Origin of the sequence: Sphingobium agrisoli (genome assembly GCF_041877245.1) — a bacterium.
Taxonomy (GTDB): Bacteria; Pseudomonadota; Alphaproteobacteria; order Sphingomonadales; family Sphingomonadaceae; genus Sphingobium.
Genome location: NZ_JBHDJI010000007.1, coordinates 1 through 57,671, shown reverse-complemented (window position 1 = coordinate 57,671; position 57,671 = coordinate 1). Strand labels below are relative to the sequence as shown.

The 57,671-nt window shown below is 65.5% G+C and carries 37 protein-coding genes and 1 pseudogene (1 of these 38 running past the window's edge); 20 read left to right on the top strand and 18 right to left on the bottom strand.

Annotated elements, in window-relative coordinates:
* From ACETPF_RS12540 to ACETPF_RS12530, 3 genes are all read left to right on the top strand, one after another.
* Window positions 1-4,596, top strand: the 3' portion of a protein-coding gene (locus ACETPF_RS12540; protein ID WP_373934832.1) for an SdiA-regulated domain-containing protein. The gene continues 1,521 nt to the left of window position 1, outside the view; 4,596 of the gene's 6,117 nt are visible here — the last part of the coding sequence; its start codon lies off the left edge, out of view; it ends in the stop codon at window positions 4,594-4,596.
* Between the two features lie 323 nt (window positions 4,597-4,919).
* On the top strand, window positions 4,920-5,612 hold the full coding sequence (locus ACETPF_RS12535) for a Bax inhibitor-1/YccA family protein (protein ID WP_373935055.1): 693 nt from the start codon (window positions 4,920-4,922) through the stop codon (window positions 5,610-5,612).
* The gene (locus ACETPF_RS12530) at window positions 5,612-5,896 is read left to right on the top strand and encodes a TFIIB-type zinc ribbon-containing protein (protein ID WP_373935054.1); all 285 of its coding nucleotides are present in this window, start codon (window positions 5,612-5,614) and stop codon (window positions 5,894-5,896) included. Before ACETPF_RS12535 ends, ACETPF_RS12530 begins: the two co-directional genes overlap by 1 nt.
* Before the next feature lie 64 nt (window positions 5,897-5,960).
* Here ACETPF_RS12530 and polA read toward each other — a convergent pair whose 3' ends face one another.
* Window positions 5,961-8,747 (bottom strand): DNA polymerase I, encoded by a 2,787-nt coding sequence (gene polA, locus ACETPF_RS12525; protein WP_373934831.1) that lies wholly within the window; start codon window positions 8,745-8,747, stop codon window positions 5,961-5,963.
* Between the two features lie 107 nt (window positions 8,748-8,854).
* On the opposite strand from polA, the gene ACETPF_RS12520 reads away from it, so the two are divergent.
* On the top strand, window positions 8,855-9,658 hold the full coding sequence (locus tag ACETPF_RS12520; protein ID WP_373934830.1) for a transporter: 804 nt from the start codon (window positions 8,855-8,857) through the stop codon (window positions 9,656-9,658).
* 3 nt (window positions 9,659-9,661) lie between these two features.
* Here the strand turns inward: ACETPF_RS12520 and ACETPF_RS12515 are convergent, their stop codons facing one another.
* Window positions 9,662-10,798 carry a serine hydrolase gene (locus tag ACETPF_RS12515; protein ID WP_373934829.1) on the bottom strand — a complete coding sequence of 379 codons (1,137 nt, stop codon included), beginning with the start codon at window positions 10,796-10,798 and terminating at the stop codon, window positions 9,662-9,664.
* Between the two features lie 175 nt (window positions 10,799-10,973).
* Between ACETPF_RS12515 and ACETPF_RS12510 the strand changes: the two genes are divergently transcribed.
* Window positions 10,974-11,810 (top strand): alpha/beta fold hydrolase, encoded by an 837-nt coding sequence (locus ACETPF_RS12510; protein WP_373934828.1) that lies wholly within the window; start codon window positions 10,974-10,976, stop codon window positions 11,808-11,810.
* Between the two features lie 112 nt (window positions 11,811-11,922).
* Here the strand turns inward: ACETPF_RS12510 and nadB are convergent, their stop codons facing one another.
* The 5 genes from nadB to purM all read right to left on the bottom strand — a co-directional run bounded on the left by nadB (window position 11,923) and on the right by purM (window position 17,075).
* Window positions 11,923-13,515 carry an L-aspartate oxidase gene (gene nadB / locus ACETPF_RS12505; RefSeq protein WP_373934827.1) on the bottom strand — a complete coding sequence of 531 codons (1,593 nt, stop codon included), beginning with the start codon at window positions 13,513-13,515 and terminating at the stop codon, window positions 11,923-11,925.
* Window positions 13,516-13,523: 8 nt separating this feature from the next.
* Window positions 13,524-13,964 (bottom strand): endonuclease domain-containing protein, encoded by a 441-nt coding sequence (locus ACETPF_RS12500; protein WP_373934826.1) that lies wholly within the window; start codon window positions 13,962-13,964, stop codon window positions 13,524-13,526.
* 3 nt (window positions 13,965-13,967) lie between these two features.
* A complete protein-coding gene (locus tag ACETPF_RS12495) occupies window positions 13,968-14,894 on the bottom strand; it encodes an ABC transporter ATP-binding protein (protein ID WP_373934825.1) in 927 nt (308 codons plus the stop codon).
* A gap of 52 nt (window positions 14,895-14,946) precedes the next feature.
* A complete protein-coding gene (gene purN, locus ACETPF_RS12490; protein ID WP_373934824.1) occupies window positions 14,947-15,897 on the bottom strand; it encodes a phosphoribosylglycinamide formyltransferase in 951 nt (316 codons plus the stop codon).
* 83 nt (window positions 15,898-15,980) lie between these two features.
* Window positions 15,981-17,075 carry a phosphoribosylformylglycinamidine cyclo-ligase gene (gene purM / locus ACETPF_RS12485; RefSeq protein ID WP_373934823.1) on the bottom strand — a complete coding sequence of 365 codons (1,095 nt, stop codon included), beginning with the start codon at window positions 17,073-17,075 and terminating at the stop codon, window positions 15,981-15,983.
* 76 nt (window positions 17,076-17,151) lie between these two features.
* On the opposite strand from purM, the gene ACETPF_RS12480 reads away from it, so the two are divergent.
* Genes ACETPF_RS12480 through ACETPF_RS12465 form a run of 4 tightly spaced genes read left to right on the top strand, consistent with a single transcriptional unit; the run spans window position 17,152 to window position 22,731 of the window.
* Window positions 17,152-18,432 (top strand): heavy-metal-associated domain-containing protein, encoded by a 1,281-nt coding sequence (locus tag ACETPF_RS12480; RefSeq protein WP_373934822.1) that lies wholly within the window; start codon window positions 17,152-17,154, stop codon window positions 18,430-18,432.
* Window positions 18,429-19,064, top strand: a complete 636-nt coding sequence (locus tag ACETPF_RS12475) for an HdaA/DnaA family protein (protein ID WP_373934821.1) — start codon at window positions 18,429-18,431, stop codon at window positions 19,062-19,064. Before ACETPF_RS12480 ends, ACETPF_RS12475 begins: the two co-directional genes overlap by 4 nt.
* Before the next feature lie 3 nt (window positions 19,065-19,067).
* Window positions 19,068-21,206 carry an RNA degradosome polyphosphate kinase gene (locus tag ACETPF_RS12470; RefSeq protein WP_373934820.1) on the top strand — a complete coding sequence of 713 codons (2,139 nt, stop codon included), beginning with the start codon at window positions 19,068-19,070 and terminating at the stop codon, window positions 21,204-21,206.
* A 7-nt stretch (window positions 21,207-21,213) separates the two neighbouring features.
* Window positions 21,214-22,731 carry a Ppx/GppA phosphatase family protein gene (locus ACETPF_RS12465; RefSeq protein WP_373935053.1) on the top strand — a complete coding sequence of 506 codons (1,518 nt, stop codon included), beginning with the start codon at window positions 21,214-21,216 and terminating at the stop codon, window positions 22,729-22,731.
* 135 nt (window positions 22,732-22,866) lie between these two features.
* Here the strand turns inward: ACETPF_RS12465 and ACETPF_RS12460 are convergent, their stop codons facing one another.
* Complete coding sequence (locus tag ACETPF_RS12460) at window positions 22,867-23,496, bottom strand: c-type cytochrome (RefSeq protein ID WP_373934819.1); 630 nt, start codon at window positions 23,494-23,496, stop codon at window positions 22,867-22,869.
* A 152-nt stretch (window positions 23,497-23,648) separates the two neighbouring features.
* Between ACETPF_RS12460 and ACETPF_RS12455 the strand changes: the two genes are divergently transcribed.
* Together ACETPF_RS12455 and ACETPF_RS12450 are read left to right on the top strand one after the other, a co-directional pair.
* Complete coding sequence (locus ACETPF_RS12455; RefSeq protein WP_373934818.1) at window positions 23,649-24,539, top strand: prephenate dehydratase; 891 nt, start codon at window positions 23,649-23,651, stop codon at window positions 24,537-24,539.
* Window positions 24,540-24,623: 84 nt separating this feature from the next.
* On the top strand, window positions 24,624-24,968 hold the full coding sequence (locus tag ACETPF_RS12450; protein WP_373934817.1) for an SWIB/MDM2 domain-containing protein: 345 nt from the start codon (window positions 24,624-24,626) through the stop codon (window positions 24,966-24,968).
* Window positions 24,969-25,034: 66 nt separating this feature from the next.
* On the opposite strand, the gene ACETPF_RS12445 is transcribed toward ACETPF_RS12450, so the two are convergent.
* Genes ACETPF_RS12445 through ACETPF_RS12435 form a run of 3 tightly spaced genes read right to left on the bottom strand, consistent with a single transcriptional unit; the run spans window position 25,035 to window position 29,451 of the window.
* The gene (locus tag ACETPF_RS12445) at window positions 25,035-26,339 is read right to left on the bottom strand and encodes an HlyD family type I secretion periplasmic adaptor subunit (RefSeq protein ID WP_373934816.1); all 1,305 of its coding nucleotides are present in this window, start codon (window positions 26,337-26,339) and stop codon (window positions 25,035-25,037) included.
* Window positions 26,336-28,063 (bottom strand): ATP-binding cassette domain-containing protein, encoded by a 1,728-nt coding sequence (locus tag ACETPF_RS12440; RefSeq protein ID WP_373934815.1) that lies wholly within the window; start codon window positions 28,061-28,063, stop codon window positions 26,336-26,338. Before ACETPF_RS12440 ends, ACETPF_RS12445 begins: the two co-directional genes overlap by 4 nt.
* A complete protein-coding gene (locus ACETPF_RS12435; RefSeq protein ID WP_373934814.1) occupies window positions 28,060-29,451 on the bottom strand; it encodes a TolC family protein in 1,392 nt (463 codons plus the stop codon). The genes ACETPF_RS12440 and ACETPF_RS12435 overlap by 4 nt, the downstream gene beginning before the upstream one ends.
* A gap of 391 nt (window positions 29,452-29,842) precedes the next feature.
* Between ACETPF_RS12435 and ACETPF_RS12430 the strand changes: the two genes are divergently transcribed.
* Window positions 29,843-31,495, top strand: coding sequence for a M28 family peptidase (locus ACETPF_RS12430; RefSeq protein WP_373934813.1), 1,653 nt, complete (start codon window positions 29,843-29,845; stop codon window positions 31,493-31,495).
* Between the two features lie 25 nt (window positions 31,496-31,520).
* On the opposite strand, the gene ACETPF_RS12425 is transcribed toward ACETPF_RS12430, so the two are convergent.
* On the bottom strand, window positions 31,521-31,994 hold the full coding sequence (locus tag ACETPF_RS12425) for a copper chaperone PCu(A)C (protein WP_373934812.1): 474 nt from the start codon (window positions 31,992-31,994) through the stop codon (window positions 31,521-31,523).
* 175 nt (window positions 31,995-32,169) lie between these two features.
* Between ACETPF_RS12425 and dnaK the strand changes: the two genes are divergently transcribed.
* A complete protein-coding gene (gene dnaK, locus ACETPF_RS12420) occupies window positions 32,170-34,071 on the top strand; it encodes a molecular chaperone DnaK (protein ID WP_373934811.1) in 1,902 nt (633 codons plus the stop codon).
* Between the two features lie 66 nt (window positions 34,072-34,137).
* Window positions 34,138-35,271: a molecular chaperone DnaJ gene (gene dnaJ / locus ACETPF_RS12415; protein WP_373934810.1), complete on the top strand. Its 1,134-nt coding sequence runs from the start codon at window positions 34,138-34,140 to the stop codon at window positions 35,269-35,271.
* Window positions 35,272-35,326: 55 nt separating this feature from the next.
* On the opposite strand, the gene ACETPF_RS12410 is transcribed toward dnaJ, so the two are convergent.
* From ACETPF_RS12410 to ACETPF_RS12390, 5 genes are all read right to left on the bottom strand, one after another.
* Complete coding sequence (locus ACETPF_RS12410) at window positions 35,327-36,643, bottom strand: amino acid permease (RefSeq protein WP_373934809.1); 1,317 nt, start codon at window positions 36,641-36,643, stop codon at window positions 35,327-35,329.
* A 236-nt stretch (window positions 36,644-36,879) separates the two neighbouring features.
* Window positions 36,880-37,236: a hypothetical protein gene (locus ACETPF_RS12405; RefSeq protein WP_373934808.1), complete on the bottom strand. Its 357-nt coding sequence runs from the start codon at window positions 37,234-37,236 to the stop codon at window positions 36,880-36,882.
* A gap of 82 nt (window positions 37,237-37,318) precedes the next feature.
* Window positions 37,319-37,594 carry a hypothetical protein gene (locus ACETPF_RS12400; protein WP_373934807.1) on the bottom strand — a complete coding sequence of 92 codons (276 nt, stop codon included), beginning with the start codon at window positions 37,592-37,594 and terminating at the stop codon, window positions 37,319-37,321.
* A gap of 223 nt (window positions 37,595-37,817) precedes the next feature.
* Window positions 37,818-39,620, bottom strand: a complete 1,803-nt coding sequence (locus ACETPF_RS12395) for an acyl-CoA dehydrogenase C-terminal domain-containing protein (protein WP_373934806.1) — start codon at window positions 39,618-39,620, stop codon at window positions 37,818-37,820.
* A 41-nt stretch (window positions 39,621-39,661) separates the two neighbouring features.
* Entirely contained in the window at window positions 39,662-40,072 is a 411-nt protein-coding gene (locus ACETPF_RS12390) for a MerR family transcriptional regulator (RefSeq protein ID WP_373934805.1), read from the bottom strand.
* 106 nt (window positions 40,073-40,178) lie between these two features.
* On the opposite strand from ACETPF_RS12390, the gene ACETPF_RS12385 reads away from it, so the two are divergent.
* From ACETPF_RS12385 to ACETPF_RS12365, 5 genes are all read left to right on the top strand, one after another.
* Entirely contained in the window at window positions 40,179-40,586 is a 408-nt protein-coding gene (locus ACETPF_RS12385) for a DUF2946 family protein (protein ID WP_373934804.1), read from the top strand.
* 66 nt (window positions 40,587-40,652) lie between these two features.
* Window positions 40,653-42,653, top strand: a complete 2,001-nt coding sequence (locus tag ACETPF_RS12380) for a TonB-dependent receptor family protein (RefSeq protein ID WP_373934803.1) — start codon at window positions 40,653-40,655, stop codon at window positions 42,651-42,653.
* 14 nt (window positions 42,654-42,667) lie between these two features.
* Window positions 42,668-43,924, top strand: a complete 1,257-nt coding sequence (locus ACETPF_RS12375; protein ID WP_373934801.1) for a PepSY-associated TM helix domain-containing protein — start codon at window positions 42,668-42,670, stop codon at window positions 43,922-43,924.
* A 31-nt stretch (window positions 43,925-43,955) separates the two neighbouring features.
* Window positions 43,956-45,575 carry an NAD(P)/FAD-dependent oxidoreductase gene (locus tag ACETPF_RS12370; protein WP_373934800.1) on the top strand — a complete coding sequence of 540 codons (1,620 nt, stop codon included), beginning with the start codon at window positions 43,956-43,958 and terminating at the stop codon, window positions 45,573-45,575.
* A gap of 1 nt (window position 45,576) precedes the next feature.
* The gene (locus ACETPF_RS12365; RefSeq protein ID WP_373934798.1) at window positions 45,577-46,035 is read left to right on the top strand and encodes a PilZ domain-containing protein; all 459 of its coding nucleotides are present in this window, start codon (window positions 45,577-45,579) and stop codon (window positions 46,033-46,035) included.
* Window positions 46,036-46,054: 19 nt separating this feature from the next.
* Here ACETPF_RS12365 and ACETPF_RS12360 read toward each other — a convergent pair.
* Window positions 46,055-46,780: pseudogene (locus tag ACETPF_RS12360) on the bottom strand (transposase); the annotation flags it as partial.
* A gap of 422 nt (window positions 46,781-47,202) precedes the next feature.
* Here ACETPF_RS12360 and ACETPF_RS12355 point away from each other — a divergent pair.
* On the top strand, window positions 47,203-57,671 hold a 10,469-nt coding region (locus ACETPF_RS12355), incomplete at its 3' end, for a VCBS domain-containing protein (RefSeq protein WP_373934797.1).

Sequence of the window (57,671 nt, the reverse complement as noted above, 5' to 3'; positions counted from 1 at the left end):
GCCGACTGGTTCGAGATCACCAACACCGGCTCCACCGCGATCGACATCAGCGGCTGGAAGGTCGACGACAACAGCAATCTCTTCTCCGCCGCCGTGGCGTTGAGCGGCGTCACCAGCATCGCCGCGGGCGAATCGGTGATCTTCATCGAGAAGGGCAGCGCGGTCGACGCGACGACCCTCATCAACAGCTTCAAGTCGCTCTGGTTCGGCAGCAATGTGCCCGCCGCCATCCAGATCGGCACCTACACCGGCAGCGGCATCGGCCTTGGCACCAGCGGCGACGCGGTCAATATCTACAACAGCAGCGGCGTGCTCCAGGCCAATGTGAGCTTCGGCAGCTCGCCGGCCAGCGCGCCCTACGCGACCTTCGACAATGGGCTGGGGGCGAGCGGCGCTATCTCGACGCTGAGCGCCACCGGGACGCGCGGCGCCTTCGTCGCGGCCAACGCGTCGACCGAAATCGGATCGCCCGGCACGGTCGGCGGCGTTCCCGCCCCGGTCAACAAGGCCCCGACCGCGATCGGGCTGACCAGCGAGATCACCTCGATCGCCGAGAACAGCAGCACCACGAACCGCGTCAAGGTGGCCGGCATCGTCGTGACCGACGATGGCCTGGGCACCAACACCCTCGCCGTCACGGGCGCGGACGCCCAATATTTCGAGGTGGACAGCAGCGGCCTCTACATCAAGGCCGGCGTGACGCTCGATTATGAGACCAAGGCGAGCTATTCGGTCAATGTGACGGTGGACGACAGCAGCGTGGGGGGCACCCCCGACGCCAGCGTCGCCTTCACCATGACCGTGACCGACGTGAACGAGCCGACCATCCGCATCACCGAGGTCGCGCCCTGGTCAAGCGGCAACAGCCCGGTCGGGGCCGACTGGTTCGAGGTGACCAATTTCGGCGACACCGCGGTCGACCTGACCGGCTGGAAGATGGACGACAGTTCGGCGAGCTTCGCCAATGCCGTGTCGCTGACCGGCATCACCAGCATCGCGGCGGGCGAATCGGTCATCTTCCTCGAATCCAGCTCCGCCTCGATCGTCTCGACCTTCATCAGCAACTGGTTCGGCGGCTATGCGCCGGCGGGGCTCCAGATCGGCACTTACAGCGGCGCGGGCATTGGCCTGAGCACCGGCGGCGACGGCGTCGTGCTGTTCGACAGCGCCGGCGCGGTGCAGGCGGCGGTCGCCTTCGGCGCATCGCCGTCTTCCGCCCCCTATGGCACGTTCGACAATTCGGCGGGCCTGAACGGCGTCACCCTTTCGACCGTCAGCAGCGCGGGGACCAACGGCGCCTTCACCGCCGAAAACAGCCCGGCCGAAATCGGATCGCCCGGCGAGACCGGCCGCTTCACGCTCCAGCTTCTGCATTTCTCCGACGCTGAAGCCGGGGCACTGGCCCCTTCGACCGCCCATCTGCTTGCCGCGATGGTGGATGCGTTCGAGGATGATTACGCCAATTCGATCACGCTGGCGAGCGGCGACCTGTTCCTGCCCGGCCCGTTCCTGGCGGCGGGCACCGACCTGTCGATCAAGGGCGTGCTCAACCAGGTGAGCGGATCGACCATCTCGCTCGCGCCGGGGGTCAACATCCCGATCGGCGCGGTCGACGTGCAGATCATGAACCAGATCGGGGTGCAGCTTTCGGCCATCGGCAACCATGAGTTCGACCTTGGCTCGCGCGTGCTGCGCGACGCCATCTCGCCCAATCTGGGCGCGGCGGGCTATGTCGGGGCGAACTATGCCTATCTGTCGGCCAATCTCGATTTTTCGGGCGACGCCGATCTCAACCCGCGCTTCACCAACACGGTGGGCACGGGTACGTTCGCCAATGAGGAAGCGTCGGACCTGAAAGGGCGGATCGCGCCGTCGGCAGTGATCTACGAAGGCGGCGAGCCGATCGGCTTCGTCGGCGCGACGACGCAGATGCTGGAGCAGATCAGCTCGCCCAGCGGCACCGAGGTCAAAGGCTTCCCGACCGGTCCCGGCGCGAATGGCGAGACCAACGACATGGCGCTGCTCGCCGCCCAGCTCCAGGTCGCGATCGACGATCTGATCGCGCAGGGCGTGAACAAGATCGTGCTGGTCTCGCACCTTCAGGACTATCACTACGAACTGGCGCTCGCGCCGCTGCTCCATGGCGTGGACATCATCATCGCCGGTGGCAGCCATGCGCGGTTCGGCGACGCCGACGACACCGCCGTCGCCTTCCCCGGCCACAGCGCCGATTTCGACCAGACCTACCCGATCGTCACCACCAATGCCGACGGCAAGACGACGCTGATCGTCAACACCGACGGCGAATATACCTATCTCGGCCGGCTGGTCGTCGATTTCGACGCCAATGGCGACATCATCATGGACAGCGTGACCAACAATGTCCCGATCAACGGGGCCTATGCCTCCACGGTCGAGAATGTCGCCGATGCCTGGAACGACCATGACGGCGACCTCAGCGACACCGCCTTCGCCGACGGCACGCGCGGCGAGCAGGTGCAGGATTTGACTGAGGCGGTGAACGCGGTGATCGTCGCCAAGGACGGCAATGTCTATGGTTATACCGACGTCTATCTGGAGGGCGAGCGCTCGGCCGTCCGCACGCAGGAGACGAACCTGGGCAATCTGTCGGCCGACGCCAACGCCGCCGCCGCGCGCAAGGCGCTGGGCCTGGCCGACGATGTCGCGATCGTGTCGATCAAGAATGGCGGGGGCATCCGCGCCCAGATCGGCACGATCGTCAATGGCGACGATGGCGTGTCGGTGGTGAAGCTGCCACCCGAGACCGGCGGCGAGGTGAGCCAGCTCGACGTCGAGAATGCGCTGCGTTTCGACAACAAGCTGATGGTGTTCGACACGACCGCGCAGGGGCTGCTCAACATCCTCAATTCGCCCAACGCGCTGGCGCCCAACAATGGCGGTTTCATCCAGATCGGCGGTGTGCAATTCTCCTATGATCCGACCGCGGCGGCGGGCAGCCGGGTGCGCGACGTGGCGCTGGTCGATGCCGACGGCAACAAGGTCGCGATCATCGCCGAGGACGGCGTGGTCAACGCCTACGCCCCCGCGCTGATCCAGGGCATCGTGCTCAACTTCACCGCCAATGGCGGCGACGGCTATCTGTTCAAGGCCAATGCCAGCAATTTCCGCTATGTTCAGGTCGATGGCACGCTGTCGGCGGCGGTGGACGAGGCGCTGGACTTCACCGCCACCGCCACGATCGACACCTATGCCGGATCGTCGGCCAATCTGCTCGGTGAGCAGAAGGCGTTCGCCGATTATATGCAGGACCGCTACGGCACGCCGGAAACCGCGTTCGACGAGGCCGATACCGGCCAGGCGCTCGACACCCGCATCCAGAACCAGTCGGCGCGCGCCGACACGGTGCTGGTCGGTGACTTCATCCTGAAGGGCACGGCGGGCGCCGACGTGCTGATCGGCCGCGACGGCAACGATATGCTCACCGGTTTTGCCGGCAACGACGCGCTGCGCGGCGGATCGGGCAATGACAGGCTGAGCGGCGGCGATGGCAATGACCGGCTGACCGGCGGCACCGGCAACGACATCATCGACGGCGGCGCGGGCAACGACCTGATCTTCATGCGCGGCGCGAGCGGCGTCGACGCGATCGATGGCGGCGCGGGCACCGACCGGCTGCTGGCAGAGAGCGACAATACCCGTTTCGCCTTCAGTTCGATCACCGGGGTCGAGAATATTTCCGCCAACGGCCATGCCGATGTCGCCATCTACGGCACCAGCGCGGCCGACAATTTCGACTTTTCCGCGACATCGCTGGTCGGCATCACCGCGATCAACGCCGGGTCGGGCGACGACATCATCGTCGGCAGCGCCGGGGCGGATGTGATCCTGGGCGGGGGCGGCCTCGACACGCTGTCGGGCGGCGCCGGCAACGACATCATCGAAGGTGGCCTGAGCGCCGACACGATGAACGGCGGGTCGGGCGACGATGTGTTCCGCATCGGCCTTGCCAGCGGCTTCGATGCGATCGACGGCGGCGCGGACTTCGACAGCATCCTCGCCACCGCCGACAATGTCCGCATTGGGCTGACCGCGATCCGCAATGTCGAGCTGATTTCGGCGGATGGCCATGCCAATGTGACCATATCCGGTTACACCACCGACGATGTGCTGGACTTCAGCGGTACGACGCTGACCGGCATCGCGTCGATCAGCGGCCATTCGGGCGACGACCGGATCGTCGGCAGCGCCGCTGCGGACGTGATCATCGGCGGGAATGGCGCGGACCTGCTGACCGGCGGGGCGGGCAATGACCGCTTCGTCTATAACAGCTATTTCGAGAGCCGCACCGGCATCCGTGCCGACCATATCACCGACTTTGCGACCGGCGACCTCATCGACCTGCGCAATGTCGACGCCGACCTCAACACCGATGGCGTGCAGGCGTTCAGCTTCGTGGGCAGCGCCGCCTTCACCGATGTGGGCCAGCTGCGCGTCGCCACCGTGGGCGGGCAGACGGCGTTGCTCGGCAATGTCGCCGGGTCGCTCGGGTCCGACTTCATGATCATCCTCGACAACAATCACGCGCTTGTAAGCGCGGACCTGCTGCTCGTGTGACGCGCCGGACGCGCCTTCCTTCGGGAAGGCGCGTCCAGAGTTTATTGCGGCGGGCGGCGCCGCAAATGTAATAAAGTGTGTCCGTCGCCGCCATCCCTTGCAGCGCCGCGTTGGTCCTCCGATATAGCATATGCGGGCCGGGCCCCTCTGGCGACATGGATTTTCCCCCCTTGATCCTGTCGCGATGTCGGACCGCATCGAGTGCGCTCGGTGCAGGTTTTGCGACGCTTACAGCCCCCACTCCAGCGTCGCGGGAGACCGCACCGGGCTCACTCGAACCAACTATTGGATGGAGTGAGCTTGCCGTGAATAATCCCGTTCGTATGCCGGGCTATGGGGCCAGCCGGTCGGTCGACACCGACGCCGGGCTGCGCGCGCACATGCTGGGTATCTTCCGCAATATGGGCGTCGGCCTGGTCATCACCGGCCTCGTCGCCTTCGCCATCGCCAACACCCCGGCGCTGGCCGCCGCGATCTTCGGCACGCCGCTCAAGTGGGTGGCGATCTTCGCGCCGCTGGCGTTCATCTTCTTCTTCAGCTTCCGCATCGAGAAGATGACGACGGCGGGCGCGCGCATGGCCTTCTGGGCCTTTTCCGCCGTCATGGGCGTGTCGATGGCGAGCCTGTTCCTGGTCTTCACCGGGGCGAGCATCGCGCAGGCCTTCTTCTCGGCCGCGGTCATGTTCCTCGCCATGGCGCTGTGGGGTTATACCACGAAGCGCGACCTGACGAAGATGGGCAGCTTCCTCATCATGGGCCTGATCGGCATCATCGTGGCGGCGCTGATCAATGTCTTCATCGGATCGTCGGCGCTGGCAATGGTGGTTTCCATGCTGGCGGTGGTGATCTTCACGGGCCTGACCGCCTGGGACGTGCAGCGGATCAAGTCGGAATATTTCGTCTATGCCGGCCATGAAATGGCGGCGAAGATGCAGGTGATGGGCGCGCTGTCGCTCTACCTGAACTTCGTCAACCTGTTCCAGGCGCTGCTGAGCCTGACCGGCGAGCGCGAATGATGCGGGACACCGCTCAGGTGTCGGCCATGCTCTGTCCGGTCTGTCATGTCGGCCTCGCCATGACGGACCGGCAGGGGGTGGAGATAGATTATTGTCCCCAGTGCCGCGGCGTGTGGCTCGACCGGGGCGAACTCGACAAGATCATCGAGCGGTCGGCAGGCGGGATCGCGCCTGCGCCATCGACGGCTGCGCCGAGCTATCGCCCGGATCGCGGGCATTATGACCATGGGCCGGGGTTCCAGAGGAAGCGGAAGAAGAGCTTTCTGGAGGAATTGTTCGATTGATCCAGTTGCCGAAGAAGGACGTGAGATCCCAGCATTCGCTGGCATGACGGAAGTTATGAAAGCGTCAATGCGCCGCGCCCCAACTCGGCCCCGTGCCGATTTCGACGCCCAGCGGGACGCTCAGTTTCACGATCGGTTCCGCCGCCGTTTCCATGACCCGGCGGATCACGGTGCTGGCGGCGTCCACGTCAGCTTCCGGTAGCTCGAAGACCAGTTCGTCGTGAACCTGGAGGAGCATCCGCACGTTCGGCAGGCCGGCCGCCGCCAGCGCCGGTCCCATTCTTGCCATCGCCCGCTTGATGATGTCGGCGCTGGTGCCCTGGATCGGGGCGTTGATGGCGGCGCGTTCGGCGCCTTGGCGCTCATGCTGGATGGATGCGGAGATGCGCGGGAACCAGGTCTTTCGGCCGAAGAGGGTTTCGGTGTAGCCCGATCGCCGGGCCTTCTCGATCGTCTCGTTGATATAGACGCTGATGCCGGGGAAGCGCTCATAATAGCGGCTGATCATGTCCTGCGCCTCGTCCGCGCTGATTTCCAGCCGGCCGGCCAGGCCCCAGCGCGAGATGCCGTAGAGGATGGCGAAGTTGATCGTCTTGGCGCGGCCGCGCGTGTCGCGGTTGACTTCGCCGAAGAGTTGCTCGGCGGTGGCGGCGTGGATGTCCTCGCCCGCCGCGAAGGCCTCGCGCAGCGCGGGCACGTCGGCCATATGGGCGGCCAAGCGCAGTTCGATCTGGCTATAGTCTGCCGCCAGGATGACGTTGCCGGGTTCGGCGACGAAGGCGTGACGGATCTGACGGCCGACTTCGGTGCGGATCGGGATGTTCTGGAGGTTGGGATCGGTCGAGGACAGGCGGCCGGTCTGCGCGCCGGTCAGCGAATAGCTGGTGTGGACGCGACCCGTATCCTTGTTGATCTGCGCCTGAAGCGCGTCGGTATAGGTGGATTTGAGCTTCGACAATTGCCGCCATTCCAGAATCTTGGCGGCGATCGGCGCGCCCTGCGCCTTTAATTGTTCGAGGATGGTGACATCGGTGGAATAGGCACCCGACTTGCCCTTCTTGCCGCCCTTGTAGCCCATCTTGTCGAACAGGATCGCGCCAAGCTGCTGGGTCGATCCGATGGCGAAGGGCTGGCCGGCGATCTCGTGGATTTCCGTCTCCAGCGCGGCGATGCCGGCGGTGAATTCGGCGGACAGGCGGGAGAGCGCCTCGCGGTCGACCTTGATCCCTTCAAACTCCATGCCGGCGATCACGCCGACCAGCGGGCGGTCGACCAGTTCATAGACGCGGCTCGCCCCTTCGTTGGCGACGCGCGTCTTGAAGCGTTTCCAGAGGCGCAGCGTCACGTCGGCATCTTCGGCCGCATATTCGGTGGCGCGGTCGAGCGGGACTTCGCCGAACGTGATCTGGTTCTTGCCCGATCCGACCAGATCCTTGAAGCTGATGCACTGGTGATTGAGGTGGACGCGCGCGGCTTCGTCCATGCCGTGGCCGGCGAGCGATTGCCCGGCGTCGAGGTCGAAGCTCATGACGATGGTGTCGTCATAGGGCGCGACCTCTATGCCGTGCCGGCGCAGGACGGTGAGGTCATATTTGAGATTCTGGCCGACCTTGAGGACAGCGTCGTCCTCCAGCAGCGACTTGAGCTTCGCAAGCACGAGCGCCTTGTCCAGTTGCGGGGGTCGTTCGGCGAACATGTCGGTGCCGCCATGGCCGACCGGGATGTAGCAGGCGGCGTTCGGGCCGGTGGCGAGGCTCACCCCGACCAGGCCGCAGGACACGCAGTCGAGCATGTCCGTCTCGGTATCGACCGCAACTACGCCCTCCACTGTCGCCGCCGCGATCCAGCGGTCGAGCGCGTCCTCCGTCACCACGGTTTCATAGAGGCTGCGGTCGATCGCGGGTTCGTCGGCGAAGGTGGGTTGGGGCGGGGCGGCTTCGTCGGTGATTGCCGCCGCCGCCGCCGCGACCGCGACCGCCGCTGCGGGTGCCCCGAGGCGCCCGAGCAAAGTCTTGAAGCCATGATGCTCCAGGAACGCCTGCAACGGCTCCTTGGGGATGCCCTTGAGCGTCAGTTCCTCCAGCGGTTCGGGCAGATCCATGGTCTCGTGCAGCGCCACCAGCCGGCGCGACAGGCGGGCCATGTCGGCATGGGCGATGAGGTTTTCCTGCATTTTCGACTTCTTCATCAGCGGCGCTGCCTCCAGCGCCGCTTCGAGGCCGCCATATTCGGTGATGAGCTTCGCCGCCGTCTTGGGACCGATGCCGGGGATGCCCGGCACATTGTCCACGCTGTCGCCCATCAGCGCCAGCACATCGCCCAGCAGTTCGGGGCCGACGCCGAATTTGCCCACGACATAGTCCGCCCCGCGCCGCTCGTTCTTCATCGTGTCGTACATGTCGACGCCGGGCTGGATCAGCTGCATCAGATCCTTGTCGGAGCTGACGATGGTGACGTGCCAGCCCTGCGCCACCGCCGCCTTCGTATAGCTGGCGATGATGTCGTCCGCCTCGTACCCCGCCTCCTCGATGCAGGGGAGGGAGAAGGCGCGGGTCGCGTCGCGGATCATGGGGAATTGCGGCACCAGGTCTTCCGGCGGCGGCGGGCGGTGCGCCTTATACTGGTCGTACATGTCGTTGCGGAAGGTGTGCGAGCCCTTGTCCAGCACGACGGCCATATGGGTCGGCCCCTCGGCCCGGCCCAGTTCCTCGGCCAGTTTCCACAGCATCGTCGTATAGCCATAGACCGCGCCGACCGGCTGGCCGTGCCGGTTGGTGAGCGGCGGCAGCTGGTGATAGGCGCGGAAGATGTAGCCGGAGCCGTCGACGAGATAGAGGTGATTCTGGGTCATGGGCGAGGGGATAGCCGGGATGGGCGATCCTCTCCAGAGGGCGCGCGGGAACAAGCGGACGGCAGGATTATTTCTGGCTTGTTTCCAATGACGGGGTAAGGGGCGTCATGACTATCCGATCGATGATGCTCGCGGCGGTGCTGGCCGCCTGTCCTTCCCTGGCGTTGGCGCAGGACGAGCGGGAATTGTGCGCCGACCGCCCCGGTCTCGGCACGCCGCCCTGCACGGTGGCACCGGGGCGGGTGGTGGCCGAACTGGGCCTTGCCGACTGGACGCGCGAGAAGGACGCGCTAAGCCGCACCGATACGGTCGAGGCGGGCGACCTGCTGCTGCGCTTTGGCCTGACCGAGACGCTGGAGGCGCAGGTCGGCTGGACCGCCTATGGGCATGAACGGGCGCGCGATCGCATGACCGGGCTGGTCGATCGGAGCGACGGGGTGGGCGATGTGCGTCTTGCCCTGCGGCAAAATCTGCACAATCCCGACGGGTCGGGCTTTTCGGTCGCGGTCATGCCCTATGTCAGTGTGCCGACGGGCGGATCCACGATCGGCGCGGGCGACTGGGGCGCGGGGTTGCTGGTGCCGCTGAGCTTCGATTTGGGGAACGGGCTGTCGCTGGGCCTGACGCCGGAGATCGACGCGGCGGTGGACGAGGATGGCGACGGTCGGCACATAGCCTATGGCAGCGTGGCGGGTATCGGCATCGACCTGAGCGATCAGCTTTCGGCGTCGCTGGAAACCGCGCTGACCCGCGATGACGACCCGGCCGGGCACAACACGCAGGCGCTGGCCGGCCTGTCGATTGGCTGGCAGCCGTCGGACGAGGTGCAGATCGACGCCGGCCTCAATCTCGGCCTCAACCGGGACAGCCCCGACCGTGAGCTGTATCTCGGCATCACCCGGCGCTTCTGACGCCTATCGCGTTTCGTGGTTCGCCACGACCGCCTTCGCCACCGCCTGCATCAGCGCCCAGCGTTCGGGGATCGCCACCGTGGTCGATCCGATCATCACCGCGACCGCATAGCTGACCCCGTCGGGCGCGGTCATGATGCCGATGTCGTTGAAGCCGGTGGAGCGCGGCGGCAAGTCCTGCCCGGTCCCGGTCTTGTGCAGGTAGGACCAGCCCGGCGGCACCCCGCCCTTGATCCGCTGCGGCCCGGTCTTGGCCTCCTCCATGATGGAGAGCAGCAGCCGCGAGGAAGCAGGCGAGAGCATCTCGTTGCGCTTTAGTTTGGCGAGCGCCTGCACGATCGAGGCCGGGGCCGCGCCGTCCGGCGGATTGGCGAGATAATTGTCGAGCGCCTTCACACGCACCGACATGGGCAGCTTCGCGCGGGCGGCGTAGAAGTTGCGGCCGATCGCATAATCCTGCCGCCAGTCGAGGCCGGCGGTCGCCGATTGCATCAGCCGTTCGCCCGGACCGAAGCGGATGTCGCGGATGAGGCGGCGGGCGAGGAAGCCGCGCACCGCCTCCGGCCCGCCGACCGCGCGTAGCAGCGCATCATTTGCGGTATTGTCGCTTTGCGTCATCGCCCGGCGCATCAGGTCCGAATAGCTCGTGGTCCACGCGCCGTCCTTCGCCACCAAAGCGGCGGTCGGCTGGTGGAAGAGGGTGAGGTCGTTCCTGGTGATCGTGGTCGTGTCGAACAGGCGCAGCTTGCCGCGATCGACCGCGTCGAGGAAAGTCATCGACACCCAGAGCTTCGACACGCTCTGCTGCGGGAAGAGCGCGTTGCCGTTCCACGCCACGGTCCAGGGCGCGCCGATCCGGCGGACGGCGATGCCGACCTTGCCCTGAAAACTCTGCCCGAGATTGCGGACGACGCTGACGAGCGCCGGGGGCGGCTCCTCATTCTGGTCGATGTCCTGATACGGGAGCGGCGGATTGGCGACCGGGCGGATCGGCCATGTGCTGGTGGTGGGCTGCGGCTTTTGCGGCACGGCCGCCGCGGCCTGCGCCGCCGGCCGCTCGGGCGCGCTGACGCAGGCGGACAGGGCTGCGATCAACAGGACGAGGCGCGCGGACCCGCCCCGATTTTCATTGGACTTCATCAGTTACCCCGCACTCGATGTGGCCATATGGCGCGGCCAGGCGGCCCGGCGGCAAGAGCGATGCGACGAATGATTCCGCAAATGCGATGGAGGGAGGATCGCCCTGGATACCGGCTGATCGCGCATCCTTTTTCGCTCATTGCGGGTTCAGCGGGGAGCGGGCAAAGGCGGCGGGATGGCATATCGGATCGACAGGCGAGCGCTGATGCTCGGCGCTGCGGCGCTGGCCGTAAGCGGCGGCGCGCGGGCGGTGGCCCCGTTCGTATCGCGCCGCATCGCGGTGACGGTGCGGGGCAGCGGGCCGGACGTTCTGCTGATCCCCGGCCTCGCCAGCGGTCCCGGCGCGTGGAGCGGTGTCGTTTCGGCGCTGCCCGCCTATCGCTTCCATCTGGTCCAGGTGCGTGGCTTTGCAGGACTTGGCGCAGAGGGCAATGCGAGCGGCGCGGTGGTGCAGCCGGTCGCGGACGAGATTGCGCGCTATGTCGGCGCGGCGGGCCTCAGGCGGCCGGCGATCGTCGGCCATTCGATGGGCGGCACGCTGGCGATGATGCTGGGGGTGAAGGGGCTCGCCCGGCGGGTGATGGTGGTCGACATGCTGCCCGCCGGCGCGGCGATGGTCGGCGGAACGGCGAGTGGCCTCGGCTTCCTCGCCAACCAGCTCGGCGGCTATCTGACCGGCACCGCGGCGGGGCGGCGCTACCTGGCGCAGATGGTGGCGCAGGCCCCCGGCGCGCAGGGCAGCGACCCCGATGTCATCGCCAATGCGCTGCGCGACCTTGCCAATATCGATCTCGGCCCGCAGCTGCCGCGCCTGTCGGCGCCGCTGGAGGTGGTCTATGCGGTGGGCGACGACGCTCAGATGAACGCGACCATCGGGACGCGCTTCCGCGAGGCTTATGCGGGGAAGAAGGGCGCGCTGCTCAAGCCGATCGGTCCCAGCGGCCATATGGTGATGCGCGACCAGCCGGCGCGGTTCAATGCGCTGCTCCGCGATTTTCTCGGGGAGATTTGACGCGGATCAAAGGCGGGGTGGATGCGGCGCGCTATCGGTCCGAGCGGGACGCGCCTTTGGCGCATCCCTTCCCAAAACTGAAGGCGCGGCGGCCTCCGACGTCGCGCCTTTTTTATGGCGCGAGCACCGTGTCCACGGCTTCGGGCAGCGTGTCGGGATAGTCCAGCGTATAGTGCAGCCCCCGGCTTTCCTTGCGGTGGAGCGCCGACCGCACGACCAGCCGGGCGACCTCCAGCAGGTTGCGCAGTTCGATGAGGTCGGGGGTCACGCGGAAATTGCCGTAATATTCGTCCACCTCCTGCGCCAGCAGGGCGACGCGGTGCTGGGCGCGCTCCAGCCGTTTGGTGGTGCGGACGATGCCGACATAGTCCCACATGAAGCGGCGAATTTCCTTCCAGTTGTGCTGGACGATCACTTCCTCGTCGCTGTTGGTGACGCGGCTTTCGTCCCACGGGCGGATAAGCGGGGGCGCGGGCAGATCGTCCCAATGGGCGCGGATATGGCGCGCGGCCGCCTCGCCGAAGACGAAACATTCGAGCAGCGAGTTGGAGGCGAGGCGGTTGGCGCCATGCAGGCCGCTCTCGCTGACTTCGCCGGCGGCATAGAGGCCGGGGAGGTCGGTGCGGCCATCGAGATCGATGATGACGCCGCCGCATGTGTAATGCTGCGCCGGAACGACCGGGATGGGCTCCTTCGTGATGTCGATGTCGAGATCGAGCAGGCGGGCATGGATCGTCGGGAAGTGATGCTTCACGAATTCGGGGTCTTTGTGACTGATGTCCAGATGGACATAGTCCAGCCCCAAGCGCTTGATTTCATGGTCGATGGCGCGCGCCACCACATCGCGCGGGGCCAGTTCCTCGCGCGGGTCGAAGCGGGGCATGAAGCGCTCGCCGGTGCCGGGAATCTTGAGATGCCCGCCTTCGCCGCGCACGGCTTCGGTGATGAGGAAATTCTTGACCTCCAGATTGTAGAGGCAGGTCGGGTGAAACTGGTTCATCTCCATGTTGGAGACGCGGCAGCCGGCGCGCCAGGCCATGGCGATGCCGTCCCCGGTCGCGCCGCGCGGGGCGGTGGAGAAGAGATAGGTGCGGCCCGCGCCGCCGGTGCAGAGGATCGTGGCTTTGCCCAGAAGCGTATCGACGCGCTTCGTTTTTTTGTTGAAGGCATAGACCCCCCAGACATGGCCGTCGCCCGAATAGCGCTCGCCATGGCGGGAGGTGACGAGGTCGATGGCGACCATATCCTCCATCAGCGTGATATTGGGGTTGGCGCGCGCGGCCTTCAGCAGCGCGACCTGCACGGCATGGCCGGTCGCATCATCGACATGGATGATGCGGCGATGGCTGTGCCCGCCTTCGCGGGTCAGGTGCCAGCGTTCGCCGAATTCCTCGCCGCCGTTGAAGGGGACGCCAAGGGCCGCGAGCCGCTCGATCGCGGCGGGGGCTTCGGAGACGACGAATTCGACCGTGGCGCGATCGTTGAGGCCCGCGCCTGCGACCATCGTGTCATGGACATGCGCCTCGAAACTGTCGCCCGCGTCGAGCACGGCGGCGATGCCGCCCTGCGCCCAGTTGGTCGAGCCGCCATCGAGCGCGCCCTTGGCGAGGACGAGCACCTTGCGGTCCTGCGCCAGGTTGATCGCGGCGGTGAGACCGGCCGCGCCGGAACCGATGATGACGACATCGTGGAGGGTGGTGGTCATTCTTGTCTTTACTCCCCTCCCGCAAGCGGGAGGGGCTGGGGGTGGGCCTGCGCGAGCCTCGCCTGGATGTGCGAAATCACGCCTTCGAGATTTGTCATCACATCGTCATTGGAAATACGCAAGACCGTGAAACCCTGCGCGCGACAATAGGCATCACGCCTGTCGTCATAGTCGATGCTGTGATCGTGGCTGATGCCGTCGAGTTCGAGGATGAAGCGCAACTCGCGGCAGAGGAAATCAGCGAAGTAGGGGCCTACAGGCATTTGACCGCTGAATTTGTAGCCGAGCTTTCGGTTACGAAGACATTGCCAGAGCAACCGTTCTGCGTTCGTGGCGCTGCTGCGAAGGTTTTTGGCCCGGACTGTATTTCTTTGCTTAAAGGGGCGCGCTTGCCCACCCCCTAGCCCCCTCCCGTCTACGGGAGGGGGAACAGGTCGCGCCTCATCCATCACTTATACATCCGCCGTCAGGTTGAGGAACACGTCCTCCAGGTCGGGATCGCGGGTCGAGACGTCCACGATCGACAGGCCGCTTGCCTGTACCGCGCTCAGCACCTGGCCCGCGTTGGCGCGGTCCTTGCTGTAGGTGATGGTGAGGGTGCGCTCGTTCGACAGTTCGACCTTTTCGAAGCAGGGGGCGGCAGGCGCTTCGGTGAGGTCGCGGTCGACGGTGACCACAACGACCTTTTCCTGCGCCATGGCGATGAGTTCGCGGGTCGGCTTGTCGGTGATGACGCGGCCATGGTTGATGATGCCGATGCGGTCGCACAGTTCTTCGGCTTCTTCGAGATAATGGGTCGTGAGCACGATCGTCACGCCCATGGCGTTCAATTCGCGCACATAGGCCCAGAGCTGTTGGCGCAGTTGCACGTCGACGCCGGCGGTGGGTTCGTCCAGCACCAGGATCGGCGGCGAATGCACCATCGCCTTCGCCACCAGCAGCCGGCGCTTCATGCCGCCCGAGAGGGTGCGGGCATAGGCGTTCGCCTTGTCCTCCAGATGGACGGCGCGCAGCAATTCCATCGAGCGGCGGCGGTCCTTCGGCACGCCATAATAGCCCGCCTGGTTCTCCAGCGTCTCGAACGGGGTGAAGAAGGGGTCGAACACGATTTCCTGCGGCACGATGCCGATCGAGTTCTTCGCGTTGCGCGGGTGCGCGTCGATGTCGAAACCCCAGATGCTGACATTGCCCGCCGTCTTGTTGACCATGCCGGCCAAGATGTTGATCGTGGTCGACTTGCCCGCGCCGTTGGGGCCGAGCAAGCCGTAGATCTGGCCACGCGGGATGGACAGGTTGATCCCGTCGAGCGCGCGCTTGCCGCCCTTGTAGATTTTGGTGAGGTCGCGGATTTCGATGGCGGCAGATGGGGCGTCGGTCATGGCTGATCTCTATGGGGATCGGGGCGCGCGATGGGAAGGGGAGGTAGGCGGGTTAAAACTCCTCCGCGATGTCCATCAGGCCCAGTAGTTTCTTCGGCGCGATCTGGCGCCAGCTCGCGCGCAGCCGCTCGGTGATGTGGTCCCAGTCGGTGTCGCCGAGGTCGAGGCGGATGCCGATCCAGTCATTGCCGAAATAGGCGGGGCGGTAATAGCGGGCGGGGTCCGCTTCGATCAGCGTCGCCTGCTCTTCGGGCGCGCTGGTCTTGACGAGGACGGCGGTGATGCCGTCGCCATGATGGTCGCGGGTGAACCAGCCGAACTTCTTGCCCTTGATGACGCCGAAGCAGGGCATGCCGTGCGAGAGCGTCTCTTCCGCCTGGGGGAGGGCGAGCGCGATTTCGCGGACCTTATTCAGCAGCCAGTCGGGCTGGCGCTCGCGCGTGACGAAGGCGGCGAGGGTGCGGGCGTAGAGCTGATGCTCGGCGATGAGGATGCGGGCGGCGAGGCTGTCGGCGGTGTCGCCGGGCAGGATCGCGACCTGGGTCTGGCCGAGGACCGGGCCGTCGTCCAGTTCCGCCGTCACGATATGGACCGAGCAGCCGGCATGGCTGTCGCCCGCGTCGAGCGCGCGCTTGTGGGTGTCGAGGCCCTTATACTTGGGGAGCAGGCTGGGGTGGATGTTGAGCATCCGGTTCTCCCACGCCGCGACGAATTCGGGCGAGAGGAGGCGCATATAGCCGGCGAGCGCGACATAGTGGGCGCCGGTGGCGCGCAGCTGCGCGTCGATGATGCGGTCGAATTCGGCGCGCTTCAAGCCTTTATGGCTGTGGGCGAAGGTGGGGATGCCCTCGGCGGCGGCGAGGGCCAGGCCGGGCGCGTCGGGATCGTTGGCGGCGACCAGAACGATCTCGAACGGGCAGTCGTCCGCCTTCGCGGCGTAGAGAAGAGCCGCCATGTTGGAGCCGCGGCCGGAAATCAGGACGCCGACTTTTGCTTTGGTCATACCCACCCCGTTCGGTTCGAGCTTGTCGAGAACTTCGCGCGCCGTTCTCGACAAGCTCGAACCGAACGGGGTGGCCTATTGTGTCAGCCCAGATGCGTTGCCGACCAGTCGGCCTTTGCGCTCCATGTCTCGATGCTGCCCTTCACCGTGCAGCCCTTTTCGCCCTCTTCCACCGCGCCGATGGTGAAGACGGTTTCGCCGGCATCCTCCAGTGCGTGGATGACGGCGGCGACATGGGTTTCGTCGACGGCCAGCACCATGCCGACGCCGCAGTTGAAGGTGCGCGCCATCTCCTCCGGCTCGATATGCCCCTGCGCCTGGAGGAAGGCCATGAGGCGCGGCTGGGGCCAGGCGTCGGCATTGACCACCGCATGGCTGCCGTCGGGCAGGACGCGGGGGATGTTTTCGAGGAGGCCGCCGCCGGTGATATGGGCGAGCGCATTGACCATGCCGGCGCGGACCAGCGGCAGCAGGCTCTTCACATAGATGCGCGTCGGGGCCATCAGGGCGTCGATCAGCAGCACCTCCTGATCGAAGATGGCCGGGCGGTCGAGCTTCCAGCCCTTGTCTGCGGCGAGGCGGCGGACCAGCGAATAGCCGTTGGAGTGAACGCCCGACGAAGCGAGGCCGAGCAATATGTCACCCGGCTTCACGCGGTTGCCGGTCAGCGCCTTCGCGCGCTCCACCGCGCCGACGCAGAAGCCGGCGAGGTCATAGTCGCCATCGGCATACATGCCCGGCATTTCGGCTGTTTCCCCGCCGATGAGGGCGCAGCCGGCGATGCGGCAGCCTTCGGCGATGCCGGCGATGACGCGCTCGGCAACGCCGCTTTCGAGGCGGCCGGTGGCATAATAATCGAGGAAGAAGAGCGGCTCTGCCCCCTGCACGATCAGGTCGTTGGCGCACATGGCGACGAGGTCGATGCCGACGCCGTCGTGGCGATCATGGTCGATGGCGAGCTTCAGCTTCGTGCCGACGCCGTCATTGGCGGCGACCAGCAGCGGATCGTCATAGCCGGCGGCCTTCAAGTCGAAGAAGCCGCCGAAGCCGCCAAGGTCCGCTTCCGCGCCGGGGCGGCGCGTCGCCTTCGCCAGGGGGGCGATGGCGCGGACGAGGGCGTTGCCGGCGGCGATGTTCACGCCGGCCTTGGCGTAGCTGTAGGATTCGGTGTCGCTCATGTCTGCGCGCTCTAGGGCATGGTCGCACAAAACGGAAGGCTTGGCAGGGCGGGGAAATGCCGCCAAAAGGGCGCGCGTGAGCCTTAGCCCGTCCCCGACCCGTCCGTTGCTTCAGCCGGTGGCGCCGCTCCGCGCGCTGTCGCGGCCCTTCCAGATCCTGCTTGCGATCGGCATCGGCCTAGCCGCCGCTGCCCTGTTCGCGCAGATGGAGGGGGAGCGTGGCGTGCCGCCGATCGCCAGCGGCGGCGATTTCGAGGTGCGCGGGGTCAAGGTGGACGTGGTGGCGAAGGACGCCGACAGCGCCCGCTATGCCGGCTGGCGCATGGCGCAGCGGCAGGCGTGGCGGATGCTGTGGACCCGCACCCATGGCGGAGCAGGCGCGCCGGGCCTGTCCGATTCGCAGCTAGAGGGCATGATTTCGGGCATCGAGATCGAGAGCGAGCAGATCGGCCCCAACCGCTATGTCGCGACGCTGGGCGTGATGTTCGACCGGGCGCGCACCGGCGCGCTGCTGGGCGTGAGCGGCAATGTCATGCGGTCGCCGCCCTTGCTGGTGATCCCGGTGCTGTGGGACGGCGGAAGCGCCGTGTCCTACGAGCGCACCAACGAGTGGCAGAAGGCGTGGGCACGGTATCGGACCGGAGACAGCGCGATCGACTATGTGCGCGTGGCCGGCTCCATCGCCGATCCGATCCTGCTCAATGCCGGGCAGACCGGGCGGCGCGGGCGGCTGTGGTGGCGGGTGTTGCTCGACCAATATGGCGCGGCCGACGTGGTGATCCCGATCGCGCGGCTGGAGCGCGCATTCCCCGGAGGGCCGGTGACGGGCCGCTTCACCGCGCGCTATGGCCCCGACAACAGCCTGATCGGCAGTTTCCAGCTGCGCGCGTCCAACGACAGCGGCATCGCGCAGATGCTGGACGAAGGCGCGCGGCGGATCGACGAGCTTTATATCCGCGCGCTCAATGACGGGCGGTTGCGGCCCGACCCGTCGCTGATCATCGAGGAGCCGGTCGATCCCGACGCGCTGGCGATCGAGAATGCGACCGAGGCGCCCATAGAGGCGATCGATGTGCCGACGCTGCCGGCGGCGGGCGTCACCGCCTTCTCGATCCAGTTCGACACGCCCGATGTCGGGTCGATCGGCGCGGCCGAAACGGCGGTGCGGGCGATCCCCGGCGTGCGGTCGGCCGCGACCAGCAGCCTGGCGCTCGGCGGCACGTCGGTCATGCAGGTGAGCTTCGAGGGCACGGCGGACATGCTTCGCACCGCACTCCAGGCGCGCGGCTACAGCGTCGCGGCGTCGGGCAATACGCTGCGGATCAGCCGCAGGCAGGCGGCCCCGGCGGCGCAATGAGCCAGATCAGCCTGCCCTTCGACTGGCAGGGCGATGCGAACGGCGATTTCCTGGTGAGCGACGCCAACCGCATCGCCGTCGCCCATCTGGAGCGGTGGCGCGACTGGCCGATGTCGGTGAGCGTGCTGACCGGACCGCCGCTGTCGGGTCGCTCCACGCTCGCCCGGCATTTCGCGGCGATGAGCGGCGGCACGGTGATCGACGACGCGCAGGGGAGCGACGAGCATCGGCTGTTCCATGCCTGGAACGCGGCGCAGACCGCGCGGCGGCCGCTGCTGCTGGTGGGGCAGACGCCGCCTGCGACCTGGACCGTGGCGCTGCCGGACCTGCGCTCGCGCCTCGCCGCGGCGCCGCATGTCGCCATTGCCGAGCCGGACGAGGCGCTCGCGCGCGCGCTCATCGCGCGGGGGTTCGATCGGGCGGGGGCCGGCTATGCGCCAGACGTGCCCGACTGGCTGATGCGGCGGATCGAGCGCAGCTATGGGGGCCTGGCCGCCGTCATTCGCCTGCTCGATCGCGCGGCGTTGTCATCTGGACGCAAGATTTCCGTCGCAATGGCGAAAGAGGCTCTGCAAAGCGCCGGCTTTCTGCCTATAGTCCCGCCCGATCCTTCCACCGACCAGCGCGAGTAATCCGTGGCCGAAGCCGATCCCATCGCCAGCCTAACCGTACCGGGCGACCGCTATTTCAATCGCGAGCTATCCTGGCTGGCGTTCAACCAGCGCGTTCTTGAAGAGGCGATGAACCGCGCCCATCCGCTGCTGGAGCGGCTGCGCTTCCTGTCGATTTCGGGGGCGAACCTGGACGAATTTTTTTCCGTTCGGGTGGCGGGATTGAAGGGGCAGCAGTTGCAGGATGTCGATCTGCGCTCGGCCGACGGGCTGACCCCGGCGCAGCAGCTGGGCGCGATCACCGATGCCACCGCCGTGCTGATGCGCGCGCAGCAGCAGGTGTGGGGCGCGCTGCACGGCGAACTGGCGCAGGTGGGCATAGAGGTAATCGGGCCGTCCGCCGAGATGGATGTGGGCTGCGCGCAATGGCTGCGCGAGCATTTCCTGACGCAGATTTTCCCGATCCTGACCCCCCAGGCGCTCGATCCGGCGCATCCCTTCCCCTTCATCCCCAATCAGGGGCTGTCGATCGTCTTCGACCTGGAGCGATTGTCCGACCAGCAGCCGATCCGCGAGCTGGTGATGATTCCGTCCTCGCTCGCGCGCTTCGTGCGGGTGCCGGGCGAACCGGCGCGCTACATGGCATTGGAAGCGGTGATCCGGCGCTTTTCGGCTGATCTCTTCCCCGGATACAGGGTCCGCAACAGCGGCGTGTTCCGCATCATCCGTGATAGCGACATCGAGATCGAGGAAGAGGCGGAGGATCTGGTCCGCTATTTCCGCAGCGCGATCAAGCGCCGACGGCGCGGCCGGGTGATCCGCATGGAGATGGAAGCGCGCATCGCCGAACCGGTCGAGGAGATGTTGCAGGACATGCTCCAGGGCCATGACGCGATCATCGAGGAAGTCGAGGGCTTCGTCGGCATCGGCGACCTCAGCGGCATCGTCGACGAGGACCGCCCCGACCTGAAGTTCGAGCCTTACGCGCCGCGATTTCCCGAGCGCATCCGCGAATATGGCGGCGACTGTTTCGCCGCGATCCGGGCGAAGGACATCGTCGTCCACCACCCTTACGAAGCGTTCGACGTCGTCATATCCTTCCTGAAGCAGGCGGCGTCCGACCCCGACGTGGTCGCGATCAAGCAGACGCTCTATCGCGCGGGCAAGCAGTCCGCGATCATCCGCGCGCTGATCGACGCGGCCGAGGCGGGCAAGTCCGTGACCGCCGTGGTCGAGCTGAAGGCGCGGTTCGACGAGGAGCAGAATCTGCTTTGGGCCGACGCGCTGGAGCGGGCGGGGGTGCAGGTCGTCTATGGCTTCATCGACTGGAAGACCCATGCCAAGGTGTCGATGGTGGTGCGGCGCGAGGGCGAGCAGTTCCGCAGCTACTGCCATTTCGGGACCGGCAATTACCACCCCGTCACCGCGCGCATCTACACGGATTTGAGCTTCTTCACAGCCGATCCGGCCTATAGCCGGGACGCCGCCGCGCTGTTCAACTACATCACCGGCTATGTCGAACCCAAGCGGCTGGAAAAGCTGGTGATGAGCCCGCGCGACCTGCGCGATCGGCTGTGCCAGTATATCGACGCGGAGATCGACCATGTCCGCGCCGGGCGACCCGGCACCATCTGGGCGAAGATGAACAGCCTGGTCGATCCGGCGATGATCGAGAAACTCTATGCGGCGAGCAACGCCGGCGTGCAGATCGACCTTATCGTGCGCGGCATATGCTGCCTGCGCCCCGGCGTCCCGGGCATGTCCGAGAATATAAGGGTGAAATCGATCGTCGGCCGCTTCCTGGAGCACAGCCGCATCGCCGTGTTCGGTAACGGCAAGGCGCTGCCCAACAATGGCGCGAAGGTCTATATCAGTTCGGCCGACTGGATGCCGCGCAATTTCGACCGGCGGGTGGAGTTCATGGCGCCGATCGAGAACCCCACGGTTCACGATCAGATACTGGACCAGGTGATGGTCGCGAACCTGATCGACACCGAACAGAGCTGGACGCTGGATGGCGACGGCCATTACAGCCGGCTGGACGCGGGCGAGAAGCCGTTCAACCTGCACCGTTACTTCATGACCAACCCGTCGCTGTCCGGGCGCGGCGCGGCCTATGACGATGGCGCTGTGCCGACGCTGCGCCTGCGCGGCCGGGCGTGAGCGCGCGATGAATTCGATGCTGAGCCGGGTGCGGGCCGCCGCCGAGCAGATGGTGACATCGCCCGAGCCCGCCCATGCGCGCACGGCGATCATCGATATCGGGTCCAACAGCGTGCGGCTGGTCGTCTATGACGGGCCGCGCCGCATCCCCTTCATCCTGTTCAACGAAAAGGTGATGGCCGGGCTGGGGGCGTCGCTGGCCCGGACCGGGGCGATCGAGCCCGAGGCGATGGAGCGGGGGCTGCGCGCCATCGGCCGCTTCGCCCATCTGTGCCGGTCGATGAAGGTCGCCGACATACGCTGCGTCGCGACCGCCGCGGTGCGCGACGCGACCAACGGTGCGGAATTCATCGCCCGCGCCGAGGCTCTGGGCCTCTCGGTCGAGCTGCTGTCAGGCGGGCAGGAGGCGATCGGCGCGGCGATGGGCGTATTGTCGGGCATTCCGGACGCGGACGGCATCGTCGGCGATCTGGGCGGCGGCAGCCTGGAGCTGGCGCGGATACGGGGCGGCGCGGTCGAGCAGACCATATCGCTTCCGCTGGGCGTGCTGCGCCTGCCGCAAATCCGGGCGAAGGGGCCGCGCGCGCTGGAGCGGCTGGTCGCCAAGATGCTGGAGGAGGCGGGGTGGCGGCCCGAGCCGGGCCTGCCCTTCTACATGGTCGGCGGATCGTGGCGCGCGCTGGCGCGGTTCGACATGCAATTGACCCATTTTCCGCTGCCGGTCGTGCATCAATATGAGATGACGGCCGCGCGGGCCGAGCAGCTGACGCGGATCGTGAGCCATGTCGATCGGGCGCGATTGAAGCAGATTCCCGCGATGACCGGATCGCGCGTGCCGACGCTTCCCGATGCGGCGGCTTTGCTGTCGGTCGTGGTGCGGCAGTTGAAGTCGAGCTGCCTCGTCGTGTCGGCCTATGGGCTGCGCGAAGGGTTGCTGTTCGAGGCATTGCCGCCTGACATACGCGCGCATGATCCGCTGCTGGTCGCGGCCGAGGCGGAAGGGGAAGCGCAGGCGCGGTTTCGTGGCCATGGCGACCGGATCGACCGCTGGATCGATCCGCTATTTCCCGACGATGACGCGGCGATGCGGCGGATACGGCGCGCGGCCTGCCTGCTGGCCGATGTGAGCTGGCGGGCAAACCCCGATTTCCGCGCCGAGCGCGGGGTCGAGATCGCGCTGCACAGCAATTGGGTGGGCATTACCGTTATCGAGCGGGCGATGCTGGGGCAGGCTCTGCACAGCCATTTTGGCGGGGGGATGAGCGTTCCGCCGGGGCTGGACCGGATCGCGCCGGCCGATGCGCTGGGCCGCGCGGCGCTGTGGGGCCTTGCCATCCGCCTGGCGCAGCGCCTGTCGGGCGGGGTGGAAGCGCCGCTGTCGGTGTCGCGGCTGGCGCGAACCGACGCTGGCATCACGCTGCACATGCGCGCCGAGGATACCGAGCTTTATGGCGAGGCGGTCGAGCGGCGGCTGCGGAATCTCGCCCAGGCGATGAGCCTGCCCCATGCGATGATGACGGGTTGATGTTCGCAGGCTGAGCGCAGCCTATACCTTCTTGTTCCCCGGCGAAAGCCGGGGCCCAGGGTTCGAGGCGCTGTGCGTGGGACTCTGGACCCCGGCTTTCGCCGGGGAACATTATAAGTCGGAATGTCGGCGTCGTTATTCGGCCGCGTTGCCCGCAGCGTTCGCCGCCGGGGCTTCAGCCGCATTGGCGGCGTTGCCGGCTTCCGCCGCATTCGCGCCCTCGGCAGCGGCGGGCGCTGCGTCGGCGGCGGGGAGGGGGAGGTTCGACCCCTGGGTGTTGAGCCAGGCGATGAGGTTGGCGCGGTCGACCGGATTGCCGAGACCCGCAAAGGTCATCTTGGTGCCCGGCGCAAATTCGCGCGGGCTCTTCAGCCACGCATCGAGATTGTCGAAGCTCCACTGGCCGCCCTTGCTCTTGAGCGCGTCGGAGAAGGCGAAGCCGGCCTTACCCTGACCGATCGGCTCACCGACCGTGCCGTAGAGATTGGGGCCGATGCCGTTCGCGCCGCCCTGATTGACGGTGTGACAGGCGGCGCATTTGGCGAACACTTTCTCGCCGGCCGCGACGTCCGCGCTGGCGAGCAGGGTGTTGAGGCCGGGGCCGGTGTCGCCGCCTTCGCCTTCGGCCTCGACGCCTTCGATCGCGTAGCCCATCTTCTCGGGACGCTCGTCATCGAAATATTTGGAACTGACGATCGCGCCGCCCAAGGCGATGATGCCTGCAAATAGAGCCCAGCCCGCAACGGTATTGAAACGATCGCCCATCTCGCTCGATTTCCCTCAGCTTTTTCTTCTGGCGGCTGGCAGATGCGCCCCCTCTTGTGCGCTGCCATAATGGCGGAGGCGCGATGGTGCAAGCCGGGTTGAGCCCTATTGCTTGCACTCGCATCCACTTAATCCTAAGCGCACGCGCGCTTATGGAAAACTATCCCGCTCCCGCCCGCGCGATCGTCGCGGAGCTTGGCCAGAAGGCCGCCGCCGATCCCAGCCGCGCCGTCGCCTATCAGGGGGCGCCCGGCGCCAATTCGCACCTGGCGGCGCTGGGCTACGCGCCCGATTGCGTGCCGCTGCCCTGCTTTGCGTTCGAGGATGCGATCGACGCGGTGCGAAACGGGTTGGCGGCGCGGGCGATCATCCCGATCGAGAACAGCCTGCACGGGCGCGTGGCCGACATGCATTTCCTGCTGCCCGAATCGGGGTTGGCGATCGTCGACGAATATTTCCTGCGCATCCGCCACTGCCTGATGGCGGTGGACAGCGTTCCGGTGAAGAGCGCGATCAGCCATCCGCAGGCGCTGGGCCAGTGCCGCCATTATCTGCGCGAGCGCGGCATCCAGCCGGTCGCCTATGCCGACACGGCCGGCGCGGCGGCGCTGGTGGCGGAAACGCGCAACCCCGGCGAAGGGGCGATCGCGCCCTATCTGGCGGCGGAGATTTACGGGCTGCGCCTGATCGCCGAGAATATCGAGGATAGCGACGACAACATGACCCGCTTCCTGGTGCTGGCGCGCGAGCCGAAGGTGCCGCTCGCCGGTGTGGGACCGGTCATGACCACCTTCCTGTTCGAGGTGAAGAATGTGCCCGCCGCGCTCTACAAGGCGATGGGCGGCTTTGCGACCAATGGCGTCAATATGACCAAGCTGGAAAGCTACCAGCGCGGGGCGAGCTTCGCCGCGACCGAATTCTTCTGCGACATCGAAGGGATGCCGGGCGATCCAGCGGTCGACCGCGCGCTCGCGGAGCTGGAATTCCACACCAAATGGGTGCGGCAACTGGGCAGCTATCGCCAGGCGCGGCCGCGCACCTGAACGCCCACGCGCAACTAACACGGCTCATCGGCGTATATCCCGCCAGGGTCCATGCCGGACCTGCACGGGACATGGGAGCAAGAGATGGCGCGTTCGGCCGAGAAACGGGGCAAGGATGAGACCGCTGCGGCGGCGAAGAAGGTCAAGGCCACCGGCAAGCCCGCCGGCGGCGCGCGCGGCGGCATCACCGCGCCGGTGACGCCGTCGCCCGACCTCGCGGAAATCGTGGGCGAGAAGGATCTGCCCCGCAGCGAGGTGGTCAGCAAGGTGTGGGACTATATCAAGAAGCACGATCTTCAGGACGCGAAGGACCGGCGGCAGATCAATGCCGACGAGAAGCTGGAAAAGATTTTCGGCAAGAACTCGGTCAGCATGTTCGAAATGAACAAGCATCTGAGCCAGCACCTGACCGCACCCAAGAAGGGCTGAGCCGCACGACTTCTAACCGCAGCGCCCCGAACCCTGGGCCCCGGCTTTCGCCGGGGAACAGCGTTCTTACTCGCGGAAGGCGGTTTCCTTGAGGCGGGTGAGCGGCGTCAGGATATAGGCGAGGACGGTGCGCTTGTCGCCGAGCAGGTTGGCTTCCGCGCCCATGCCGGGGCCGATCAGCAGACGGCGGCCGCTCTTGTCGGTGATGCCGTTGGCGGTCGTGCGGACGCGGACGAGATAATGGCTCTCGCCGGTGCGTTCGTTGACGACGGCGTCGGGCGAGATCGCGATCACGCGCCCTTCCATCGATCCATAGACGGCGCTGTCATAGGCGGTGATGTTGACCTTGGCCTTCTGATCAAGCTTGACCGAGGCGATGTCCTTGGCCGCGACCATAACTTCGACCAGCAGATTGTCGCGACCCGGCACCATTTCAAGCAGCGGATCACCAGGGCGGACGCTGCCGCCCACGGTGGTCACGAACACGCGGTTGACGCGGCCATCGACCGGCGCGCGCACGATGGTGCGGTCGAGCTTATATTCATAGGCCGGCAGCGTGGCCTGACGCACGCCAGCTTCGGCGCGGGCCGAGGTCAGTTCGTCGGCGGCGCGGGTCAGCCAGTCGCGGCGCTGCTGCGCGGCGGACGCCTGCGCTTCGGCGAGCGCCGACTGGGCCCGGCCGAGCGCGGCGGCGGCGGCGGCCGCTTCGCTGGAGGAGACGCTATAGGCGTTTTCGGCCTGGAGCAGCGAGCGGCGCGGCTCGATCCCTTCGCGCACCAGCGGGCGGATGAGATTGAGGTCGGCCTGCGCCGTGTCGCGGGCGGAAATGCGGGCGGCCTCGGCGGCGCGCGCTTCGGCGATGGCGCGCTGGCTCTGCGCGACGCGGGCGGCGCCGACCGAGTTGATGCTGGCGATTTCCGACATGCGCGACGCGTAGAGCGCGCGCTCGACCGCGATCTGGCCGGCCATTTCCGGGTTGCGCGGGGCGGGGAAGCGCGGCGCATGGCCGGCAATCTCCGCCTCAAGCCGCGCGATCTTGAGCGAGAGCGCGTCGGTGCTGGCCTGGTTGGAGGAGAGTTCGGCGGTCGGCTGGGTCGGATTGAGGCGGACGAGCGGTGCCCCCGCCTTCACCTCCTGCCCCGTGCGGACGAGGATCGCTTCGACCACGCCGCCTTCGAGGTTGGAGATGACCTGGAGCTGCGAACTGGGGATCACCCGGCCGGTCGCGCGGACGGTGCGGTCGATCTCCGTCAACCCCGCCCACAGCAGGAACAGGACGACGAAGGCAAGGATCGCCCAAAGGAAGATGTTGGCCGGGACGACGGGCTTGATCTCCGCCGTGGGCTGATGAAGGTCGATGGTGTCGCTCATGCGGCCTTGCCTCGCGTCAGGCGCTGGAGAATGGCGTCGCGCGGCCCGTCGGCGGCGACCTTGCCCGCTTCCAGCAGGATGATCCGGTCCACCAGCCGCAGCAGCGAGGAGCGGTGCGTGATCAGCAGGAAGGTGCGGCCCTGAATTTCGTCCTGCAACCGGGTGATCAGTTCGTTTTCGGTCTGCGCGTCCATCGCGCTGCTGGGTTCGTCGAAGATGAGGATCGGGGGCCGGCCGGCGAGCGCGCGCGCGATCGAGATGGACTGGCGCTGGCCGCCCGACAGCCCGTCGCCGCGATCGGCGAGGCGCAGGTCATAGCCGTTGGCGATCTGGCCCATGAAGCGATGCGTGCCGCTGATTTCGGCGACGCGGATCATCTCGTCCTGGTCGACATGGCCGCGTTCCAGGCTGATATTGTCGCGCACCGACCCTTGCAGCAGCACATTATCCTGCATCGCCGCGCCGATATGGCGGCGCAGCTCGATCGGGTCATACTGGCGCACGTCGGTGCCGTCGATCAGGACGACGCCTTCCTGCGGTTCGTAAAGGCCCAGGATCATGCGGGCGAGGGTGGACTTGCCCGACCCCACGCGGCCGAGGAAGCCGACCCGTTCGCCCGGCGCGATGCCCATGTTGACGCCGTCCAGCGCCTTTTCCGGCGCGCCGGGATAGCGGAAGGCGACGTTGCGAAGCTCGATCCGGCCCTGGAGCCCGGCGGGCATGATGCCTTCGCCCTGCGGGCCTTCGCTCGGCGTTTCCATGAGCGCGTTGATCTGGCGATAGGCGACGCGGGTGGCGGACAGGCGCGAAAGCAGCGTGGCGATCTGTGCCAGCGGGGCGATGGCGCGGCCGCATAGCACCGAGCAGGCGAGCAGCGCGCCGGTGGTGATGGTGTTGCTGCGGAGCAGGCCGACGCCGACGATGATGATGCCGCAATAGGCGATGGTGCTGGCGCTGCTGGCGACCGTGACGGCGACCGAGGAAATGAGCCGCTGTCCCAGCGAACTGTGCGAATGTTTGTTGAGCGCCAGGCGCCAGCGGCGGCCGAGCATCGGGCCGGCGCCGATCGCCTTCACCGTCTCCAGACTGCCGATGGTTTCGACCAGCACCGATTGCTTGACGAGGCCGTCGCCCAGGCTTTTCGCTGAAAGCCGGTCGAGTGCGGGATTGGTGACAAGGCCCGCGCCGATGACCAGCGGGATCATCGCCAGCGGCAGCAGCACCAGCACGCCGCCCAGCAGCCATATGACGGTCAGGGTGATGAGGATGAAGGGTACGTCGATGATCGCCGTCAGCGTCGCCGAGGCGAAGAAGTCGCGCAGCGTTTCCAGCTCGCGCATCAGGCCGGTGAGCGTGCCGGTAGAGCCTTTGCGCATGTCCAGCCGCAGCGCCATCAGCTTGGCGAAGAGCGTATCGCCGACTTCATAATCAATGTTCGCGCCGGCGATATCGACGAAATAGACGCGCAGCAGCCGCAGCATGAAATCGAACACGACGACGATGCCGAGGCCGATGCTGAGGCCCAGCAGCGATTCCGAAGCGTCGTTGGGGATCACCCGGTCATAGACCGTCATGGTGAAGAGCGAGGAGACGAGCGCGAAAATGTTGATGAGCGCGGCGGCCGCCGCAACCTTGATATAGGTGGCGCGGTTGCGGAGCATCGGCTCGATCAGCCAGGGGGCGAAACGCGCCTTCGCGGTGGCGAGCAAGGGCTGATCGGTCACGGTTGGGCCATCCTCTCGGCAGGATCGACCCTGATCCCCAGATCGTCGAGCAGCAGGCCGCTCTTCGCCAGCAGGACGAAACGCGACACGTCGCGTTCGGCCAGCGTCTGGATGAAGGTCGTTATGGAATAGAAATAGCTGTCCTCGGCATAGAGGAGGTCGGTGATCGTGCCCTGAGAGGCTTCGAAGCGGGTGGCGATGACGTCGCGGGCCGTGCGGTTGGCGATATAGCCGGTTTCGGCGGCGACGAGTTGCGCGTCCAGCCCCTTCACATCGGCGAGCGACATTTGCGCATCGCGCAGCGCTTCCTGGCGGACGCGCGCGGCATAGGCGTCGGCCGCGTCGGCACGGGCGGTCGCCTGATCCGCGCGGGCGTTGATCCCCGCGCCCAGCTGCGCGCGCACGATGACGCGGCCGCGAATGTCATAATCGCCCGGGTTCTCGAACACGCCATAACGGCCGGCGTCGAGCCCGGCGGAAATGGTGGGCAGCCGTTCGGAGCGGGTGGCGCGTGCGTCCTGCCGCGCGGCGCGGGCCTCGGCCTCGGCGCGCAGGACGACAGGCGCGCGGGCGATCAGCGCGTCGAGCGCCTCGGGCGTGTCGGCGGCGGCGGCGGGCAGCGGCGCGCGGGCGAGATCGGGCGGCGCGTCATGGCCGGTCAGCGCGCGATATTGCGCTTCGGAACTGGCGAGGTCGCGACGGACACTGGCGAGCCGGGTCTGGACATTGGCGATCGAGCTGTCGATGCGGGGCAGTTCGCCGCGCGCGGAAAATCCCTGGCCAATGCGTTTTTCGATCGCCTGGCGCAGCCGCGCCTGCCGGCCGACATATTCCTCCGCCGCCTGCGCCATCAGCCGCTGGGCAAGGATCGAATACCAGGCGGTGACGGTGCGGATCGCGACATCCTGCCCATAGCCGAGCGTCGCATTTTCAGCGGCGGTGACGCGGGCGTTGCCGGCGTTGATGCGGCTCGACGCCGCGCCGAAATCGAGCAGCCGCTGCCGGATCGATGCGGTCGCATCGGTGCGGCCCTGCGGGCGCGACCGTTCGATGATGTTGCCCGGATCGTTGGAAAAGTTGCGGGCGAAGCTGCGGTTCGCGTCGATGGTGAGATCGACGGTCGGGAACAGGGCGGAGCGCGCCTGCACCCGCGCCGCTTCCGCCTCTCGCACGCCGGCGCGGGCTTCCTCCAGCAGGGGGTTATAGTGCACGGCCGATTCCACCTCGGCACGAAAGCGGCTTTCGGTGGTGGTTGTGCGAGCGAGGGCGAGCAGCGGGTCGTCCTGCGCCGGAGCCGAGAAGGGACGCGGGTTGGGCGGGACGACCAGGTGATCCTGCGCCCGCGCCGCCATCGATCCTGCCACGCCAGCGCACAGCATAGCCAGCATCGCGGCCCTGCGCCCCCCGGCACCTCCCATGATTCTCGTCAAGCGCACAGTACCCCAACCGCGCAAAGGCCCCATGTCGCATCGATGATCCGGCCTGAATAGCGCCAGTCAATGCTGCGACTCCGCAGCTAATGCACGATCGCGATGGGCAGCGCAACTTGAGCCGCGACGAAAGGAGGAGGTCTGTCAGCAATTGTTATCAAATCGATGCGGGCCCGGTTCGCTCGCCTTCTTCGGCACGATGCGCATTTCTTCATTTTTATTACAGGCGCCGCCGCCATATGCGAGCCCCTTGAAAAGCGGTCCGGGATCGGCATGATCCGGCGCATAGGGCCGCCCGGCCCCTGTCCCCTACCGGCCGCCCTGCGCGCGGCTTTGGAGTGTTTCCCTTATGACGACCCGCCCTTTGCGCATCCTGGCCCTGGCCGGCCTCCTTGCATCATCCGCCCTGGTCCACGCCGCCGGGCAGGCGCCGACGTTCGACGTCGCGCGCATCGCCAACGACATCAAGATACTGGCGAGCGACGAATATGAGGGGCGCGGACCGGCGAGTCCGGGGGAAAAGAAGACGATCGACTATATTGCCGCGCAAATGAAGGCGGCCGGCCTCGTCCCGGCGGGCGGCAAGGGGGGCTGGTTCCAGGACGTGCCGCTGCGCAAGTCGGAGATCGTCGGCGCGCCCACCTTGTCGATGACGATCGGTGGCGCGGCACAGCCCCTGACCCAGGGCAGCGAGATCGCGGTGCGCGCGGCCGAGACGGGGCAGGCGGCGGTGAAGTTCGCCGATCTGCCGCTCGTCTTTGTCGGTTATGGCGTGAAGGCGCCCGAGCGCGGCTGGGACGATTTCAAGGGCGTCGACCTTAAAGGCAAGATCATGGTCGTTCTGGTCAACGACCCGGATTTCGAGGGCGGCGAGGGCGATTTTGGCGGCAAGCTGATGACCTATTATGGCCGCTGGACCTATAAATATGAGGAAGCCGCGCGGCAGGGGGCAGCGGGCGTTCTGGTGGTGCACGAGACCGAGCCGGCCTCCTATGGCTGGGCCACGGTCAAGAACAGCAACACCAACACCATGTTCGACATCGTCCGCGCCGACCCGACCAAGGCGCATACGCCGATGGAAGGGTGGATCCAGAAAGATCTGGCCGCCAAGCTGCTGAGCGCGTCGGGCGTGGATTTCGATGCGGCCAAGGCGGCGGCGCGCAAGAAGGACTTCCAGCCGATCCCGCTCAAAGCAACGATGAGCGCCGATTATGCGGTGAAGTCGCAGGTCATCACATCCTACAATGTCGCGGGGCTGGTGCGGGGCAGCACATATCCCGACGAGACGGTCGTTTATTCGGCGCACTGGGACCATCTGGGCGTCGGGCTGCCGGACGCGAAGGGCGACAATATCTATAACGGCGCGCTGGACAATGCGTCGGGCACGGCGGCGCTGCTGGAGCTGGCGCGGATCTATGCGAAGGGCCCCAAGCCCGAGCGGAGCGTGCTGTTCCTGGCGGTGACGGCCGAAGAAAAGGGGCTGCTGGGGTCGGAATATTATGCCGACAATCCGTTGCGGCCGCTGGCGACGACGGCCGCCGTCATCAACATGGACGGGCCGTTCGCGGCGGAAAAGACGACCGACTTCAGCATTTCGGGCGCGGCGAAGCTCGACCTGCTGACCATCCTGACCGAGGAGGCGCAGAAGGTCGGCCGGCATTATACGCCCGACGCGCGGCCGGAGGCGGGCAGCTTCTACCGGTCGGACCATTTCCCGATGGCCAAGCGCGGGGTGCCGGCCATTTCCTATGACGCGGGCCAGGAACTGGTGAACGGCGGCGCGGCGCGGGGCAAGGAGCTGGCCGACGCCTATACGCGCGATCGCTATCACCAGCCGGCCGACCAATATGACGAAAGCTGGAACACCGAGAGCTGGGCGGGCGACATGGGGCTGCTCTATGCGACCGGGCGGCGGGTGGCCGACAGCCATGTCTGGCCCAACTGGTCGGCCGACAGCGAATTCCGCGCGGCCCGCGACGCCAGCGCGGCGCAGCGGAAATAGCAGGCGGGACGAAGGGCGGTGGCCGTCAGTGGCCCTGATGCTCCCCGCCCTTCGCAGCCGGCGCGCCCGCCGCGTCCGGCTTGCGAATGACCGCGTCCACCAGCAGCCGGTCGCCATTGCCCATCAGGAACGTCAATTGCATCTTGCCCCGGCTGATCGCGGTGTCGTTGACCCCGAAGATCATGAGATGCTTGCCGCCCGGCGCGAAGGCGACCTCGCCCTTGGCCGGGATATCGACGCTCTCGACCGGCTTCATCGACATGACGCCGTCCTTCATCACGCTCTCATGCATTTCGACCTTGAGCGCATAGTCGGTGATGACGCCCCTGATCTGTGCCCCCGCGTCGCCGCCATGCGCGACGAAATAGCCGGCCGAGGGCGTGTCCTTGTTGGGTGAAAGCCGCACCCATGCCTGATCGATATAGCTGGGCGCGGGATCGCCGCAGGCCGCAAGGCTGAACGGCGCCACAAGGGCGATAAGGGCAAGGGCCGCGCGCATCCGTCACTCCATGACTGTCTCGTTTCCGGTCGTTGCACAACGCTAATGGCCCGCGCTTCTTGTGCCAAGCGAAACCGCGCCTATATCGCCCTTGCTAACCGGCCTTGCCTTGGCGCTTTCGTGAGGTATGGGGCCATCAACCGCTGAACATGATTTGGGGTTAAAAGAGGAAGAAATGGCAAAAGTTATCGGGATCGACCTGGGCACCACCAACAGCTGCGTGGCTGTGATGGACGGCGGCAAGCCCAAGGTCATCGAAAATGCGGAAGGGGCGCGGACCACGCCCTCGATCGTCGCCTTCGCCAAGGATGGCGAGCGTCTGATCGGCCAGCCGGCCAAGCGTCAGGCGGTCACCAACCCGGACAACACGATCTTCGCGGTGAAGCGCCTGATCGGCCGTCGTTTCGACGATCCCATGACCAAGAAGGACATGGAGCTGGTCCCCTATTCGATCGCGAAGGGCCCCAATGGCGACGCCTGGGTAAAGGCCGGCGGCCAGGATTACAGCCCGTCGCAGATCAGCGCCTTCACGCTTCAGAAGATGAAGGAAACCGCCGAATCCTATCTGGGCGAGACGGTCACGCAAGCGGTCATCACGGTTCCCGCCTACTTCAACGACGCCCAGCGTCAGGCGACTAAGGACGCCGGCCAGATCGCTGGACTTGAGGTGCTTCGCATCATCAACGAGCCGACCGCGGCCGCGCTGGCCTATGGTCTCGACAAGCAGGACGGCAAGACGATCGCGGTCTATGACCTTGGCGGCGGCACGTTCGACATCTCGATCCTGGAGATCGGCGACGGCGTGTTTGAAGTGAAATCGACCAACGGCGACACCTTCCTGGGCGGCGAGGATTTTGACGCCAAGCTGGTGGAATATCTGGCGGCCGATTTCCAGAAGGCCGAAGGCATCGACCTTACCAAGGACAAGCTGGCGCTTCAGCGCCTGAAGGAGTCGGCGGAAAAGGCGAAGATCGAGCTGTCGAGCGCGCAGACGACCGAGGTCAACCTGCCCTTCATCACCGCCGACCAGAACGGCCCCAAGCACCTCGTCAAGACGGTGACGCGCGCCGATCTGGAGCGACTGGTCGCCGACCTCATCAAGCGGACGATGGAACCGTGCAAGAAGGCGCTGGCCGACGCGGGCGTCACCGCCAGCGAGATCAGCGAAGTCGTGCTGGTGGGCGGCATGACCCGCATGCCCAAGGTGCGCGAGGCCGTGAAGGAGTTCTTCGGCAAGGAACCGCACACCGGCGTGAACCCCGATGAAGTCGTCGCCATGGGCGCGGCGATCCAGGCGGGCGTGTTGCAGGGCGACGTCAAGGACGTGCTGCTGCTCGACGTGACGCCGCTCTCCCTTGGCATCGAGACGCTGGGCGGCGTGTTCACCCGCATGATCGATCGCAACACCACGATCCCCGCCAAGAAGTCCCAGGTCTATTCGACCGCCGACGACAATCAGCAGGCGGTGACGATCCGCGTGTTCCAGGGCGAGCGGGAAATGGCGGCGGACAACAAGCTGCTGGGCCAGTTCGACCTGGTCGGCATTCCGCCCGCGCCGCGTGGCGTGCCGCAGATCGAGGTGACGTTCGACATCGACGCCAATGGCCTCGTGAATGTTTCGGCCAAGGACAAGGGCACCGGCAAGGAGCAGCAGATCCGCATCCAGGCCTCGGGTGGCCTTAGCGACGCCGACATCGAGCAGATGGTCAAGGACGCTGAGCGCTTCGCCGACGAGGACAAGAAGCGGCGCGAGGCGGCGGAAGCCAAGAACAATGCCGAAAGCCTGGTCCACACCACCGAGGCGCAGCTGGCCGAACATGGCGACAAGGTCGATGCTTCGCTTAAGGGCGAGATCGAAACCGCCATCGCCGCGACCAAGTCCGCGATCGAGAGCGGCGACGCCGACGCCATGAAGACCAAGGCGCAGGAACTCGCCACCGTCGCTATGAAGCTCGGCCAGGCCATCTACGAGAAGGAACAGGCCGCCGCCGCTTCGCCCGAGGCTGACGCGCCCAAGGCCGATGACGGCGTGGTCGACGCCGAATTCTCGGAAGTGGACGAAAACAACAAGGCGTAAGCACATGCCCGCCGCCCGTCATACAGGCTCATGCCGATATGACGGGCGGCGCAGGCGGGGGCCTCTATGACGACCGAAGTCGATTATTATTCGCTGCTCGAAATCGAGCGCACCGCCGACGGCGCCGCGATTAAGAGTGCCTATCGCAAGCTCGCGATGAAATATCACCCCGACCGCACCGGGGGTTGCACCGACAGCGAAGCCAAGTTCAAGGCCGTGTCGGAAGCCTATGAATGCCTGAAAGACCCCCAGAAGCGCGCGGCCTATGATCGTTATGGTCACGCCGCCTATACCAACGCACAGAATGGCGGAGGCGGCGGTGGGTTCCGTGGGCAGCAGGGCGGTTTCTCCGACCTGGGCGATATTTTCGAGACGATTTTCGGCCAGTCGGGCTTCGGCGGCGGCGGACGGCAGCAGCAGCGCCGGGGCGCTGACCTGCGGTACGACATGGAGATCAGCCTCGACGAAGCCTATCATGGCAAGAAGACCGAGATCGAGATCGAGGTGTCTGCCGCCTGCGAGACGTGCGACGGTTCGGGCGCGCAGCCCGGCACCGGGGTCAAGACATGCGGTACCTGCCACGGCCATGGGCAGGTGCGGGCGCAACAGGGCTTCTTCGTGGTCGAGCGCACCTGTCCGTCCTGCCATGGCGCGGGGCAGGTGATCGAAAGCCCGTGCCGCGCCTGCCGGGGCGAGGGGCGGGTGGACAAGCCCAAGACGCTTTCGGTCAACATCCCGGCCGGCGTCGACGAAGGCACGCGCATCCGCCTGTCGGGCGAGGGCGAGGCGGGGGCGCGGGGCGCGCCGCCGGGCGATCTCTACATCTTCCTGCATGTGAAGCGCCATGCGATCTTCGAGCGCGACGGCACGACTCTTTTCTGCCGCGCGCCGGTCAGCTTCACGACGGCGGCGCTGGGCGGCAGCATCGACGTGCCGGGGCTGGACGGCAGCCGGCACGAGATCAAGATTCCGGCCGGCATCCAGTCGGGCAAACAGATCCGCCAGCGCGGCGCCGGGATGCCGGTGCTGAACGGCCGCGGGCAGGGCGACCTCGTCATCCAGGTCGATGTCGAAACGCCCACGCGGCTGACGGCCAAGCAGAAGGAATTGCTGGAGGCGTTCCGCGAGACCGAGACGGGCGAGGAATGCCCGGCCTCGACGGGATTTTTCGGCAAGCTCAAGGAATTGTGGGGGGATTGATCCCGTTTGCCGGCACCGACGTGCTCCTGCGAATGCAGGAGCCCAGGGTGCAAGGTTACCGCGTTCGACCCTGGGCTCCTGCTTCTTTAGGAGCACTGGTTCCGCCCCGCTCCCGCCGCGCCCACCAGTAGAAGGGCAGACCCGCCGCCATTAAAATGACGCTGGACCCGCTCGCCACCACGCCCGCGCCCCATAGGGTCCAGAGCGCGTAACCAAGTCCCAGAAGCGCGGCAGGCATCGCCAGCCGGAAGCGCAGGCTCGCCAGCGCGCAGCCGACATAGAGCCACAGCGTCGCCGATGTCGCCAGCAGCGCCATCGCGGTGAACAAGGACACCAGCCCCTGAAGGCTGTTCGCCACCAGCAGCAGGCTCGCCAGAAGCGTGGACAGGATAAGGCCGCGCACCGGCGTTCCCTTGGCATCGGTGGCGGCCAGCCAGCGCGGCAGTTCGCCCGCGCGCGCCATCGCCAGCGGCGCCTCGCCCTGGAGCAGAGTCCAGCCATTGAGCGCGCCGAGGCAGCTCACCACTACGAACAGGGCGATGAAACGCGCTGGCCCCGGCGACCAATAATGGCTGACGAACGCACCGAAGGGGGAACCGGTCTGCGTCTCCGCCGCCGGCAGCGTCAGCGCTATGCCGGAACAGACCAGCAGATAGATCAGCCCCGTCGCCGCCGTGCCGATCAGCGTCGCGCGCGGGATGGTGCGCGCGGGATCGCGCACCTTGTCGGCGGCGATGGAGGCGGACTCGAAGCCGAGCAGTGCCCAGAGGGTGAGTGCTGCCGAGGCGGTGATGCCCGCGCCGGTGAGGCCCTGCGCTGGGAAGGGCGCGACTTCGGCCCGGCCGCTGCCCAGGATCAGGATCAGCAGAACGAGCACCACCAGGATCGGCACAAGCTTGACGATCGTGGTGCCGATCTGCGTCAGCCCCGCCGCCCGCGCGCCAGCAAGGTTGATCGCGGTCATCGCCCAGAGGAAGCCGATCGAGCAGACCGCGCCCGCGCCCGGCCGTGCGAGTGCGGGCACCACGCTGCTGAGGTTGGCGGTCGCCGCGACGGCGATGGTGACATTGGTGATGATGATCGAGAGCCAGTAGATCCACCCGATCGCAAAACCCGCCAACGGCCCATAAGCGCGCGCGATCATCTGCGATGCATTGGCGTCCGGCATCGCCACGGTGAGCCGCGCGATGACGAAGGCGAGCAGCAGCGATCCGCTGATGGTGAACACCCAACCCGCCACCGCATCCCAGCCGAAGGGGGCAAGAGACGCGGGCAGCAGAAACACCCCCGACCCGATCATATTGCCCATGACCAGCGCGATGCACGCGGCAAGGCCAAGCGTGCGGGAGGCTGGAGGGGGAGGGGGTGCCATCGCCCGAACTTATGCGGAGAGTCGGGGTTTGACGAGGGCGGATGGGCTGGGTTTTGTTAGGGAGGGGAGTTTGATGTCCCGTCATCCCAGCGGATGCTGGGATCTCCCTTCTCTCTCAACCGCGCCGCAGAAGAAGAGAGATGCCAGCCTTCGCTGGCATGACGGGTGTTTTTTTGGTCGGAGATGGGGTGTAGCGGAAAGTCCGCTCTCGAGTAGACGATAAATAAAATTGGACGTTATTCGACGTTGCTATACTCTTCGATCAGCGAAAATTTTGGACCCCACGGATCGCTTTCTAAACGGTAGCAATAGACAGGTATGCCCCCAACGGACGGCCCCGTGAATGCAAATTGCACGCAAGTTTTGCCCGGAAATTTCATCGTCTCGGCGTGACGACCTTCCATTACACGAGAGACCGGCTCACCTCCCTTCACACTCCATCGACGGATCGCGTCTTGGACGAAGGGCATATTCAAATAGTCGGCTTGCTTCCATGCTAAATAATTGGAGACTTGTTGAGACAAACTCGACACGGACTGCCCACTGGCATGTTCCCAAGCGGGCATACCCGCGAAGAGAATCATGAGGGCCATAAGCATTCTCTGCCGTAACATGCCGCTGTCGTATCCCAGTAGCGAACAAGGCGCAAATGATCGGCAGGTGAACCTGTTGGGATCAACAGGGGTTGTGCCAGAAGACTCCTTGGCCAAGTTCGGAATAGCATTTTGCTGGCAGTGGAAGGTTTTCCTGATTTTTCCGGACGGCATAGCCGTAGCCACCATCAATGCCCGGCTTCACCATAATATCGACGCCCCAACGATAAACCGTCACTGCATCTGGTTTTAGGCTCGCCATTTTCGGCGGCCACTCACGCATCGGGATATCTGCCCATGCGTTTGGCCGGCTAACAGGATACTCTACCATCAACGAGCGGGCTTCGCTTTCTATCACGCGTAACGTCGCTGGATCGGAAGTCGGAGAAGTGCAACCGCTAAGGAATGCGATGGCGAACGGCGCGGCGGCGGCAACGAGGTTCCTTGATCGGCCCATTGCTGAATTAAAGCACATGGCGAGCGCGTCCGCTATCGGGCAGGCTTCAAATAGCTTTAAGCGGCAAGAACTGGTCGATGACAGACACCCCCCTCCCGTAAACGGGAGGGGGAATATGCCCCCCTCACGCCGCCAGAAACAGCTCCGGGTCGAGCGCCATCAGGCTGTCCGCGCCGCCCTCGATCTTGCGGCGGAGCGAGCCTGCGTCGGGCATGATGCGTTCGGCGAAGAAGCGGGCGGTTACCAGCTTGGCCTCCAGGAACTTCGCGTCGCCTTCGCCCGCCGCGAGCAGCGCGGAGGCGGCCTTCGCCATCCGCAGCCACATGAGGCCGGTCGCGACGATGCCGAGGATGTGCATATAATGATGCGCGCCCGCGCCGGCATTGTCGGGGTTCTTCATCGCGTTCTGCATCAGCCACATGGTAGCGGCGCCTAACTGCCCGCTGGCCTTTTCCAGCGCTTCGGCGATCGGGGCGGTCTTTTCGTCCGCCTTGCCGGCGGCGACTTCCTCGCCCACCGTCTTCAGGAATGCCTGCAACGCGCGGCCGCCATGCATGGGCAGCTTGCGGCCGACAAGGTCCATCGCCTGGATGCCGTTGGTGCCTTCGTAGATCTGGGCGATGCGGGCGTCGCGGACATATTGTTCGACGCCATTTTCCCAGATGTAGCCATGGCCGCCGAACACCTGCTGCGCGGCGACCGCGACGTCGAAACCCTTGTCGGTGCCATAGCCCTTCACCACCGGGGTCAGGAGCTGGAGCATGTCGTCGGCGGCCTGCCGCTCGTCATCGGTCGCGGCGTTGTGCGACAGGTCGACCTGGAGCGCGGTCCACAGGGTCAGCGCGCGCAGCCCCTCGGTGATCGCCTTGCCCTCCATCAGCATCCGCCGCACATCGGGATGGACGAAGAGGGTGTCAGCCTTCTCCTCCGGCTCCTTGGGGCCGGTGAGCGCACGGCCCTGACGGCGGTCCTTCGCATAGTGGACGGCATTCTGGAAGGCGACGTCCGCCTGGCCCAGCCCCTGGAGGCCGACGCCCAGCCGCGCCGCGTTCATCATGATGAACATGGCGGCGAGGCCCTTATTCTCCTCACCCACCATCCATCCGGTCGCGCCGTCATAATTCATGACGCAGGTCGCGTTGCCATGGATGCCCATCTTGTGCTCGATCGACCCGCAGGACACGGCGTTGCGTGTCCCCAGCGATCCGTCGTCGCCCACGAAGAACTTGGGCACGACGAACAGCGATATGCCCTTGCTGCCTTCCGGCGCGTCCGGCGTCTTGGCGAGGACCAGGTGGATGATGTTTTCGGCAAGGTCATGCTCGCCCGCCGAAATAAAAATCTTCGTGCCGGTGATGGCGTAGCTGCCGTCGCCCTGCGGCACGGCCTTGGTCTTGATGAGGCCAAGGTCGGTGCCGCAATGGGGCTCCGTCAGGTTCATCGTGCCGGTCCATTCGCCCGACACCATCCTGGGGATGTAGCGATGCTGCAATTCGTCGCTGCCCTTCGCCAGCAGGGCGGAAATCGCGCCCGACGTCAGGCCGAAATACATTTCGAACGCCTGGTTCGCCGCCGACATATATTCGCCGAGCGCGGTCGCGATGATCATCGGCAGGCCCTGTCCGCCAAACTCTTCGGGCGCGTGGAGGGTGGTCCAGCCGCCCGCGACATATTGGTCATAGGCTTCCTTGAAGCCCTTGGGCGTGGTCACGCTGCCGTCGGGGTTGCGGGTGCAGCCTTCCTTGTCGCCGGAGGCGTTCAGCGGGAAGAGAATTTCCGCCGCGACCTTGCCGCCTTCGGTCAGGATCGCTTCGACGAGGTCCGGCGTGGCGGCGGAAAAGCCGGGCAGGTTGGCATAGCGGTCGAGCCCGACGACATGTTCCAGCACGAAGCGGGTGTCGCGGACGGGGGCGGCGTAGCTCGGCATGATCTTCTCCTGCGACTATTCTTATGAAACGGGGTAGGGGCTTATTTCTGTTCGATGGTGGCGACAAAATCGGCCAGTTCGGCGATGGCGGCGTCGATATCGTCCTTCTGCCGGGTGAGCAGGTCGATCCGCGCCTTGCACTTGCCGATCGTCACGCGGCGCTGCGCCTCATGCGCTTCATCGGCGTCGTACAGGTCGATCATCTCGCGGATGTCGGTGAGGCTGAAGCCCACCCGCTTGCCGCGCAAGATCCAGGCGAGGCGGGCACGGTCGCGGCGCGAATAGATGCGCGCCAGGCCCTGACGCTCGGGCGAGATCAGCCCTTCATCCTCGTAGAAGCGCAGCGCGCGCGCGGTGACCCCGAACTCCTCCGACAGGTCGGTTATGCTGTAGCTCTGCCGGTCGCTATGGTCGGGCAGCTCGATGCCTGCGATGTTGCTCAGCTTGCTCATGGGGCACCGATGTAAGTCAGCTTTACGTTTACGTCAATGTCAGTTGCGATTGATTGGACCTTTTGCCCAGGTGACAAGGTGTGCCGCCGCCGCTAGGGCCTGCGCCATGACGGGGGCCATCAGAGGATCAAGCAATGCGCGCGGCCTGCTGGCCGTGCTGGCGCTGTTCGTCCTTGCGGTCCAGTTGATCGCGCCGGCGGGCTTCATGCCGAAGCGGACCGAGCGCGGCGTGGTCGTCACGCTGTGCACCGGGCAGGGTGCGGTCAATGTGGTGGTGCCGCGCGACCGCGCGCCGGGCAAGCCGGACCAGCCCGATGACGGCATGACAGGGCAACAGCATTGCCCGTTTGCCGCCTCGATCCAGCCGGCCGTCCCGCCGCTGATCCTCGCCGATCTGGCGCTGCCCGCGTGGCAGCTGGCGTTCGGGCCGATCGCCTTCGCGCTGAAGACCGGTCTGATCGCCCGCCTCGCCGCGCCGCCGCCGCCGTCATCGGGGCCACCCGCCATCTTCTGAAACCACTAGCATCGCGCCGGCGGTCCCGCCGCGCGACCCCATGCCTGTTTTCAGAAGAGATTACCCATGCGTCCATATCATGCCGCGCGCAGCCTGCCGCTGTGCGCCATCCTCCTGTCCGTGCCGCCCGCCTTCGCCAATGAGGCGCCGGGCAGCACCATCATCGTCACCGCCATCCCGCAAGTCGAGGAGGCGATCGCCCGCGTCCAGCGCACGCCTGGCGGGGCCGGTGTCGTGGCCGCCGACGCCTTCGAGGATCGACTCGCCGTCTCGCTGCGCGACGCGCTCGCCTTTTCCCCCGGCGTCTATACCCAGCCACGCTTCGGGCAGGAGGTGCGGCTTTCGATCCGGGGATCGGGCCTGTCGCGCGGCTTCCACATGCGCGGGCTGACGCTGTTGCAGGACGGCATCCCGATCAACCTGGCCGACGATAATGGCGATTTCCAGGAACTCGACCCGCAGGTCTTCCAGCATATCGAGGTGTATCGCGGCGGCAACGCCCTGCGTTATGGCGGATCGACGCTGGGCGGTGCGATCAACGCGGTGACGCCGACCGGGCGCAGCGCGCCGGGTGTGGAATTGCGGATCGATGGCGGTAGCTACGATACGCTGCGAGGCAAGGCGGCCTTTGGCTACGCGGACGCGCGGGGCGATGCGTATCTGGCGGTGACGGGCGACCGCTCCGACAGCGACCGCGCCCATGGCGATCGCAAGGCGCTGCGCTTCAACGGCAATGCCGGGGTGCGGCTGACCGATCGGGTGGAGACCCGCTTCTATGCCAGCGCGCAGACGATCCGGCAGAAGCTGGCGGGCGCGCTGACCGAGCGCAATGCGCTGACCAATCCCACCACAGGCAATTTCGCAGGCGATCAGGCGCGCGACATCGATTCGCTGCGGCTTCAGAACCGCACCACGGTCGATCTGGGCGACGGGACGCTGTCTTTCGGGCTGTTCTACAACGCCAAGCAATTGTTCCACCCGATCTTTCAGGTGATCGACCAGAAGTCGCAGGACAGGGGGCTGTTCGCCAGCCTGGACCTCGCCGGCGATCTGGGCGGGATGCCGGTCGAGCTGACGCTGGGCAGCCAGGCGCGGTTCGGCACGGTCCAGGCCCGGCAGTTCGTGAACGTGGCGGGCCGGCGCGGCGCGATCACTGCCGACGTGGCGCAGACGGCGCAGACGATCAACAGCTATGGCGAAGCGCGGATTGCGCCGGTGGACCATATCTGGCTGATCGCGGGCGGCATCCACAGCCATGGCGAACGGCGCATCGCCAATCGCTTTGCGCCCGCCCGGAGCGGCGAGGCCAGCTTCGACGCCTTCGCGCCCAAGGTCGGACTGCTCTACGAACCCGCTGCGACGATACAGGTCTATGCCAATTACAGCCGGTCGATCGAAATGCCGGGCTATAGCGAACTCAGCCAGACCCCGGCGGGCGGGGTGCCCGGTTTTACCCCCGTGGGATTGCAACGGGCCTGGACCGCGGAGGTCGGCACGCGCGGGCGGGCAGGGATCGCCGTCTGGGACATCAGCCTCTACTGCGCGGACATTCGGGGCGAGATGCTCCAGTTCAACGTCGTTGCCGGCATCATCCCGGCCGCGACCTTCAATGCGGACCGGACGCGGCATCAGGGGATTGAGGCGGGCCTCGACCTTGCCTTGCTGCCCTGGGCGAAGCTGCGGCAGGTATATCAGTATAACGACTTCCGTTTTCGGGATGACGCGCAGTTCGGCGACAACCGCCTGCCCGTCATTCCGCGCCATCTCTACCGCGCCGAACTGACGCTGGGCGGCGAGCGGCTGAGCGTATCGCCGGCGATCGAGTGGCTGCCGCAGGGCGCGTGGGTCGATTACGCCAATACAAAGCGCACCGGCGGTTATGCGCTGATGGGGCTTACGGCGCAGGCGGCAGTGCGCGAGGGCGTCACGCTCTTCCTCGACGCGCGCAACCTGACGCAGCGACGCGCGATCGGTGACATCAGCGCGGTCGTCCGCTACAGCGGCCAGGCGTCATTCTACCCGGTCGAGCGCCGCGCCGTCTATGCCGGCCTGCGCGCGCGCCTGTGACGAAAGGGGATCGCATGGAAGACGCCGCTTTCTATCGCGCCATGTGGCGCTGGCATTTTTACGCCGGGCTGATCGTGCTGCCGGTGCTCGCGCTGATGGCGGTGACGGGCGCGCTTTACCTCTACAAGCCGGAGGTGGAGGCGTGGCTCTACCCGGTGACGCTCGACCGCGTGGTGGAGGCTCCCGCTTCGCCCGCCCGGCTGATAGAGGCGGTCGAGCGGCAGACGGGCGAGCGCGTCACGCAGGTCGTGATTCCGCATGCCGCGAACGAAAGCTGGCGGATGACCACGCGGCCGGGCGAAGGCGCGCCCGTGGTGCATTTCGTCGATCCCGCCAATGGCCGCATCCTGGGCGATATGCGTGGCGGCGGCATCATGGGTCTCGTCAAGAATCTGCATAGCCTGGCGTTGACCGGCGCGATCGGCAACCGGCTGGTGGAGGTCGTCGCAGGCTGGGCGATATTGCTCTGCGTTACCGGCCTCTATCTGCGCTGGCCCCGGCGCGGCCAGCCGGCGCTTGTCGTACGGGGCAGTCCCAAGGGCCGCCTCTTCTGGCGCGACCTGCACGGGACGCTAGGGTTCCTGTCGGCGGCGGTCATCCTGTTCCTGGCCGTGACGGGCATGCCGTGGACCGAGGTCTGGGGCGGTGGACTGCGCGCCGTCGTGGCGGCGAACGGGTGGGGGCGGCCGAAGATGGCGTCGATCCCCTTGAGCGCCCCTGCGAAGGAAGCGCTTCCCTGGACGCTGCGCGACGGTGGCAGCGGCGCGGGTGCGCCGGGCGATGTCGGTGTGGATGCCATCGCGCGCGTCGCCGCCGGGCGCGGGATCAGGGGGCGCTATCAGATCATCCTGCCGGCGCAGGCCGGCGCGCCCTATCTGGTCGTCACTTTGGTCGAGCGCGCCGACCACGCCCGCGCGCTCATGATCGACGCCGCCAGCGGCGCGGTGGTGCAGGACATGGACTGGCGCATGTTCGGCCCCGGCGCGAAGGCGGTGGAATGGGGCATCGCCACGCATCAGGGCCAGCAATATGGCGAGGCGAACCGGCTGCTGATGCTGGCGGGCTGCCTCTGCTTGCTGGCGCTCTGCCTTTCCGCGCCGATCCTCTGGTGGAAGCGCCGATTCGCCACGCCGCCCCCGGCGACGCCAGCGGCGCGTCGCACCGTCGCAGGGCTGATGGTCGGGATCGGCATCCTCTTTCCGCTGACCGGGCTCAGCATGGTCGCGGCGCTGCTGGGGGAAGGCATGGCCCGCCGCTTCGCGCGGGGGTGACGGCGAAGCGGAGAGGGCTTATGGGGCGGGGATGATCCGCCTGTCCGGCCTCAAATTGCCCCTCGACCATCCCGCCGACGCGATTGCCCCCGCCATCTGCGCGCGGCTCGGGGTCGAGCCGCATGATCTGCGCGGCCACCGCCTCGTACGCCGGGGCAATGATGCGCGCCGCCGCTCGGCGATCCAGCTCGTCTATACGTTCGACGTCGATGTGGCGGACGAGGCCGAAGTGCTGACCCGCTTCGCCCACGACCATGACGTCCGCCCGGCCCCGGACACGACCTACCGCTTCGTCACCCATGCGCCGCAGGGCTGGACGGGCAAGCGCCCGGTCGTGATCGGCGCGGGGCCGTGCGGCCTGTTCGCCGGCCTGATTCTCGCGCAGATGGGGTTCCGCCCGATCATCCTCGACCGGGGCAAGGTGGTGCGGGAGCGGACCAAGGATACCTGGGGTCTGTGGCGGCGCGGCGAGTTGAACCCCGATTCCAATGTCCAGTTCGGCGAGGGCGGGGCAGGCACCTTTTCGGACGGCAAACTCTATTGCCGCGTCAAAGACCCCCGCTTCCTGGGCCGCAAGGTGCTGGAGGAATTCGTCGCGGCCGGCGCGCCCGACGACATCCTCTGGGAAGCGCATCCGCATATCGGCACATTCCGGCTCGTTTCCATGGTGGAGGCGATGCGCCGCCAGATCGAGGAGCTGGGCGGTGAGTATCGCTGGCAGGCAAGGGTGGACGACCTGCTGCTCGACCGCACGGGCGAGGGTACGCAGCGGCTGCGCGGCGTCGTGCTGGCCGATGGCGGCACGATCGAGAGCGATCATGTCGTCCTCGCCATCGGTCACAGCGCCCGACCGACCTTTGAAATGCTCCACGCGCGCGGCGTCCATATGGAGGCCAAGCCCTTCTCGATCGGCGTGCGGATCGAGCATCCGCAAAGCTGGGTGGATCAGGCCCGCTACGGCAACTGCGCGGGCCACCCCGACCTGGGCGCGGCGGCCTACAGCCTCGCCCATCATTGCGCCAATGGCCGCACCGTTTACAGCTTCTGCATGTGTCCCGGCGGGCGGGTCGTCGCCGCCACGTCGGAGGAGGGGCGCGTCGTCACCAACGGGATGAGCCAGTATAGCCGCGCCGAGTTCAACGCCAATTCGGGCCTCGTCGTCGGCATCGAGCCCGAACGCGACTATCCCGGCGGGCCGCTGGCGGGCATCGACTTCCAGCGGCATTGGGAAACCCAGGCCTTCATCGCCGGCGGCTCTTCCTACCATGCGCCGGGGCAGACGGTGGGCGATTTCCTCGGCGGCCGGCCCTCGACCGCTCTGGGATCGGTGGAGCCCAGCTACAAGCCCGGCGTCACCCCCACAGATCTTGCCCGATGCCTGCCGCCCTTCGTGATCGAGGCGTTCCGCGAGGCGTTGCCGGTGTTCGGCCGGCAGATCGCGCGCTACGATCACCCCGATGCGGTGATGACGGGCGTCGAGACCCGCACCTCCTCGCCATTGCGGATCAACCGTGGCAGGGATTTTCAGAGCCTCAATGTCGCGGGCCTTTATCCGGCGGGCGAGGGGGCGGGCTATGCCGGGGGCATCCTGTCCGCCGCGATCGACGGGATCAAGGTCGCCGAAGCCGTCGCGCTGGCGATGGCGGGGTGACATGAAGCCACCCTATCGGCCCCGGCTCCATCGCTTCTATCGCGCCGCAAGCCGTCTGGCGCTCCGTCGCGCCTCGACCCTGCGGACGGCGGACGGGGTACCCGTCGACGTGTGGCTGGAGGATGTGTCCCTGACCGGATGCAGCCTGTCGGGCGTGCCTTCACTCGTGCCCGGCGCATCGGTGCTGGTCGGCCTGTCGGGAGTCGGTGCGCGCCCAGGCCGAGTGATCTGGGCGCGGGACGGACGTGCTGGGTGCCTTTTCGACGTCCCCCTCTCCGCCGCAGAATTCGACCTGGCGAAACAGGCCGGCATCATCGTCCGCGCGAATTTCGCCGTGGGCGCGGAGGCGGAAGAGATGGCTGTCATTTCCACGGCCAAGCGTGGACTATGGGCCGGCGCGATCATCGTTTTGGCCGTGCTGGGCCTGCTGGTGGTGGCCTACTCCGTGGGAATAGTCTAACCATTAGAGCGACTTCCACTCATTCTGTTTCACATCGGCACGAACTGGAGTAGTTTGCACATTCGAGGGGTGAAGATGTCGATGAGCCTGCCGATCTGACCCCACAGCCCGCTGACGGTTCGTTCGCCCGCCTTACCAACCATGGCCTTGAGGCGAGACAATGCTTTGTCGATGGGATTGAAGTCGGGCTGTAGGCCCGGAGCAAGCGCAGGGTTGCTCCCGCCGCTTCGATTCGATCGTTCACGGCGGCTCGCTTGTGGCGCGAGAGGTTGTCCATGATGACGACGTCGCCGGGCCGCAGTTCGGGCCACCGAGCACCATCGGCGCGACCATGCCGGTCATGCGCAGGCCGGCCACCAGTGGTGGTCTTGCGAAGACCATGCGGGTAGCCCATCCGCAGTTGCTCACCCTTTGCGCAACGGCCATGGCCGCGATCATGTTGCTGGCCGTTCAGGTCTCGTCGATGAAGACCAGGCGTTCGGGGTCGAGATCGATCTGACCGTCAAACCAGTGCTGGCGTTGCCTCAGGACGTTGGGGCGATCTCACTCAATCGCGTGCCCGGTCGCTTTTGCGCGTGATCCCGTGACGGACGAAAACGCGATGCACCGTGCCGATCCCAGCCAGAGCGCCGCGCTCGATCAGCCGCACCTGAAATTTGGCCAGGGTCATATCGCCCTGCTCGGCGATCAATCCCCGAACAAAGCCGCCATGCGCTTCGATCCTGCCCGAATGCCGGTCTGTCCCGAAGATTCCGTGAAATTGTGCGAGCCGTCCATGCCGGCCTCCTGCCAACTAGCGGGAAGTGTGAATCACATCAGGTCACCGATGGAAATCGCCGCCGGGTTAGTTCGTGGAAACTGCTCTGACACCCCCCCTCGGGGACTTGCGGTGAAGCCAATATAGGCGCGGATCATCAAGCTCCGCTCGCTCTATATTGAGAGAAAAATGACCCCAAATCCGATGACTATCCCGCATTTGGGGTATTGCGCCCGTGCTTCTTTATGATGAATATACCGGTAATAGTAATTCTTCGATCGTAGTATGATCAAGCTAAGTATATAGAATCGTTACACGAATCGTAATAAATAATCCGGTCGCATCGGTATGAAATTCGCTCCTGCACATGGCGTGCAGGGGGCCATAATGTTGTGCATATGGGGGCTTTTATGGACGGCGGGCTGAACATCAACCTGAACGATAGCAATCTGACCGGCGGCGTTACAGAGGATGCGGATGTATCCGCGGGCTCTCTCAGGAAGACTGGAAAGATCTACTTCACTGATGGCAGTGGCCAACCGGGCCTGGAGCAGACGCCTTTTGCCGAGCGTATAAGCGGGCCTGAACTCGGCTCGTTGCTGGTCACGATCAACGATCCGTCCGAAGGATCCACCGAGTCCGGCTTCGTGGCATGGGAATTCGCCGTCGATAACAGCGCGGTCCAATATCTTGCTGAGGGCGAACAGGTTACCCAGAAGTTCACAATAACGATCTTCGCCGCCGACATGATGACGACGACGACCGAGGACGTGACGATTACCATCACCGGCACCAATGATGGCCCCGTGTTCACCAGTTCGCAGTCCAGCCCCGCAAGCCTGACCGAAGACGCTACCCCACCGCTTACCGGAACGCTGACTTTCAACGATGTCGACGTCCGCGATACGCACAGCATTTCCAACGTCAGCCTCGCCATGTCAGGCGCGACGACCGGCCTGTCCGCGACCGACGGCCAGTTGAAGGCGCTGTTGACGACAGCGATGACCTCCACCACGACAGATGCCGGCGGTTCGGTCGCCTGGACCTTCACCAACACGCCGTCCTATTTCCAATATCTTCAGGCCAGCCAGACGCTGACGCTTGCCTACACGATCACGCTGAGTGACGGACACGGAGGCACCGATACGCGCACTGTCACAATCAATGTCACGGGCGCGAATGACGGGCTGGTGGTCGCCGCAGATCAAGGCGCAGTCATCGAAGCGGGCCAGGATTCAACCGGGCTGATCGCCGGCACCCCCAGTGTGTCCGGCAATGTGCTTACCAATGACACCGATGTCGATGCGACGGATTCCAAGTCTGTCGATGGCATCGCTTTCGGCGATGTCACCGGCACGGTGGGGCAGGCTCTTCAGGGCAAATATGGCTCGCTGACGATCGCGGCGAACGGCGCCTACACCTATGAGCTTAACAATCTGGGCGACGATACGCAGAAGCTGAAGGCTGGCGACATCGTCACCGACGTCTTCACCTATCACGGCCGCGACGCTGCGGGCGCAGGCGGTTCGGCGACCCTCACCATCACCATCACAGGCACCAACGACGTGCCCACGGCTGTTGCGGATACCTATGCAGGAACGGCGCTTGTAGAGGCGGGATTCGCGGGCGCGGGTAACGAGACCGCGACCGGCAATGTCCTGACCAACGACAAAGATATTGATGCGGGCGATACCCAGACGGTCGTCGGCGTGGTCGCCGGGTCGCAGTCTTCGGCCAGCGGCGGGGTCGGCGCGACCATCACCGGCACGTATGGCGATATCACGATCGCGGCCGACGGCAGCTACACCTACACGCTGGCGAATGGCCGCGCCGCGACCCAGGCGTTGACCCAAGGGCAGCCGGTATCCGAAACCTTCACCTACACCATGATGGATGGCGGCGGCGTCACCTCGACCGCGACCCTGACGCTCGCCATCACCGGCGCCAACGACGCGCCTGAGGTGCTGGAGGTTCTGACCGGCTCCATCACCGAGGATGCAGTCATTCCGTTGACCGGAAATGCGTCGGCCAACGGCAATTGGACCGATATCGACAGCGGCGAAGCAGCCAATCTGCGGATCAGCGAAGCGGGCAAGGACGACGAGCTTGCAGCCTTTGCCGCCGGCACCGATGGCGAAATGGCGATCGACGGCACCTACGGGACGTTGTACCTCAAGAATACGGGCGAGTATCGCTACGTCCTCGACAACGACCGCGCAGTGACGCAGGCGCTCGACAGCGCGGATCACCCCACCGAGACCTTCACCTACACGGTGTCGAACGGGGCAGGCGCCGGCAACGCGGACACGGCGCAGATTGTCATCACTGTCAACGGGCTGAACGATGCGCCGGTGCTGAGCGGCGTCACGCAGCCGGGCGATATCATCGAGGCAAGCGATGCGTCCGCGCAGGACATCGCGGCGATCACCGGCACGATCAGCGTTTCGGACAAGGATGCAAGCGACATGCTGACGCCGCAGGTTGGCGCGCCGACGGTGCTGCTGAACGGCCAAACGCCGGTGGCCATCCCGACCGAACTGACGGCGAACGGTGCATTCACGCTCGCGATCAACGATGCCGCCTCCGCCTCCAACGCATCGCGCACCGTTACCTGGACCTACAATCCCGCCGCCGCCGATCTCGACTTCCTTGCCGCCGGCGACACGCTCACCATCAGCTATCCGGTGACCGTGACCGATGGGACGAGTGCGTCCACCGTGCAAACGGTCACTATCACGATCAAGGGCACCAATGACGGCCCAGTCGCGATCGACGACAGCAATGCTGACGATGATGTGATCGAAGCCGGCGGCTATAGCAACGGCACGGCCGGCGACGCTTCGGCCATCGGCAATGTCCTCAGCAATGACAGCGACGCTGACCGCAATGCCGTGCTGAAGGTGACCGCCGCATCTGCCGAGGGCGCTACCACCAGCAGCGACGTCACAAGCCAGGGCACCCAGATCACCGGCAAATATGGCGTTCTCACCATCCATGAAGATGGCACATATAGCTATGCGCTAAACAATAGCGCTCTCGCCACGCAGGCGCTGAAGGCGGGTGCCGTTAGCGACGATGCCTTCACCTACATCGTTACCGACGATCAGGATGATTTCGCCGTCGGCACCCTGACCATCAGCATTGAGGGCCGCAACGACGCGCCGGTGATTGCGGCGCACGCGACGAGCACGATCATTGAGTCGTCGACATCTATCACCGGCACGGAAGTGGCGGGCGATGCCGCCTCGCGATGGTCGGACGCGGACGGGGACACGCTCACTGTCACGACCGGGTCGTTCGGTAGCAACGCGCAGGCGGACCTGACCTTCGCCGGTGGCGAAGCCGAAATACAGGGCGAATACGGCTCGCTCTTCATCAAGGCTGACGGCAGCTATCGCTATGTGCTCGACAACGGCAACGCCACCGTTCAGGCGCTGACTGCCGCCGACACGCTGACCGAGACGTTCAACTACGGCATCAAGGACGATAGTTCGGACCCGCTCGGCGCAAGCAGCACCATCGAGATCACGATCACCGGCAGCAATGACGCGCCGGTGATTTCGATCGAACAAGGCGATTTTGCCGCCCGGACACTGAATGAAGCCAACGATCCCCTGTCGGCCAGCGGCACATTAACGCTAAGCGATGTCGATACCAGCGGCGACTACAGCTTCTCGGTCGCGGTTCAATCGGTCACCGGACCCCGTAACGGCATAGACAATACGGCGCTCCAGGTGATGTTCACCCCGCCTGAAACGCTCGCCTCCCTGACCAATGGGGCCGCGTCGATCGACTGGTCCTTCGATTCCGATGCCCAGACATTCGACTATCTCGCGCAAGGCGAGGAACTGACGATAACCTACCGGCTGACCGTCGCCGAGAATGGTGGCGGCACCGACACGCAGGATGTCGTCATAACGATCAAGGGCACGAACGACGCCCCCGAGATCACCTCGGCAGCTTTCACGAAGGAATTCAATGAAGGCGAAGCCAATCCGCTGACCGTTAGCGGTACCTTCGACTTCACCGATCTCGACATATCGCAGGACGGGACGCACACGGTCGAAAAGAGCGTCGTCCGCTCGGCCGACCAGGGCGTCGCCTTGCCCAATGAGGCGGCGGTGCTGAACGCGTTCACCGCCGATCTTGTCGATACGGGCACCGATAGCCAGCATGGCAAGATCGGCTTCACCTTCTCGGCCGCCGACAGCCTCTTCGACTATCTGGCCGACGGCGAGAAGGTCACGCTGACCTACACGGTAACGGTCAAGGACGGCAACGACACCACCGATACCCAGACGGTGACCATCATCGTCACCGGCACCAATGACGGGCCGGTGTTCGAAGGTGACCCGGTGGCAGTGTCGTTCAGCGAAGCGGAGGGCGGGCTTGGCTCGGGTGATTTCTTCGACGATGGCACGCTGGTGTTCCGCGATCTGGATGTCACCCAGGACGGCACGCACAGCATTGCGCCCATCTCGGTTGAGGTCGTGGGCGCAGACACCGGCGCCGGACAGCCAGACAGCGACACATTGCTCAGCTATCTGACGCTTGGGCCAATTTATCAGAATGACACCGATGCCCAGCATGGCAAGCTGGACTGGGAATTCACGGCGCCGCAAGCGACCTTCGATTATCTGGCCGACGGTCAGACGCTGACGATCGAATATACGGTAGGCGTTTTCGACGGAACCGATACCGGCACCCAGACGATTACGGTCACCATCACCGGCAGCAACGATGAACCGGCGATTTCTGTCGAAGCCGGGGCCGGGGATGCTGATGCCCATCAGTTCGACGAGGGCAACGCCGCGCTGACCGTCAGCGATACGCTGACGGTCACCGATGTCGATCTGGCCGATATTCACACCGCAACGGTGACGCTCAAAGACGTTGAGGGCAATCATCCTGGTATCTTGAACGACGATCTGGAAGCGATGTTCTCGCTCTGGACGCATACCGATCTGACCGACCCCGATACGGGCACTGGCACGCTGACCTGGACCTTCGATTCCGGCTCGCAGGCGTTCGACTATCTGGCGGCCACCGAGTCGCTCGTCCTGACCTATGAAGTCACGGTCAGCGACGGCAAGGGCGGCACCGATACGCAGGATGTCGTCATCTCCATCAACGGCACGAACGACGATCCGGTCATTTCTGTCGGCGCCGGGGATTCCGTCATCGGCGGCGTGACCGAAACCAACGCCGGGAATCTCATTGTCAGCGATACGCTCAGCGTGGCCGATCTCGATCTTAGCGATGTCCATATTGCAGAGGTCGAAAGCGTCACCGTAAAGAATAACGGCTTCACCAATGGGATCGATCCGGCGGCCCTGAAGGCGATGCTGTCGGTAGCGCCGTCCCCCCACTTGACCAGCAACAGCACCGGTACGGGCAGCCTGACCTGGACGTTCAACTCCGGCTCGGAGGCGTTCGATTATCTCGCCGAGGATGAAACGCTCGTTCTGGAATATGTGATCGCAGTAAGTGACCGCCAGACAGGCGTGGATACCGAAACGGTCACGATCACCATCACCGGCACCAACGACGATCCCAAAATCGGCGTTGGCGGAGACTTCAGTGAAAGCTTCGACGAAGCCGCAACCGGCACTACCGCCATCAGCACCAGTGGCAGCTTCACCGCCAGCGACATCGACCATACCGACATACTGACCGTCAGCGAGGGCACGACCAGCATCGCCTGGACAAAAGACGGTGTGCCCCAGGGCAATATCCCGGCCGGTGTCGTCACCGCGCTGACCGCTGAAAATGCTTTCACCGTCACCCAACTGGCTGGCGGCACCGCCACCTGGACCTGGAATACCTCGCCCGATCTTAACTTCCTTGCCGCCGGGGAAACACTGACCATCACCACCCCGGTGACAATCAGCGACGGCAAGGGCGGGACGGCGACCGAAGATGTCGTCATCACTGTCACCGGCACGAACGACGCGCCGGTCATCACCACCGGCACCATGACCGGATCGCTGAGCGAACCGGCCAACCATAGCGGCGATACGACCCCGCTGACGGCGGTAACCGGCAGCTTCAGCATCGCCGACGCTGACACCAACGGCCAGACCGTCCTCACCAAGGCGTTCGATACCGGGACCGGGCATGTCAACGGCTACACCAGCAGCTTCACCGGCCGCGTGCTGACCGATGCGCAGAAGACGGCGCTGCTGAACGCGCTGACGCTGACGCCCCTGACCGGCAATGACGGCACCGTCACCTGGACATACCAGGTCAGCGAAAGCCAGATCGACTTCCTGCGCCAGGGCGAGGTTCTGAACCTCTATTTCGCCGCCACGGCCAATGATCAGAGCGGCGCAGGCAATGCGACCGCCTCGACCGGAATCGTCATCACCATCACCGGCGCGAATGACCCGGTGATCGGCGGCACCGCCACGCTCAGCGCCACGGTCTCCGAACCGGCCACGGGCGTCGTGGAAGCAACCGGCACCATCGCCTATAGCGACACCGATGCTTCCGCCCATGCGGTGCAGGTGACGCCGCTTGACAGCCAGCTTGTCGGCGGCACCGGCACGCTGACCGCTTCCGTCACCAACTCGGCAGCCGATGATGGCCAGGGTATCGTGACCTGGAACTACAGCGTGTCCAGCGCCGTCACAAACTATCTGGCCCATGACGAAACGAAGATCGAAAAATATCGCATCCGCATCATCGATTCGGCGGGCCAGGCGCTCGAACGGATCGTGACGATCACGATCAAGGGCACCAACGACGCGCCTGTCATCGGCGTTCAGACGGACGTCATCGGCGCGGTTACGGAGCAGCTTGACCAGACCGGCAGCGCAACATCTCTGACCGACAGCGGCAGCTTCGCCTTCTCCGACGTCGATCTCGCCGACGCGGCCAATGAACATAGTGCTTCCGTCCTGTCCGTGACGAAGGCCGACACAGTAACGGGCCTGATGCTGGACGACACTGCGCTGAAGGCACTGCTGACGTTCGTGACGACGCAGACCGGATCGGATGGCACCGGCGGCAAGATCGACTGGACCTTCACCGCGGCTGACTCCGCCTTCGACTATCTCGACGCGGGCGAGCATCTGACGCTCACCTACACGGTACGGGTCGCGGACCAGCATGACGGCTTTGTCGGCCAGACGGTCACCGTCACGGTGAACGGCAGCAATGATGTCGCGGACATCACCGTAGCCAGCATTGCAGATGTCCGGGAGACGAATGCATCCGGCGATGCGGACGCGGCCGTTTCGTTCAGGATTGCCGACCAAGTCACGATCGTTGACCCGGACAAGTCCGATGCGATCGACCCGACAAAATATGTTGCAGATTCCGGCACGCCAAGCATTGCTGAAGGCAGCGCAGAACTGCCCGGCCAAGACTTGCTCGAACTTATCACGTTCGACGCGCAGACGGGCGAAGTAAGCTACAACCGCGCCGACTTTAACTGGCTGGGCGCGGACCAATATGTCACCTACAGCATCGCATTCCAGGCAAAGTCCGGGAATGACGATCCGCAGGACAAGACCCTGACCTTCACGATCCGCGGCGACAATGATGCGCCGGTGATCGGCTTCCTCACCGATGTGATCGGCACAGCCACGGAAGGAGACGCCCCGACTCTCGCGGACACGGGCAGCTTCACCTTCACTGATGCCGACTTGGTCGATGACGAAACGGAGCATAGCGCGAGCGTCAAGTCGGTCGCGGTCAGTGGCAATGATGGTGGTCTTATCCTTGACAACGCGGCCCTGGAAAATCTGCTGGACCTGACCGTGACGCAGACAGGCGCCAACGGCGAGGGGAGCGTCGCCTGGAATTTCTTGGCCGCCGATGCCAGTTTCGACTATCTCAAAAAGGATGACATCCTTACGCTGACCTACACCGTCGAGGTGAAGGACAAGCAGGGCGCGTTCTTTACGCGGGACGTCACTGTCACCGTCACCGGCACCAACGACGCGCCGGTGCTTTCGACCATCGATCCCGCCGATCCTGTCGGCGAGGCCAATGGCATACAGACGTTGGAGGTGGGCGGAACCCTGACCATTCTCGACCCGGATCTGGGCGACATTCTGACCCTGTCGCATGCAGATCCTGTCGTCCGTCTCATAGATGCGTCAGATATAGAGGTGAGCGGTGGTTTCAGTCTGCCTGCGGATTTCCTCAGCAAGCTGATCCAATTCGACGACGATGGATTGCCAGCAACCGGGGAAGCCCGCACGATCGACTGGTCCTTCAGTGCAAACGCAGATTTCGACTTCCTGCGCGCGGGCGACACGCTGACGCTTACCTATATGGTCACGCTGAGCGACGGGAAGGGCGGCACCAGCCAGCAGCCGATCGTCATTACCATCACGGGCACCAATGATGCGCCGACTATCTTTGCTGCGTCGACTGCGCCCAGCGCGGTAGTCGAGGGCAGCGATGCCCAGACCAACGACAGCGTCAGCGGCAACCTGTCCGGCGTGGACGGCGCAAACTGGTTCGACGCCGACCGCACCGAGGATGCCGCGCTGCAGGTCACAAAGGGCGCTTTGGGTGATGCGACCCAAACCGCTCTCACCTTCGACGGCTTGGCTAGCGGCGCGCTGTCCGGCGAAGCGAAGATCGCGGGCAAATATGGCGACCTGTTCGTCAAGGCGGACGGCACCTACCGCTATGTCCTGAACGATGCGGATACCGACACGCAGGCGCTCGATGGCGGTCAGTCGGCCAGCGAAACCTTCCACTATACCATCGCCAATAATGACGGGGGTTCTGACAACGAAGCGAGCAGCACGCTGACCGTAAACATCACCGGCGGCAACGACGCGGCGATAATCACTGTCTCCGATCCGGCGGCCGTCACCGAAAGCAACACGACCGCGACCGTGAGCTTCAGCGTTGCCCAATATGTCACCATTACCGATCCCGACGCGCAGGACGCGGCCGCGCCGACCAAATATGTTGGGGGGTCAGGCAGCATCTCCGCCGAAGGGCCGCCCCCTGCCAGCGGCACGCTCACAGGTCTCGTAACCTTCGACGCCGCGACCGGCGCGGTCAGCTATGACCGTGCCGCCTTTAACTGGCTCGATGATGACGAAAGCGTCACCTACACCATCGCCTTCAAGGCGCAGTCCGGCAATGATGGCCTTGTCGACAAGACGCTGACCTTCACTATCAATGGCGAAAATGACGCCCCGGTGGCGGTGCCGGACAGCGCCAGCCTGGCGGAAAATGTCGGCGGCACCTTCGATCTGGTCGCCAACGATACCGATGCGGACAAGAACGAGACCAAGACGCTCCAGAGCTTCACCGTCGATGTCGATGGCATAACCGGCCTCGGCACCCTCACGTCCGCCGAGAAAGCCGACATCGCCAATGATTTCGCGATCGTCGGCGGCAAGCTGGTCTTCACGCCGTCGGTCGGTCTCCCCAGCACGACAGAGGCCGTCTATGATCGTCTGGCCCCTGGCCAGAGCGCAACGATCACGATCAACTATGTCGTGGTCGACGACAGCAATGCCGCCGCCAATGGCACCTTCACCCTGACCATCACCGGCGCGGCGGAGAATTTCACCGGCACCGCATTTGACGATACGCTCAACGGATCGGGTTCGGACGATGTGATGTCCGGCCTGGGCGGCGACGACAGCCTGATCGGCAATGGCGGCAAGGACACGCTCTATGGCGGCGAGGGCAACGACACGCTCTCGGGCGGCAGCGGCGACGATGCGCTCCATGGCGGCACAGGCGACAATATCTTGATCGGCGGGTTGGGAGATGACACCGCCTATCTCGACGGCAACTGGGCCGATTACACCATCAGCCGTGCAGGGAGCACCTACACCCTCAGCCGCGATGGCGAGAGTGTGACCGCCACCTCGGTCGAACTGTTCAGTTTCAACGGTGGCACGGCGGTTGCTGCGGCCGACATCCTCAACGACGCCCCGACGGCCACTGGCCAGTCGGTTACCGTCGATGAGAATATCGCCGACACCCTCACCCTCGCAACGATCAGCGCGTCCGATGTCGATGCGCCGCTGGGCGATACGCTCAGCTATGCCATCACTGGGGGCAATACGGGCGGCCTGTTCGAGATCGACGGCGCCGGCGCCATCTCGCTAGCGGCCGGCAAGGTGCTGGATTATGAGAGCGCAACCAGCCACACGCTGACCGTCACGGTCACCGATGCAAAGGGCGCGACCGCCACTGCGACGGCGACGATCACCGTCACCGACCTCAACGACAATGCACCGGTATTCACCTCCCTCGCGAGCGCGAGCGTGGCGGAGAATGCCGATATCTCGACCTTGGTCTACAAGGCGGTGGCGACCGACGCCGACGTGAATTTCGGCGCAGTAACCTATGCGCTGGGCGGCATCGACGCGGGGGCCTTCACCCTTGATGCGACAACCGGCGATCTCAAGCTGAAGGCGAGCGCCGACTATGAGACGAAATCCGCCTACAGCGTTGACATCACGGCGTCGCAGGGCAGCGGGCCGTCCACGACCAAGACGGTAACCATCAACGTCACCAACCAGAATGACGCGCCGACCGCTACCGGTGCGACAGTAACGGTGGCGGAAAATGTCGCCGACACGGTGATCCTCGCCACGATCCTGGCGAACGATGTCGACGGCGATGGTCTGACCTACGCCATCACCGGCGGCAACAGCGCGGGCCTGTTCGAGATCGACAGCATGGGCGCCATCTCGCTCGCGGCCGGCAAGATACTCGACTATGAAAGCGCGACGAACCATGTGTTGACCGTCACCGTCAGCGATGGCCGGGGCGGCACCGCCAACGCGACCGCCACGATCCATGTTGCCGACGTGAACGACAATGCGCCTGTGTTCACCTCGGGCGACACGGCGAGCGTGGCGGAGAATGCGGCGACCTCGACCGTGAT

Coding starts and splice junctions, on each gene's coding strand:
- ACETPF_RS12535 (WP_373935055.1), top strand. CDS start 4,920: ATGCCGGGCTATGGGGCCAGCCGGTCGGTCGACACCGACGCCGGGCTG.
- ACETPF_RS12530 (WP_373935054.1), top strand. CDS start 5,612: ATGCGGGACACCGCTCAGGTGTCGGCCATGCTCTGTCCGGTCTGTCAT.
- polA (WP_373934831.1), bottom strand. CDS start 8,747: ATGACCCAGAATCACCTCTATCTCGTCGACGGCTCCGGCTACATCTTC.
- ACETPF_RS12520 (WP_373934830.1), top strand. CDS start 8,855: ATGACTATCCGATCGATGATGCTCGCGGCGGTGCTGGCCGCCTGTCCT.
- ACETPF_RS12515 (WP_373934829.1), bottom strand. CDS start 10,798: ATGAAGTCCAATGAAAATCGGGGCGGGTCCGCGCGCCTCGTCCTGTTG.
- ACETPF_RS12510 (WP_373934828.1), top strand. CDS start 10,974: ATGGCATATCGGATCGACAGGCGAGCGCTGATGCTCGGCGCTGCGGCG.
- nadB (WP_373934827.1), bottom strand. CDS start 13,515: ATGACCACCACCCTCCACGATGTCGTCATCATCGGTTCCGGCGCGGCC.
- ACETPF_RS12500 (WP_373934826.1), bottom strand. CDS start 13,964: ATGGATGAGGCGCGACCTGTTCCCCCTCCCGTAGACGGGAGGGGGCTA.
- ACETPF_RS12495 (WP_373934825.1), bottom strand. CDS start 14,894: ATGACCGACGCCCCATCTGCCGCCATCGAAATCCGCGACCTCACCAAA.
- purN (WP_373934824.1), bottom strand. CDS start 15,897: ATGACCAAAGCAAAAGTCGGCGTCCTGATTTCCGGCCGCGGCTCCAAC.
- purM (WP_373934823.1), bottom strand. CDS start 17,075: ATGAGCGACACCGAATCCTACAGCTACGCCAAGGCCGGCGTGAACATC.
- ACETPF_RS12475 (WP_373934821.1), top strand. CDS start 18,429: ATGAGCCAGATCAGCCTGCCCTTCGACTGGCAGGGCGATGCGAACGGC.
- ACETPF_RS12465 (WP_373935053.1), top strand. CDS start 21,214: ATGAATTCGATGCTGAGCCGGGTGCGGGCCGCCGCCGAGCAGATGGTG.
- ACETPF_RS12460 (WP_373934819.1), bottom strand. CDS start 23,496: ATGGGCGATCGTTTCAATACCGTTGCGGGCTGGGCTCTATTTGCAGGC.
- ACETPF_RS12455 (WP_373934818.1), top strand. CDS start 23,649: ATGGAAAACTATCCCGCTCCCGCCCGCGCGATCGTCGCGGAGCTTGGC.
- ACETPF_RS12450 (WP_373934817.1), top strand. CDS start 24,624: ATGGCGCGTTCGGCCGAGAAACGGGGCAAGGATGAGACCGCTGCGGCG.
- ACETPF_RS12445 (WP_373934816.1), bottom strand. CDS start 26,339: ATGAGCGACACCATCGACCTTCATCAGCCCACGGCGGAGATCAAGCCC.
- ACETPF_RS12435 (WP_373934814.1), bottom strand. CDS start 29,451: ATGCTGGCTATGCTGTGCGCTGGCGTGGCAGGATCGATGGCGGCGCGG.
- ACETPF_RS12430 (WP_373934813.1), top strand. CDS start 29,843: ATGACGACCCGCCCTTTGCGCATCCTGGCCCTGGCCGGCCTCCTTGCA.
- ACETPF_RS12425 (WP_373934812.1), bottom strand. CDS start 31,994: ATGCGCGCGGCCCTTGCCCTTATCGCCCTTGTGGCGCCGTTCAGCCTT.
- dnaK (WP_373934811.1), top strand. CDS start 32,170: ATGGCAAAAGTTATCGGGATCGACCTGGGCACCACCAACAGCTGCGTG.
- dnaJ (WP_373934810.1), top strand. CDS start 34,138: ATGACGACCGAAGTCGATTATTATTCGCTGCTCGAAATCGAGCGCACC.
- ACETPF_RS12410 (WP_373934809.1), bottom strand. CDS start 36,643: ATGGCACCCCCTCCCCCTCCAGCCTCCCGCACGCTTGGCCTTGCCGCG.
- ACETPF_RS12405 (WP_373934808.1), bottom strand. CDS start 37,236: ATGGCCCTCATGATTCTCTTCGCGGGTATGCCCGCTTGGGAACATGCC.
- ACETPF_RS12395 (WP_373934806.1), bottom strand. CDS start 39,620: ATGCCGAGCTACGCCGCCCCCGTCCGCGACACCCGCTTCGTGCTGGAA.
- ACETPF_RS12390 (WP_373934805.1), bottom strand. CDS start 40,072: ATGAGCAAGCTGAGCAACATCGCAGGCATCGAGCTGCCCGACCATAGC.
- ACETPF_RS12385 (WP_373934804.1), top strand. CDS start 40,179: ATGACGGGGGCCATCAGAGGATCAAGCAATGCGCGCGGCCTGCTGGCC.
- ACETPF_RS12380 (WP_373934803.1), top strand. CDS start 40,653: ATGCGTCCATATCATGCCGCGCGCAGCCTGCCGCTGTGCGCCATCCTC.
- ACETPF_RS12375 (WP_373934801.1), top strand. CDS start 42,668: ATGGAAGACGCCGCTTTCTATCGCGCCATGTGGCGCTGGCATTTTTAC.
- ACETPF_RS12370 (WP_373934800.1), top strand. CDS start 43,956: ATGATCCGCCTGTCCGGCCTCAAATTGCCCCTCGACCATCCCGCCGAC.
- ACETPF_RS12365 (WP_373934798.1), top strand. CDS start 45,577: ATGAAGCCACCCTATCGGCCCCGGCTCCATCGCTTCTATCGCGCCGCA.